This window comes from Streptomyces mayteni (assembly GCF_054783955.1).
Window position 1 is genome coordinate 1 of record NZ_BAAGPR010000030.1, and the last position, 57671, is coordinate 57671.

Consider the following 57671-nt stretch of genomic DNA (forward strand, 5'->3'; position numbering starts at 1 on the left):
GCTGGCGCGCTGGCGCCAGCCGCCGGCGCCAGCGCGCCAGCCGGGGCGCGGAGTCACCGCCGCCGGCCGCGCCGGCCAGCGCGAGCGACACCGTCCGCACGTCCTTCGACAGCACCGCGGCGACCACCCGCCGCGCCGCCCGGGACCTGGCCCGCAGCATCGCCGCCGGCATCCCGGTCACCAGCCACCGCGCCGGCGCCAGCGCGGCCACCACGGTCGCGCCCAGCAGCCAGGCCGCCGCCGGCCAGCCCGGCACGCCGCCCGAGACCGCCGCGAGCGCCGGCTGCCCGGCCCACCCCCACGGGCCCGACCACCGCAGGACGTCCGCGACCCAGGGCGCCGGCGGCTCGCCGGCCACCGCGAGCGCCACGAGCAGCCCGGCGACGCCCAACGCGGGCACCGCGAGCCAGCGCGCCAACCGGGCGGCCGCCGGCAGCCGTTGCACGGCCACCGCCACCCCGCCGGCCAGCAGCGCCACGCCGACCGCCGGCGGGCAGGTGGCCAGGAGCAGCGGCCCGAGGTCGCCGAGCCCGGCCGCCGCGATCGCCAGCGCCAGGCCGAGCCCGGCCACCAGGCCGACCACGCACAGCACCCCGAGCGACAGCAGCAGCCACGGCCGCAGCAGCGGCCAGCGCGGCACCGGCATGGGCAGCAGCCAGTCCGCGTCGTGCCGCGGCAGCACCACGGGGCCGCGCCAGAGCGCGTCCAACGCCGCCAGCGCCAGCGCCGCGAGCGACAGGGCCGGCAGGGCGTACGGCAGCCCGTCCGCGATCCGGCCCGCGTACGCGACGAAGGCGCCGCCGCGCTCGATGGAGAGGCTGTGTTCGATTGAAAGATAGAGCCCGAAGAGGTACGTGCCGCCCCAGGCGCCGAACAGCACGGTCGTGGCGTACACGGTGTAGCCGGCCCGCCTGAGCCGGCCGGCGCCGCGCCTGGCCCGCAGCCACCCAAGCACGCTCCCCGGGGCCGCGGACGCCGGTATCGCGGCCGTCATTCGGCGAGCACCCGCTCCGGCGCGCCCTCGGCCACCACATGGCCGTTGTCGAGCAGCAGCACCCGGTCGGCCACCGCGCGCGCCAACTCCCGGTGGTGGGTGGCGAACAGCAGCGTCACCCCGGCCGACCGCCGGGCGGCGAGCGCACTGGCAAGACGCTCCCTGGCGGCCGGGTCGAGCCGCTGCTCCGGCTCGTCGAGCAGCAGCAGCTCGTGCGGGCGGAGCAGCGCGGCGGCCAGCAGCAGCTCCTGGAGCTGCCCGGAGGACAGCTCGGTGGGCAGCGCCTCGCCCCGCTCGACGAGGCCGTGCGCGGCGAGCGCCGCGTCGACGGCCGCGTCGCCTTCGGGGACGGCGTGCCCGACGGCCACCAGCTCCAGGTGTTGGCGCACCGTCAGATCGGGGTAGCAGGCCAGGGCGTCGCCGACCACGGCGACCCGGGCGCGGACCGCCGGATCGTCCTCGTCCATCGGCGCCCCCTCGAACCGCACCAGGCCAGCGGTGGGCTGGTCCCGGCCGGCCGCCAGCCGCAACAGCGTCGACTTGCCCGAGCCGTTGTGCCCGAGCAGCGCCACGGCCTCGCCGCGCGCCAGCCGAAGATCCACCGGCCAGAGCACCTGGCGCTCACCGTGGTGCCGGCTCACGCCGGACAGTGTGAGCAGCGCGTCCCGCTCGCTGATCGTGTCCACCCCCACCGGTCGTCGTCTGCCGACCACCGTACGTCAGTGCGGGTCAGCGCCTTGACACGGCCGGGCCCGCGTGCGAGCTTCTTGTATCGATACAACACGCGGCTGGTCGCCGGTCACGTGTATCGATACAAGAAGCCGATGCGAACGAATGAGGGGGAGCGGGGCATGGGCGGACGGCGCCCGGCGGGCCGGTCAGCCGCCGGAGGACTCGCGGACCACCAGCCGGTGCGGCCCGGTGAACTCCTCGTACGCCCCCTCGGGCCGCCGGCCGGCGATCCGCTCGGTCAGCATCCGCAGCGCCGCGTCCGCCATCTCCGAGTGCCCGGGGGCGACGCTGGACAGCGAGGGCACCGCGTACGTCGCCTGCTCGATGTCGTCGAAGCCGATGACCCGGACGTCGTCAGGCACCGCGAGGCCGTGGTCGGCAAGCGCCCGCAGCGCGCCGAGCGCCAGGGTGTCGGTCAGGCAGAACAGGCCGTCGAACGCCACCCCGGCCGCCAGCAGCGCGCGCACCCCGGCCGCGCCGCCGCCCATGGTGAACTCCCGCTCCACCACGAGCTCCTCGCGCCAGTCGAGACCGGCCTCGGCCAGCGCGCTCCGGTAGCCGGCGGTGCGCAGCGAGCCGGCGCTCACCCCGGGGTCGAGGGTGCCGCCGAGTACCGCGATCCGGCGGCAGCCGCGCTCCAGCAGGTGGCGGGTGGCGTCCCTGGCGCCCGCCACGTTGGCCATCGCCACATGGTCGAGCGCGCCGGCGCCGCTCAGCCGTTCGCCGAGCGCCACCACCGGGAACTCGGAGATCTCGGAGCGCAGTTGCTCCGCGTCCTCGTTGCCGAGGCCCACGGTGGAGATGATGAGCCCGTCGTACATCCGGAGCCGCGAGTGGGTGAGCGCGCCCAGCTCGCTCTCCCGGGTGGCGCCGGTCTGTTCGACCACGATCTGGTAGCCGAGCCGGGTGGCCCGCTCGATCAGCAGCGCGGCGAGCTGGCCGAAGTACGGGGCGTCGACGCCCGGCACCGCGAGCCCGATGATGCCGGTGCTGCCCGAGCGCAGGTTGCGGGCCGCCACGTTCACCCGGTAGCCGAGCCGGTCGATGGCCTCCAGCACCCGGTCGCGGGTGGTCTCGCTCACGTAGCGGTGCCCGTTGACGACGTTGGAGACGGTCATCACCGAGACGCCGGCGGCCTTCGCCACCTCGCTCATCGTCACCCGCGCCGCCATGCGCCGATTATCCACGGCGGACCGGCCACCCCGAACGACCATCCCGAACGACCACCCCGAACGACCGTTCCGCATGACCGTTCCGTACGACCACGAGAGGTCCCGCATGCCCCAGCGCACCGCCACCGCCGTCATCAACGTCGACATCGAGGGCCCGACCATCAGCCGCCACCTGTACGGCCACTTCGCCGAGCACCTGGGGCACTGCGTCTACGGGGGCTTCTACGTCGGCGAGGACTCCCCGATCCCCAACGAGGGCGGCATCCGGCTCGACGTCGTCGAGGCGCTGCGCGCCCTGGACATCCCCAACCTCCGCTGGCCGGGCGGCTGTTTCGCGGACGAGTACCACTGGAAGGACGGCATCGGCCCCAGGGAGAGCCGCCCGCGGATGGTGAACACCCACTGGGGGAACGTCGAGGAGAACAACCACTTCGGCACGCACGAGTTCCTCGCCCTGTGCGAACTGCTGGGCGCCGAGCCGTACATCAGCGGCAACGTCGGCTCCGGCACGGTGCAGGAGATGAGCGAGTGGGTGGAGTACCTGACGCGGGACGGCGACAGCCCGATGGTGCGGCTGCGGAAGTCCAACGGCCGCGAGGAGCCGTGGCGGGTGCGGTTCTGGGGCCTCGGCAACGAGACGTGGGGCTGCGGCGGCAACATGCGCGCCGAGTACTACGCCGACCTGGCCCGCCAGTACGCGACCTACTGCCGTGACCACGGCGACAACAAGCTGTACCGGATCGCGTCCGGCGCCTCGGACGACGACTACGCCTGGACGGAGACGCTGATGAAGCAGATCAGCTGCTTCGGCTGCGAGGCGACTCCGAAGAACTTCTTCCAGGGCCTGTCGTTCCACTACTACACCCTGGCCGGACCGTGGGACGCCAAGGGCAGCGCCACCGACTTCGACGTCGAGGACTACTACCGCACGATGGTGGCGGCCCGCCGGATCGACCGGCTGATCGCCGGCCACTCGGCGGTGATGGACTGCTACGACCCCCACAAGCAGGTCGGGCTGGTGCTCGACGAGTGGGGCACCTGGTGGGACGTCGAGCCGGGCACCAACCCGGGCTTCCTGTACCAGCAGAACACGCTGCGCGACGCGCTGGTGGCCAGCACCCACTTCGACGTCTTCCACCGGCACGCCGAACGCCTCGTCATGGCCAACATCGCGCAGACCGTCAACGTCCTCCAGGCGATGGTGCTCACCGACGGCGACCAGCTGGTGAAGACCCCCACCTACCACGTCTTCGAGATGAACAAGCGCCACCAGGACGCCGCCTCGCTCGCGGTGCACCTGGTGACCTCCGGCACCGGACGCCCGGTGGCGGACGGGGAGTTGGAGACGGTCTCCGCCTCGGCCAGCGTCCGCGACGGCGAACTCCTGGTCTCCCTCACCAACCTCGACGCCGAGGCCGCCACCGAACTCACGCTGGACCTGCGGGGCGGCACCGTCGACGAACCCACCGCCCGCCTCCTGACCGCCGACCGGCTCCAGGCGCACAACACGGGCGACCACCCCGACGCCGTCACGGTGCGGCCCCTCGACGGCATCACCCGCACCGAGACCGGCGGGCTGCGGCTCACGCTGCCGCCGCACTCCTTCGCCACCGTGGCGGCCAGGCTGCGCTGAAGGGGAGGGGGCGCGCGGCCGGCGCCACCGCCGGCCACGCGCCCTCGGTGAGCTGCCGATCGCCCTGGCCCGGCCGTCTCGCGACCTGCCGGGGCGGACAGACCTGAGGTGAACGGGGGAGTCACGTTCCCGAGAGCTGAGGAGGCAGCCCGAGATGAACCCGATGCTCTGGCCGTCGCTGGTGTTAGCGATCGTCATCTCGGTGGTGATGGTGTGCGTGACGGTCTGGTCCGTCAGCCGCGCCGCCACCCCGCACACCCCCAACCCCGGGGCCCCGAGGGCCCGTTTCCCCCGTCGAGCGACGCCACCCGCCCTCTCCGCCGGGCCGCCGCCCGCCGTGCCGGGCGGCGACCCCACCGCCGAACTCACCCAACGACTCCTCGAACCGCGCCAGTTGCTCGAGGTGCACGCCGCCGAGGCGGCCGACGGCGCCCGCCGGCTGGTCGCCCAGGTGGCCGTGTCCGCCGCCGAGCTCGCCGCGGGATCGCTTCGTGGCGGCCCGAAGGCGGACGAGGTGCGGCGCCTGTTGGGCACCGTCACCGAGCTGTTGCGCCAGACCGAGCGCGGCGACACGCTGAACACGATGGTCGGCTCCGTCTACGGGGATCCGCTGCCCGGCATGTCCGTCGAGACCCTGACCGGCAGCGGCACCCGCTGACCGGGCCGGTCGCGCCGCCGAGCCGGCCCCGCCGGTCAGCCGGCGCCCCCACGGGCCGGGCGCCTGGCGAGCCAGGCGCCCGGCCCGTGGGCCGTCGTGACGTGGCGGGCGCCGACGAAACCGAGGCGGCCGAGCCGCTCCGCGTCCCGCTCCGTGGCCGTGATCGCCAGCACGGCCGCCGCGTCCCGGTCGGCCGCCGCGAACCCGGGGGCCAGCAGGCCCCTGGCCCGCCCCTCGTCCCAGTCGGGACCCAGCACCCCGGCGGTGGTGAGCGTCCAGTGCCGCTCCCCTGGCCGCACGGCCGCCAACGCCGCCCTGGCCCGCTCGCCGGCGGCGATCAGGTCGATCGGGTCCCGCAGCTCCCGGCTCAGCACCCGGTCGAAGCCGGCCCCCGGCGGCCGGACACCGGGCGGCAGCCAGATCGCCGCCGCCGCGACCCTGGTGTCGCCGAGGCCGCCCTCGGCCACCCACAGCTGCCCCTCCTCCAGCAGGTGGTGGGCCAGCAGCAGCCGCAGCGCGCGCCGCGCCTGGTCCCCGTCGTCACCCACGGGACCCGGCACGAGCAGCCGCACCACCGCGGGCACGTCCACCAGCCGGCCGGGCCGCACGCCCGCCGTCATGGCGGTGACCGCCATCGCCATCGACATCGCCGTTCACCCCACTCCGTTCTCCGTCGGACTCGGACTCGGACTCGGACTCGCACCCGGACTCGAACTCAGACCCGGCTCGTCTCCCGGCCCGCCACCTCGGAAGACGCCGAACCCCCCACCACATGGTTGAGTCGTTCGCCCTCGACATCGACGTTCGGAATCACCCGCTCCAGTGGCCTCGGCAGCCACCAGGCGGCCTTCCCGAGCAGCGCGAGCACCGCGGGCACGATCGCCATCCGCACCACGAAGGCGTCGAAGAGCACCGCCACCGCGAGGCCGAAGCCGATCATCCTCACCATCGACTCCGACGAGCTGACGAACCCGGCGAAGACGCTGATCATGATGACCGCGGCCGCCGCCACCACCCGCGCCCCGTGCCGGAAGCCGGTCACCACGGCCTCGGCGGGCGACTCGCCGTGCACGTGCGCCTCCCGCATCCGGGTCACCAGGAACACCTCGTAGTCCATGGCGAGGCCGAACACCACGCCCACCATGAAGATCGGCATCAGGCTCATGATCGGCCCGGTCTCGTCGACGCCGAACAGGCCGCCGAGCCAGCCCCACTGGAACACCGCGACCACGGCGCCGAGCGCGGCGACCACCGAGAGCAGGAAGCCGAGCGCCGCCTTGAGCGGCACGAGCACCGAACGGAACACCGCCATCAGCAGCACCACCGCGAGCCCGACGACCAGCGCCAGATACGGCAGCAGCGCGTCGTTCAGCTTCTGCGAGACGTCGATGGCCATCGCCGTCTGCCCGGTCACCAGCACCTCGTCGCCCGTCTCGGCGCGGATGTCGTTGACCAGCCCCTCCGTCTCGGCGCTGTTCGGCTTGGACTCCGGGATCACCGTGATCATGGCCGTGTCGCCGGCCTCGTTGAACGTCGCCGGGGTCACCATGGCGACGTCGTCGAGCCCGCCCACGGTGGCCGCCACCCGCTCCGCCGCGGCGTCCGGGGCGTCGGCGGCGTCCCGGGTGTCCACGGTCACCATCAGCGGTCCGTTGAAGCCGGGCCCGAAGCCCTCGGACAGCAGGTCGTAGGCGCGGCGCTGGGTGGTGCTCGTGGGCTGCGACCCGTCGTCCGGCAGGCCGAGTTCGAGGCTGGTGGCCGGCAGGGCGATCGCGCCCAGGCCGACGACGCCCGTCAGCAGCACGGCGACCGGCCGGCGCAGCACGAACCTGGCCCAGCGGGTGCCGAGGTTCTCCTTCGCCGCGGCCCGCTCCGCCGCCCCGGCGCCGCGCGCGCCGCGGGGCAGCACCCGCTCGCCTGCGAAGCCGAGCAGCGCTGGGATCAGGGTGAGCGCCACCACCACGGCGAGCGCCACGGCGCCGGCGGCGGCCAGGCCCATGGAGGTCAGGATCGGGATGTTGACGACGGCGAGCCCGGCCAGCGCGATGACCACGGTGAGGCCCGCGAACACCACGGCGGAGCCGGCCGTGCCGACCGCCCGCCCCACGGCCTCCTGGCGCTCCCGGCCCTCGGCCAGTTCGGCGCGGTAGCGGGAGACGATGAAGAGCGCGTAGTCGATGCCGACCGCGAGGCCGATCATCATCGCCAGGATCGGGGTGGTGCTGTTGAGTTCGAGGGGGCCGCTGAGCGCGGTGATGAGGGCGACGCTGATGCCGACGCCGACGATCGCGGTCAGCAGCGGCAGCCCCGCCGCGACCAGCGAGCCGAAGGTGATCACCAGCACCACGGCGGCGACCGCGACGCCGATCACCTCGGTGACGCCGGTGTGCGGTATCTCCATCAGCGCGTCGCCGCCGACCTCGACGGTGAGCCCGGCGTCGCGGCCGGCCTGCGCCGCGTCCTGCAACGCGTCGCGGTCGGCGTCGCCCAGCTCGGTCGACTTCGCGTCGTAGCTGACCTGGGCGTAGGCGACGGAGCGGTCCTCGCTGACCGCCTGGGCCTGGAACGGGTCGACGACGTCGAGCACGTGCTCGGAGCCGGTCGCCAGCTGCCCGACGACCTGCTCGACGGCGGCCCGGTCGGCGGCGTCGGTGATGTCGCCGTCCTGGGCCTGGAAGACGACCCGGGCCGTGGCGCCGTCGGCGCTGGTGCCGGGGAAGCGCTCGTTCAGCAGGTCGAAGGCGCGCTGCGCCTCGGTGCCTGGGATGGTGATCGAGGTGGAGGCGGACGAGGACGCGGTGGCCGCGCCGGCACCGGCGACGGCCAGCAGGGCGACCCAGATCAGGGCGACCAACCGCCGTCGTTGGAAGGAGAACTGGCCGAGTCGGTAGAGGAACGTAGCCATGGGGCGTGACTTCCTGGGTGACGTCCTGGTTGACGTGGATCGGAAAACGGGTGTGAAGTGCCGCCCCGACGGCCTGCCGCTCGCCGTCGGGTCGTGATCTGGCAGGTGTCCGGCTAGGGCGTGAGGCGCAGCGCCGGAAGGATCACCTGGTGCGTGAACCGCACCAGGAAGTCGGTGTCGGGGTCCTTCTCCTCCAGGATCGGGCGCCCGATCACGGCGCCCAGCAGCATGTAGACGACCTCGGTGCTGCCGGCCGAGCCCTCGGGCAGCTCGCCGCGCGCCTCGGCGCGGCGCAGCAGCACCTCGAGACCGGCCCGCTCAGGCAGCACCACCTGGTCGCGGAAGGCCGCCAGCAGGTCGGGGTTCTGGTGCATCGCCTGCCCGAGACCGCGGAGCAGCGGCGCCTCCTCGTTGAGCCGGCTGCCGGCGTCGCGGACCAGCGTCAGCAGGTCGCCGGCCAGCGTGCCGGTGTCGATGTCCCTGGTCAGCATGGGCCGACGCATCCGGATGGCGGTGATCACCAGCTCCGCCTTGGTGTTCCAGCGGCGGTAGAGCGTGGCCTTGCTGGCGTGCGAGGCGGCGGCGATCTGGTCCATGGTCAGGGCCTCGTAGCCGTCCTGGCGCAGCAGCTCCTCCACCACCCCGTAGATCTCCCGCTCCCGGCCCTCGGAGAGCCGGGAACGCCGCGCCGTGGTGGTGGTCTGGGTGGGCATCGTGCTCCTTCGAAACACCGCGTCTCTTCCAACGCCGCGTCTTTGAAACGAAACGGTTCCGTACACATCGTACGACCGGGCTTATCGAAACGGAAACGTACCGATAGTGGCCTGCGTCACGCCGCGCGCCGCGCGGCCTGCCGCATGATGGAGGCATGCCCGAGGGAGACACCGTCTGGCAGGCCGCGCACCGCCTGCACGCCGCGCTCGCCGGGCACGCCCTCGTCCGCTCCGACCTGCGCGTCCCCCGCCTGGCCACCGCCGACCTGACCGGCCGCGCCGTCCTGGACGTCACCCCGCGCGGCAAGCACCTGCTGACCCGCGTCGAGGGCGGGCTGACGCTGCACTCCCACCTCAGGATGGACGGCGCCTGGCACACCTACGGCCCCGGCGAGCGCTGGCGCGGCGGCCCGACCCACCAGATCCGCGCCATCCTCGGCACCGCGTCGGGCACCGCCGTCGGCTACCGACTCCCGGTCCTCGACCTCGTCCGCACCACCGACGAACCCCGCCTGGTCGGCCACCTCGGGCCCGATCTCCTCGGCCCCGACTGGGACCCGGCCGAGGCCCGCCGCCGCCTGCTCGCCGACCCCGGCCGCCCGCTCGGCGCGGCCCTCCTCGACCAGCGCAACCTCGCCGGCATCGGCAACGTGTACATGGCCGAACTCTGCCACCTGGCCCGCGCCACGCCCTGGCTCCCCGTCGGCGAACTCCCCGACCCGGCGGCCCTGTTGATCACCGCCCACCGCCTCCTCACCGCCAACCGCGCCACCCCGCACCGCACGACGACGGCCTCTCGCGGCCGCGGCTCCCGCCTCCACGTCTACGGCCGCGCCGGCCAGCCCTGCCTCACCTGCGGCACCCAGGTCCGCGTCACGTCCGACACCTACGACACCCCGGGCCGCCCCCGCCCCATCTACTGGTGCCCCACCTGCCAGCGCGGTCCGCGGCCCTGACCGTTTCATGTCAGCGCTCGGGGCTTGACGAGGGGCGGGCCGCCGGGCTGGATTGATGGCATGCGCAGATCAACGTTCCTCAGGGGTGCGGCGGGAGCCGCGCTCGGCGGCGGCCTGGCCCTGGGCACCACCGGGACCGCGGCCGCCGCCGTGACGACGCACAAGGTCGCCGACCTGACCGGTCCTGGACTGACCAACAGGTTCCGCATGGAGGCCACCGACCTGGGCATCCCCGCCAGGACCCCGGACGGCCGGACGCTCTTCGTCTTCGGCGACACCTTCGAGGGCGCGGCCGTCGGCGCCGGCTGGTGGCGCTCGCCCGTCGGCCTCTACTCCCGCACCACCGACCTGGCAGCCGGCGTCACCTGGTCGGGCGCGGTCGGCGGCGACGCGGCCCAGCAGTTCTGGTACTACGAGCACGACAACCCGGAGTTCTCCACCGTGCTGCCCTCCGACGTGATCACCGTCGGCGGCACCATGTATCTGCACGTCATGGTCAACAGGGGTCTGGGCAACGTCGTCTGGACCGAGATCTGGCGCTCCGACGACTCGGGCGCCAGCTGGCAGCACACCGGCGCCTTCTTCCCCGGCGACCTGCACGGCGGCATGTTCCAGCTGCTGACCTGGGGTCTTGGCAACGACGGCTACGTGTACGTCTACTCCACCGGCTTCCAGCGCGACAAGCCGATCCTCCTCCACCGCGTCCGCGGCGACCGGCTCACCGACCCGGCGGCCTACGAACCCTGGGGCTGGCGCGACGGTGTCTGGGCCTGGGGCAACCCGCCCACCCCGATCCTGGAGGGCCGGTTCGGCGAGCTGTGCCTGCGCCCGCTCGGCGGCAAGTGGATCCTCACCTGGTTCAACGCGGGCGACTACCGGATCGACGCCATCGTCATGGACACCCCCACATCCAACCTCTACACCGCGCACCGCGCCACGTTGATCTGGGGCGGCGCCTGGGGGCAGGAGGACGACTCCCACGTCGCGCAGCTCTACGGCGGCTACATCATCCCCGGCTCCACCCTCAACGACCTCCACCTGTCGGTGAGTCAGTGGAACACGGCGAACAACTGGCCCTACCGCGTCATGCAGTTCCGCGTCCAGGGACTCTGGCCCTGACGCCACGGCCCAGGCTCTGTCCGGGATTGGTGATTCGGCCAACCGGCGGACAGCTCGCTTGACACAATGGGCCCAATGTCCGACCACGACCACGACCAAGCTTCCGCCGAGGCCGGCGCCGCCACGCCCGGGTACGCGGCCTTCACCCACCTCACGGTGCCGCAGGCCCCGCTGTACCGCGCCGTGATGGGTGTGTTCGTCCGTGCCAAGGCCCAGTTCGCCGTGCATCTGCGCCCCGAGGACGTGCACGGCGCGCTGCCCGCGGCGCTCCGCCCCGCCGACCTCGTGGTGGTGACGCGCGGTCTTGACGCGCTGGTCGACTGGGGCAACCTGCGTGCCGACCCCGACACGGCGCGCGTCACCGCCGTCGAGGACTTCTACCGCCGTCGCTTCATCTACCAGTTGACGCGCACCGGCGAAGCCGCCGAGGCCGCACTGGCCGTCTACGACGAGACCCTGGGGCGGCGCGGCGCGCTCCAGGCGGTGGCGCTCGCCGACATCGTCACCCACCTGCGGGTGCTGCTCGGCCAGGCCGCCGAGAACGATCCTGACCCGGCCGTCACCCACATGGCGCTGCTCGCGCTCACCGACCGGTTCACCGGCCTCGCGGAGAACGCCCGCGCCTTCATGGGCTCGTTGCAGCGCACCATCGACCTGCACGACGCCGAGGTCGAGGCGTTCCTCGCCTACAAGGACCGGCTGATCGACTACCTGGAGCGGTTCATCCAGGACCTGATCACCACCGGCGCCGACATCGCGGGCATCCTCGGCGAGTTGGAGGCGGGGCCCGGCGGCGTCGACCGGCTGCTGCGGATCGCCGCCGAGCGCGAGGCCGCCGACGCGGCCCCCGAGGAGAGCGAGACGGCCACCGGCCAGGCGCACGCCAGGTGGCGCGCCCGCTGGGCGGGGCTCGCCGCGTGGTTCCGCAGCACACCTGGTCGCCCGGCACAGGCCAAACTGCTGCGCGCCCGTGCCCTCGGCGCCATTCCTCAACTCCTCGCCGTCGTCTCCTCGTTGAACGAGCGCCGGGCCGGCCGCTCGGACCGCTCCGCCGACTTCCGCACCCTGGCCAGGTGGTTCGCCGAAGCCCCCGACGACGACGCCCGCCACCGGCTGTGGCGCACCGCCTTCGGCCTCTACCCGGCGCGCCACCTCCCCGTGGACGCCGACACCCTGGCCGAGCGCGATGCCCAGCCGGTGCCGGCCGCCACCCCCTGGTCCGAGGCCCCGCCGCTGCGCATCAGCCCACAGCTGCGCAGATCCGGCTCCTACGAACGACGCGGCCGCGCCCGCCGGGTCGAGGACCGTGGCGAGGCCCGGCGCCACCTGGCCGCCGTGGCGCGCAAGCAGGCCGAGGAGATCACCGCCGCCCGTGCCCACCTCGCCACCCCGGGCCCGGTGCGCCTCTCCGACCTCGGCGAGCTCGACCCCACGGCGTTCGGCCTCTTCCTCCAGCTGCTCGGCGACGCCTTGGCGACCTGGCGACCCGGGTGCCAGTCCACCGTCGCCACCAGCAACGACGGCACGATGGAGATCAGGATGAGCGTGCTGCCCGACGCGGGCACGGCCGAGATCGTGACCCCCGGCGGCACGTTCCGCGGCCCCGACCACCTGGTGGATATCATCGACCTGGTGGGGGAGGGGGCGGGACGTGAGCGGCCGTCTTGACGAGTTCAACGCGGCCCGGCGGGAGGCCGAGCTACGGCAGGCCGCCCGGGCCCTGCTGCGCCGTCCGCTGCTGCGTGCCCACGGGGCGACGGCCGAGGAGTTCCGGCTCGTCCGCCAGCACGAGTCCGAGCTGCGCGCCTGGTTCGACCGGAACGTCGGCTGGCCCCTCCAGGTCGACGCGGAGACCGCCAGGCTGCGCAAGCTGCCGGGAACCACCGCCGACTCCACCCACCCGGCGCACGAGGCGAGCCGGGGCGGGCTGCCCTTCACCCGCCGCCGCTACGTCCTGCTCTGCCTGGCGCTGGCCGCGCTCGAGCGCGGCGAGGCGCAGGTCACCCTCGGCAGGCTCGCGGGGCAGGTGGTGCTGGAGGCGGCCGACCCGGCGCTGGCCGCCGCCGGCGTCGTCTTCACCCTGGAGGAGCGCGCCGAGCGAGCCGACCTGGTGGCCGTGGTGCGGCTGCTGATCGACCTCGGGGTGCTGGCCAGGGTCAGCGGCGACGAGAACGCCTACCTCCAGAAGGCGGGGGACGCCCTCTACGACGTCGAACGCCGGGTGCTGGCAGGCATGTTGGCCACCCGGCGCGGCCCCTCCACCGTCGCCGCCGCCGACTTCGAGAACCGTCTCGCCGAACTGGCCGCCGAGACCGCGCTGGACAGCGACGAGCTGCGCAACCGCCACCTCCGCCACACCCTCACCCGCCGCCTGCTCGACGGCCCCGTGCTGCACTACGACGAGCTCACCGAAGCCGAGGTCGCCTACCTCACCGGCCAACGCGGCGCCATCACCCGCCGCATCGGCGAACTCACCGGCCTGGTCCCCGAGGTGCGGGCCGAGGGCATCGCGATGGTCGACCCCGACGACGAGCTCACCGACGTGCGCATGCCAGAACAGGGCACCCACGGCCACGTCACCCTGCTGCTCGCCGAGCACCTGGCCGCCCGGCACTCCGCCGAACTGCCGGAACTCCACGGCCACATCAGGGCCCTGGCCGCCGAATACGGCGCCTACTGGTCCAAGTCGGCCAAGGAACCAGGGGCCGAGGCCGAGCTCGTCGAGCAGGCCCTGACCAAGCTGCACGCCCTCGGCCTGGTCCGCCGGGCACCCACCACCGTCACCGCCCGCCCCGCCCTGGCCCGCTACGCGGTCGGCGAGACCGTCGTCACGGACCCCACCAGCGGGCGCGAGACCGTCAAGAAGGACAAGAAGGAGAGGAAGTCCCGGGCATGAGCGCCACCGCGCCCTCCCCCACCCGATCCCGCTGGCAGCCGCTGCGCCTCGGGCTGGTCGACCTCTTCTACTACGACACCGAGGAGTTCCACTTCCGTGACGGCCGGCTGCTGCTGCGCGGCAACAACGGCACGGGCAAGTCCAAGGTCCTCGCCCTGACTCTGCCGTTCCTCCTCGACGGCGACCTCAGGGCCCACCGCGTCGAGCCCGACGGCGACCCCAAGAAGCGCATGGAGTGGAACCTGCTGCTGGGCGGCGAGCACCCACACGCCGAGCGCCTCGGCTACGCCTGGATCGAGTTCGGTCGCCGCACCGAGACCGGCGAGCCCGAGTTCCGCACCCTCGGCTGCGGCCTCAAGGCGGTCAAGGGCCGTGGCATCGCCCGGCACTGGTTCTTCGTCACCAGCCAGCGCCTCGGCGACCCCGACGGCGGCCTCTCCCTGGTCGACGCCACCCGCACCGCGCTCTCCCGCGACCGGCTCGCCGACGCCATCGAGGGCCACGGCATGGTGTACGACCAGGCCAGGGCCTATCGGCGGGCCGTCGACGAGGCGCTGTTCGGGCTCGGCGAGCAGCGCTACGCGGCCCTCGTCGACCTGCTGATCCAGCTGCGCCAGCCGCAGCTCTCCAAGCGCCCGAGCGAGACCGCCCTCTCGAAGGCGCTCACCGAGTCCCTGCCGCCCATGGAGGCCGCCCTCGTCGCGGACGTCGCCGAGGCGTTCCGTTCACTCGACGAGGAGAAGGCCAACCTGGCGGCGATGTCCGAGGCCAGGGACGCCGCCACCGCCTTCCTCGGGCACTATCGGCGCTACGCCACCGTCGCCGCGCGCCGCAGGGCCAGGACACCGCGCCTCGCCCACTCCCGCTACGAACACCTCCAGCGCGACCTCCACCAGGCACAGGGCGAGCGGACCCGCGCCACCGAGGCCATCACCGCCGCCGAGGAGGCCATCGCCGTGGCGGAGGAGCGCCACACCCGGCTGCGCGCCGAGGACGCCGCGCTGCGCGCCGGCCCCGAGATGCGCAGCGCGCACGAGCTTGACCGGGCCGCGCGGGAAGCCGACCGCACCACCACCGAAGCCCGCCGCGCCGCCGAGGATCGGGACCGGGCCGCCGAGCGGGCCGGCCGCGCCCAGGCCCGCCTCGCCGACGCCGAGACCCGGCAGCGTGCGGGGAACGACCGCGTCGCCGCCGCGCTCACCCAGGCCGGCGAGGCCGCCAAGGCCGCCGGCATCGGCGAGCCGCACGCCGACCGCGTCGCCGTACCCCTCGCCGCGCCCGACGCCGTGGGTGCCGAGGAGCCGGTCAGCGCCGCCGAGGACCTGACCGACCGCCGCGCCCGGGCCATCGCGCACGCGGAAAGCCTGGCGGCCGGCGCGGAACGCGCCGACGCCGCCCGGCTGGCCGCCGTCGGCCGCGCCGAGGAGGCGGCGGCCGAGCTCAGCGTGTCCGCCGAGCGCCGGGACGCGGCCCAGACCGGCGCGGAGCACGCCGGTCGCGCCCAGGTCACCGCCGTCCGCGACCACCTCGCCGACTGCGTCGAACTGCGCCTCGACGACACCACGGGGCTGCTCGACCAACTCCAGGACTGGAGCGGCCACCTCGAAGGCCCCTATCCCGCGCGCACCGCTGCCGCCGCCACCCACCGCGCCCGCTCCACCGAACTCGCCGAAGCCACTGCCGCGTTGTCCACCCGCGGAACCGCCAGCACCGAGCGCCGCGACACGCTCACCGCCGAGCTGACCGCCCTCGAATCCGGCGGCCAGCGCGGGCCCACACCCCCGCCCACCCGCGCCGCCGACGCCCGCCACGACCGGGCCGGCGCACCCCTGTGGCGCCTGGTCGACTTCCACGACCACGTGGCCGCCGCCGACCGGGCGGGCGTCGAGGCCGCCCTCCAGGCCGCCGGGCTGCTGGACGCCTGGGTGCTCCCCGACGGCACCCCCCTGGCGGCCGGCACCCACGACACCCTGCTCACTCCCGACGCCCCGGCCCCTGGGCCGTCCCTCGCTCAGCTCCTCCGCCCGGCCGTCGACCCCGATGACCCGCGCGCCGCCGCCGTCACACCCGACACCATCACCCGCCTCCTCACCGCCATCGGCTACGGCGAACAGCCCACCCACACCTGGGTCGACGCGCACGGCGCCTTCCGCGTCGGAGCGCTGCGCGGCGCCTGGGCCAAGGACGCCGCCGAGTACCTCGGCGAGGGCGCCCGCGAGGCCGCCCGCCGCGCCCGCATCGCCACCCTTCGCGCCGAACTCGCCGACATCACCGCGGAACTGACGCGCCTCGCGGAGACCACCGCCGCCCTCGCCGACCGCCGCCACACGCTGGACGCCGAGCTCGCCGCCCTCCCCGACGACGCCGGGCTGCGCACCGCGCACGCGCGGGTCGGCGCCGCCGCCGACGCCGTGCACCGCGCCCGCCTCCAGTACGAGGCGCACGCCCGCCGCGCCGCCGACGCCACCCGCGAAGCCGCCGAGACGGCCGAGGTGTTCGTCACCACCGCCCGCGACCTCCAGCTGCCAGCCGAACGCACCGCGCTGCGCGCCGCCACCGAGGCCCTGGCCGCCTACCGCCTCGCCCTGGCCGCCCTCTGGCCCGCCGTCCGCGAGCGCACCGCCGCCGCCCAGGCCGTCACCGTCGAACGAACCGACGCAGACCAGGCCACCGCCCACGCCACCGAACTCGCCGCCCGCGCCGAGACCGCCAACCACGCGGCGCTCGCCGCCCGGCAGCACCACCGGACCCTCGCCGCCACCGTCGGCGCGGCCGTCGCCGAGCTGCAGCGCCGCCTCGCCGAGGTGGCCGCCGCCCTGCGCGCCTGCGACGCCGACCAGAAGCGCGCCCGCCACACCCACACCGAGGCCATCCGCACCCACGGCCAGGCCACCGGCCGGATCCAACAGCTCACCGCCGACGTCGACGCGGCCGTCGACACCCGCACCGAGGCCATCGCCGCCCTCCAACGCTTCGCCGCCACCGGCCTGTTGGCCGTCGCCCTGCCCGATCTCCCCGTCCCGCCAGGCGACGATCCCTGGGCCGCCACCCCCGCCGTCCAACTCGCCCGCGCCATCGAGACCGAACTCGCCGCCACCGACGAGTCCGACGCCGTCTGGGAACGCGTCCAACGCAAGGTCAACGACGAGTTCAAGACCCTGCAGGACGCCCTCTCCCGGCATGGCCACGCGGCCTCCCAGCGCATGCTGGAAGACGGGCTCGTCGTCGACATCCTCTTCCAGGGCAGGGAGCGCGCCGTCCCCGAGCTCGCCACCGCCCTCACCACAGAGGTCGACGAGCTCCAGCGCATGCTGTCGGCCCGCGAGCGCGAGATCCTCGAAACCCACCTCATCACCGAGGTCGCCGGCACCCTCCAGGAACTCATCGGTACCGCGGAACGCCAGGTCCGCCGCATGAACGACGAGCTCGCCGACCGCCCCACCAGCACCGGGATGCTCCTCCGCCTCGTCTGGCGCCCCTCCCGTGCCGCGCCCCCCGGCTTCACCACGGCCCGCGAACGGCTCCGCCAGTCCGCCGACGCCTGGTCGCCCGGCGACCGGGCCGCCATCGGCGACTTCCTCCAGGCCGAGATCGCCCGAGCCCAGGCCGGCGATCCCGCCGGCACCTGGCTCGAACACCTCACCGCCGCCCTCGACTACCGCGCCTGGCACGAGTTCGGCATCGAGCGCCACCAACACGGCCAGTGGCGTTCCGCCACCGGCCCCGCGTCCGGCGGCGAGCGCGTCCTCTCCGTCTCCGTTCCGCTGTTCGCCGCCGCCTCCTCCCACTACGCCACCGCCGGCAACCCCCACGCCCCTCGACTGGTCACCCTGGACGAGGCGTTCGCCGGTGTCGACGACGACTCCCGCGCCAAGTGCCTCGGCCTCCTCAGCGCCTTCGACCTCGACGTCGTCATGACCAGCGAACGCGAATGGGCCTGCTACCCGCAGGTGCCGGGCATCGCCATCGCCCAGCTCTCCCGCGTCGACGAGGTGCCGGCCGTCCTCGTCACCCGCTGGGAATGGGACGGCCACGAGCGCCGCCGCGGCCCGGAACCCAGCCCCGAGCCCCCCGCCCAGGAAGAACTGTGGCTCTCGACCTCCCCCGCCTGACCCGCCTCCTCGGCGCCCCCGAACTGTCCTGGCTGCTCGTCGCCGCCCGCCGTCGGATGGCCAACGACACTCCGCTCTCCGGCACCGTCTCCCTCACCGACCCCACCGAGGCCCAACGCGCCGCCGCCGAACGGCTCCTGGGCCGCGCCCCGCGCAGCGGTAAGACCCTCACCCTCTCCCTCGACGCGGTGGACGCCGTCCTCCGCCGCGCCGAGATCAGCCCCGGCGGCCTCGCCGAGGCCGTGGTGACCCTCACCGGCCCCGTCCCCTCCCACGCCGAGACCGCCCGACGCGAGGCCGACCACTGGCAGGCCGCCTTCGCCCCCCTCACCACCCTCGTCGGGCGGCGGCCCGAACTCTCCAGCTGGCTCGACGGGTTGCACGCCACCGGCCTGGCCCGCCGCCTGGCCACCACCCCCGAGGAAGCCACCCCGCTCCTCGCCACCCTCACCGCCGTCCTCTCCCAACTCCCCACCCCCGCGACGGAACGCGCCACCTTCGCCGCCCGCGTCTGCGGCGCCGCCCACGCCCTGGACGACGGCCGCCCCCTCGCCACCCTCACCTTCGGCGCCATCCAGGCCCTCACCGGCACACCGCCGGGCGACGGCGCCGAATGGCGCCGCCAGGTCTGGGCCTCGGCCGGCCTGCTCCGGGACGAACTCTCCTCCACCGTCCTCACCCTGGGCCTCCCCGGCGACCCCACCACCCCGACCGGCCGTGCCCTGGCCGCCCTCCACGAGGCCGGCCAGCCGGCCGTCCTCACCCTCCGCCAGCTGACCCTCACCCCACCCTCCCCGCTGACCGGCGTGATCCACGTCTGCGAGAACCCCACCGTCCTCTCCGCCGCCGCCGACCGCCTCGGCCCCGCCTGCCCACCCCTGGTCTGCCTCCAGGGCCAACCCGGCACCGCCGCCCTCACCCTGCTGCGCGCCCTCGCCGCCGGCGGCGCCCGGCTCCACTACCACGGCGACTTCGACTGGGGCGGCCTCCGCATCGCCAACATCCTGCTCCGGCACGTCCCCTGGCACCCCTGGCGGTACACCGCCACCGCCTACCGGTCGGCGACGACCACCCCGCACCCCACGCCCCGCCGCCTCACCGGCACCGTGACCACGGCCACCTGGGACCCCGACCTCGCCCCCGCGATGTCGGCGGCCGGGGTGGTCGTCGAAGAGGAACTGGTCCTCGCCGACCTCCTCGCCGACCTGGCCGGCGGCCCGGCCCCTCAGCCCCCGTCGATCCGCTGACGCCGCGCCAGCACGTGCGCCGCCTCCCGCGTCGCCGGATAGAGCTCCCGATAGAGCCGGTACAACTCCCCATACCCCTCGTGCACTTCCGAATCCGGCTCCACCACCTGTTCCACCGGGTTCCACCCCGCGATATCCCGTTCCACGGCCCGCCCGGTGCCGACCGCCGCCAGGAACGCGTCGCCGTACGCCGCGCCGATCGTGTGCCGCGGCACCTGCTGCGGTCGCCCCGTCACGTCCGAGACGATCCGCGTCCACAGCTCCCGCGCCCCGCCGCCCACCGCCACCAGCCGGGCCGGCGCGCCGCCCGCCTCGGCCATCGCCTCCAGGTTGTGCCGCACCCCGAACGCCGTACCCTCCAGCGCCGCCCGGTACAGATGTCCGCGCCCGTGCCGCAGCGTCAACCCCAGCACCAGGCCCCGCGCGTCAGGATCGAACAGCGGCGTCCGCTCGCCCGCGAAGTACGGCAGCATCAACAGACCCTCCGCGCCCGGCGGTACGGCCGCCGCCTCCGCCACCAGCGTCCCGTACTCCGCCCCGGTCAGCTCCCGCAGCCACCCGGTGACCGCGCCCGACGTGGCCATCCCGGCCGCCAGCGAGTACGTGCCGGGGAACGCGCCACGCGTCGACCACAGCCGGGCGTCGGGCGCCGGCTCGCCCACCACGTTCACCAGGAACATCGTCGTCCCGTACATCACCATCACGTCCCCAGGCGCCGTCACCCCGACCGCCGCTGCCTCCGCCCAGGCGTCCACCGTCCCCGCCACCACCGGCGTCCCGGCCGGCAACCCGGTCAGCTCCGCCGCCTCCCCGGTCACCTCACCCACCACCTCGGCCGGCCACACCAGACGCGGCCACTCCACGTCGGGCGCGACCTCGTCGCACCACTCCTCGATCCACCCACCCCGCCGCAGGTCGTACAGCGGCACGCACTGGCTCGCCGAGTGATGGTCGAGCACATAGGCCCCGGTGAGCCGGTGCACCAGGTACGAACTCGCCATGAACCACCGCCGCGTCGCCGCGAACACCGCCGGCTCCTCGGCCCGCAACCACGCCAACTTCGGCCCCACCGCCTGGCTGGTCAACGGCGACCCGCACCGCTCCAACACCACCGCGTCCCCGAACCGCGCCCGCTGCTCCGCGATCTGCGCCCCCGCCCTGGTGTCCACCCCGTACAGGATCGCCGGCCGCAACGGCTCCCCGTCACCCCCGACCGGCAGCACGCAGGGCCCGATCCCGCTGACCCCGACCGCCGCCACCCGCTCCCCGGCCGGCACCCGCGCCAGCAACTCCCGCACCAGCGCGACGAAGTCGCGCCACCACACCCCGACCGCGTCGTGCTCCACCCACCCGGGACGCGGCGTCGCCACCCCGTGCGCACACTCGGCCCGCGCCACCAACCCCCCGTCCGGCCGGACCAGCACCCCCTTGGACCCGGACGTCCCGATGTCGATCCCGAGCAGCAGCGTCATGGCACCGATACCTACCGCTTCGTGACCCGGAACGCGAGTCGGGCGGACGGGACGCATCCGATACATTACCCAGGGTCATGAAATCGGCGCGTGGAGGGGGATGCGATGTCGAGCTGGGACAGGGAATGGGCCATGCTCCAGGCCCAGGCACGCGCGGACATCGCCCGCCAGCGCACCCCGGACGCGGCGCCGGCCGACCCGGACGTGAGCGTCCCCGTCGACCAACTCCTCACGTCCGCCACCGCCTCCGAGAGCCTGCACGACGACCTGCGCCCCGCGCTCGACCGCGCCGTCACCGACCTCACGGCCGCCGCGGAGTCCCTCCGGCAGTGGACGTTCGGGGAACAACTGACCCGGAGCGCGAGCGGCTGGGGAGAGGCCCTGACCGACACGGCCAACCGGCTACCCGAACACGCCACCGGCCTACGCGCCATCACCGCCGCCATGGTCGGCCTCGACCAGCACCTCCGCGCCTCCTTCCGCGGCTGGAGCACCGTCTGATGCCGGCGACGTACCACGAACTGCTGAACCAGGACCTCCAGCCCCTCGGCACCGCGGTCACCAGCTGGCGTCGGCTGGCCGAGGCGTGCGAGGAGGCGCACGACGGCTCGCACGCCCGCGTCTCCCGCCCGCTGATCGACGCGAGGTGGGCCGGCCAGTCGGCCGACACCGGGCTACGCGCCATGGCCATCACCCAGTCGATCCTCACCACCGCGAGCCGAAACGCCCTGCTGCTCGCCGCCGTCCTGGACGAGGCGAGAACCCGGATGCACGCGGCACAACAGCGGCTGTGCACCGCGGTCGCCGAGGCGGAGGACGCCGGCCACCGCGTCGGCGACGACGGCACCGTCATCCCCCGCCCGCCCCACCCCAGCCCCTCCGACCTCGCGGACCAGGACCGGCTGCTGCGCGAATCCATCCAGGTGGTCGGCTACCAGGCCCGCATCGACGAGGCCGTTGAGCAGGCCAGGGACGCCAGCGGCCAGGCGGCCCGCGCGCTGCGCGAACTCGACCCGTTCACCCTCGACAAGGAGTACGGCGCCCAGAGCACCGACGAAGCGGCGGCGCGGCTCTCCGAGGCCCACGGCATCGGCATCTCGTCCGACGCCATCCCCACGGACCGACCCCCGGCCGAGGCGGCCCGCTGGTGGTCCGGCCTGACCGACCTGGAACGCGACATCCTGCTGGCCACCTACCCGACGGAGCTCGGCGCCCTCGACGGCCTCCCCGCCGAGACCCGCGACCACGCCAACCGCACCGCGCTGGACGCCCAGCTCAACGACTTCCGGGCGCGGGAACACGACCTCGGCTACCACGAGCGCTACATCTACGACGGCCTGACCCGCCTCCAGGAGACGCTGGACGCGCGCACGGGCGCGCCTGAGGAGCAACGGCTCTACCTGCTCGGCTTCGGCACCGAGGACGACGGCCGAGCGATCGTTGCCCAAGGCAACCCGGACACGGCCGCGCACACGGCCGTGTTGGTGCCGGGGACGACGACGGATATAGGGAGTATGCAGGGGCAGATCAATCGGATTGGCGTGATGCAGGACGAGGCGTTGAACCAACAACGTGGTGATGTCTCCGTGATTTCCTGGCTCGGCTACGACGCCCCGGAAATTTCGGACAGTGTGATGACTCGGGAACGCGCCAGCGAAGCAGCCCCGGACCTCCGCGACTTTACCGCCGGCCTCAGAGCCGCTCACGACGGGCCAGACAACCATCTCACCGTGGTGGGCCACAGCTATGGCTCCACCACGGTCGGCGCTGCGGACGCCGGAGGTAACGGCCTGGGAGTCGATGACATCATCGTCTTGGGCAGCCCTGGTATGACGGTATCGAACGTCGATGAGCTGCACATTGCTCCGGACAGACTCTGGGTCGGCGCAGCCTCCGATGACCCGGTGGCTCACAACCTTTCCGGCCTCACTCTCGGTCGTTCGCCACAGCATTTCTGGTTTGGCGACGTACAGGAGATGCCCGTCGATACCTCAGGGCACAGCGCCTACTGGACTCCCGACAGCGCTTCGCTGGAGAACATGGGGCGCATCATCACCGGGGAAGCACCCGGGAACGGAGCGGCGGCACAGTGAAGATCTCTCTGCGGAGCCGCAGCGCGAGGTGGTGCACGACAACCCTTGCCGTCGTGTCGATGTTGGTACTGGGAGGATGTATGTCGGCCAGTGGCGCCAGCGATGACGCGATCAACGACCCGCTACCCCGCATGACGCGCGATGAGGCGGATGAATGGACGACGCACTGGGCTGAGTCGATGGCGAGAAGTGCCGGGGCCGAGCTCGCCCTCGAGACAGTCCGTTCCAGCTTCCTGGATTGCGTGGGTCAGAACGACGAGGTAGCGGATGACGGACGATTCACTCACAGCTATTCTGTTCTGGCCAACATCGAGCCGGAGCGAAACGTCGAAGCCATCCGTTCCATCCGGGACGCGTTGGAGAGCAACGGGCTCGAGATTCAGGGGTATCGCTCGGACCCTTCGCTGAATCCCGCCAATCTGGTGGATGCTCGCCACCCAGAGGATCAGCAGTCCGTCACGGCCGAGGACCACGAGGAGGGACAGTTGCTGTTCATCATCCGAACTCCCTGCCTCCTGCCCCCCGGCGTCGAGCAGCAGCAGTTCGGCTGACCACTCGTCGTTGGGCTCAGCTCACACACGGTGGCTCGCCACGGCACTTCCGGCATCAAGCTGTCTCCTCTTCACCGGCGTCTCGCGAGTCACGCGGCACCACAGGTAGGGAAGGCGCGGTGATGGAGAGACCGGAGAAGTCCCGCCCCTGCAACACCGGCCCGTGCACGGTTCCCCCACTGATCTCGTTCCGCACCTCGCCGTCGCCCGTGCGGACCAGCCGCGCCTCTTGCCCCCAACTCGCCAGGTGCCCACGGAAGTCGGCATCAAGCGCGGCACGCACCGCGAGCGCCGTGCTGAGCGTCTGAGCGCGTTCCGGATCGGAGGGAGCCAGTGCCAGTCGCCTGAGTTCCGCTTCTCCGGAACTCACCGAGGGCGGGCCGTCACCATCGTCCACCGCACCTCGCCGGAAGGGACGCCGCACCAGAGCGAGCAATCCCTCCCACGTCTGCCTGCCGGCCTCACCCCCGGCACCTGCTGCCAACGCGGCGAGTAAGGCCGTCGAGATCGGTTCCATCTCCAACTCCCTGATTCCGGCGTCCAAGCGGATGTCTTTCCGAGACCCTTCCCCCTTCGACCCGGCCGCAAGGTTTTCGCAACGCTTGTGTCCCATACCACGGGCAGCCCCCCATCAGCGGCCGATTCGGCGTCGCAGCCGAGGCGTGCGTTCGGCCGCCACGCCCGGGTCACGGTGATCCGGAGATCCCTTGGGGGGAGATCATGACCTACACCATAGGCCCGCCCGGGCCTGCCGGCGTCGACGACGAGCAGTGGCTGACGATTCGTGACTGCAAGCGGGTACTCGTCGTCGCCTCCACGCTCACCTATTGCCAGCGGTTGCTCGACGTCTTCCGCCTCCTGGAGTCGGACTGGCGGATCCAGGTGGTCTTCACCGTCGCTCCGCATCCTTTTGGCGAGGGAGTCCTGCGTTTCCTGCAGAGCATGGGGTGCCCGGTGCTGCCATGGGAGGAGGCCATCAGGTCCGAGTTCGATCTCGCGCTGGCCTCCGGCTGGGAGGACATCGACAAGGTGCCCAAGCCGCTCGTGCTGCTCTCGCACGGTGCGGGGCACATCAAGCTGGCCCGAGTCTGGACGGGTGCGGCAGGGGAGGAGCGGCCGCCCGGCATGTTCAGCCGGGACAACATCACCCACGATGGCAGGGTGGTGCCGTCCGTCATCGGCCTCGCGCATCACAGCGAGCGGGAGACGCTGGCACGCAGTTGCCCCGAGGCGTTGCCCGTGACGACGGTGGTGGGGGATCCGGCCTACGACCGGCTCCTGGCCTCACTGCCGCACCGCGAGGCCTACCGCAACGCCCTCGGGGTGGAGAGCGGGCAACGACTGCTGGTGGTCACCAGCACCTGGGGGCGGGCGGCCTCCTTCGGACGGCTCGACAGCCTGTTGCACCGGATGGTCGGTGAGCTGCCGAGGCCACGCTTCCGGACGGCCGTCCTCTCGCACCCCAACGTCTGGGCCGGCCACGGATGGTGGCAGATCAGGGCGTGGCTCGCCGGACATCGCCGCCGAGGGGTGGCACTCGTGCCGCCGGAGACCGACTGGCGAGCCCTGCTGGCCGCGGCGGACTACATCATCGGGGATCACGGCTCCGTGACCTCCTACGCCACACTCACCTCGGCGCCCATCGTGCTGGCCCGCTATCCCCACAACCGGGTTCACCGGGCGTCGCCGGCCGCCGCGCTCGCCACGGTCGCCCCGGCGCTGACCTCGGGGCTCCCGCTGGAGGACCAACTCCGCTACGCGAAGTCGGAGTATCGCCGTGAGGAGTTCAAGGCCGTCGCCGCCCGGATCACGTCCAAGCCGGGGGAGTTCAACGCGAACATGCGCCGTCTCATGTACCGGCAGCTGGGCATCGGGGAGCCCGCGTTCCGGCCCTTGGACGCCCCGGCGCCACTCCCTCCGTCCCTCGACGACTGGACCGACGACGCGACGGGGATGGGGGTATGAGGTCCCATCCTGACGTGACCCGTCGCGCGTGCGGCGGGGTTCGCGTCATCGTGGACGAGCACATCCGCGCCGAGTTCAACGAACTGACGGCTCCTGCGGCTCTCGAGTGCGCCGACGTGCTGTACATCCCGGGCGCACGATCGGTCGTGGACGCGCTGTCGATGGTGGACCTCGTGCTGAACCGGTATCCGGGCTGCCTCGTCGTGGTGGCCCGCGAGGGCGACGAGGGTTGCGTGGCGGGTATGCGGGACGGTTGCCGGATCAGAATGGTCCGGGCCGGTGATCGCGCGTCGTCCTTCGGAACTCGCGAGTGCGCGGCCGTCGCCTCGCTCCTGCACGGGCACCTCGTGCTCGGAGCACCTTGGCGGACGTTGCGGTCCATCGAACTGCGGGAGGTGAGCCGCCCGCCGCTGCGTCTGTGGGTAGTGACGCTGAACTGAGGAACTCGTGGGCATCGTGGTACCGACGTCAGCACTACGATGCCCACTGCCATCCGGCCAGACGGAAGCGCTATTCGGCCCCGAGCTGCCCCAGGACGTGCTGTAGCCGCCGGTGATCGACGGGGCTGACGACCGAGAAGGTGGCCATCGCCCGGTCGTAGTGCTCGTGTGCCGTCGGCAAGTCGCCCTCCAGATATGCCAGCTCGCCCAGCATCTCCCGTGTCTTGGCGACCCACAGGTGGCTGCTGGCCTCTTCGAACCGGCCCATCGCCTCACGTAGTTCGCGCCGCCCGGCGTCGTGGGCGCCGGCACGCGCCAGAGCCAGCCCGAGCAGGGCCCCGGCCCGTGTCCCGTCATACACGTCCCCCTCCGCGAGGAGTCCGGCGCGCGCGGCTGTGAGCTGCTCGACAGCCCGCTCATGGTGCTCCTGGTCCAGCGCGAGTTGCCCAAGCCGGAGCAGGGTAAGGGCGGCGCCCCGCCGATAGCCGATCTCGTTCCGCAGCGCGAGGGCGCGAAGGAAGCACTCCTCAGCGTCGGCGAGGCGGCCGGCACCGCGGTACGAACTCCCGAGGCCGCTCCAGGCCTGCGCCTCATCCCGGGGATTGGCTTCGTCGCGCGCGAGTTCGAGAGCCTGCTCGAACCAGCCGATGGCCTCCTCGTACCTTCCGGCGCTGCGAAGGCCGATGCCGCCCGAGGTGAGCATGCGCGACTCTGCCGCCCGGCTCCCGGCATGTCGCGCGGCGGTGAGTCCGATGGCGTGGCACGCGATCCAGTCGTCGTAGAGCCTGAGCCGCTGGAACATCGGCCACATGGCGTCCACGAGTTGCCACGTCGTGGCATCCCAACCGGCGTCGGCCGCAGTGCGTACGGCGACCACCAGCGTCTCGCGGTGAGCCGTCAACCAGTCCAACGCACCGCCCTCGTTGCTGAACTGCTCGGGCTCTTCGGGCGGGAACGCATAGCCGCGGTCCAGGTTTCGGTGGCTGGGCGTGAGCAGTTCCTCGGCTGACGTGGCGACGGTCAGGCACCAGTCGACCAACCGCCGCAGAACCTCGGATCGTGCCGCCTGGGGGTCCTCTACGCGGCCGCGCTGCGCCGCGTGTGCGCGCACCAGGTCATGAAAGCGGAACCGGTCCGGACCGATCTCCTCCAGGAGGTTCGCCTCCACCAGGTCACCGAGCAGGCCATCTGCCACCACTCCGTCCGTCGATCCCACGGCGGCGGCGAGCGCGGAGTCGACGACGTCGACCGGCAACGGCCCGAGGCGTCGGTACAGGGCCGCGACCTCGGGGGCGAGCGTGGCGTACGACTCGTCAAGTGCGTTCTGCATCGTCCTCGTGTCCTCCACGCGTAGAGTCTTCAAGGGGTCGAGGCCCTCCTTCAGGGCCGTCACCGTGGCGTTCACGCGCTGCCCGGGGCGCGCGGCGAGGCGTGCCGCAACCAGGCACAGGGCCAGGGGAAGCCCAGCGCACAGCATCACAAGATCGTTCACTGCCGACTGCTCACGGTCCGCTCGTTCCCGGCCGATGCCGCGAGACAGCAGTTCCACCGACGACCGCTGGTCCAGCTGGCCGAGTTGGTGGAACGCCGCGCCGTCGGTCACGAGACCGGTGAGCCTTCGACGACTGGTGACCACCACCAGGGCACCGGGAGCGCTTGGCAGCATCGCCCTCACCTGGGCCGCGGACAGCGCATTGTCGAACATCACGCAGAACCCGAGGTCCCTCGTCAACGAGCGCCACATCGCGGCGCGTTCTGTCAGATCCACCGGAAACTCCCTCAATCCGAAGGACCGTAGAAGAAGCCCGAGCACGTCCCGGACGTCGGGCTTGTCGCGAGGGCCGAATCCTCGTAGATCAACGTAGAGGTGTCCCGCTGGAAACTCCGCCGTTCGGCCCTGTAGCCATCGTGACACCAGTGTGGTCTTGCCGACGCCGGCGAGCCCCGTCACCACGATGAGCTGAGGCACCGAGGCTTCCCGCCCCTCCCGCAGGGCGTCCAGAGCTCGCAAGTCCCTCTCTCGGCCGACGAAATGCGCGGGCACGGGGAGGAGTTGACGGGGAACCGTGTGCTGCGCCTCGGCTTCTGATCGCTGATGGAAGTGAATGCCTCCGGAAATATCGCGAGCCTGCACAATCGGGCCCGTGAGCTGTGGGTTTCCGTCGATGATGTTCCTGTGCGCACGTGGATCCGACTCCATGACACATCCCCCCGACGCGTCTCGTCGATAGTCACGGACCACAAGTCTGATCGATGTTCCTGATTTCGAACAAGACCGCGATCTCGCTCACCCCGAAGTCAGACGGCTCGGGCTAGCCACGTGGCCGACGCTATGCAACCCTCTTTGTTGACAAGAGCACGTTGGGGAGCAATACCGGCCTGGAGGGGGAGCTGGTGGAGTTCCGCATCCTTGGCACCATCGAGTTATGGCACGGCGAGCACTCCCACGTTCTGGGGCCCACGAAGGAGGGTATGGCCCTGGCCTCTCTGGCCCTGGCCGCTGGCCGTCCCGTCCCGGTTGACGTCCTGCTGAACCGACTCTGGGATGATCGCCCACCCGAACGCGCCCTGGAGAATCTGCGCACCTATGTCTCTCGGCTGCGCCGGATCATGGTGGCCGTCGCCAGCGGGCAGGATGGGCCAGAGGTCAAGCGGGCCGGTACGGGTGCCTACGTCCTCCACGCCGACCTGCAGTCCGTCGACCTCCACCGGCATGCCACCCTCGCCGCCCAAGCCCGCTCGCTTGCCGACAGTGGTGAGGACCAACAGGCCCTGCACCTCGCTGAGCTGGCCGATCGCTTGTGGCGCGGCGATCCGCTCAATGGGGTCGTCGGGCAGTGGGCCGAGGACATCCGGTCGGCCTTCGCGCGCCAACGAGTCGCGGTCGCCCTGATTCGGGCGAGTGCCGCCCTACGGCGTGGCCATTTCGCCGACATCGTTGGTGACCTCGAAACGCTCACCGTCCAGCACCCGAGCGATGAGGCCCTTGCCGAGCACCTCATGCTCGCCCTGTACGGGTGCGGGCGGCCCCTTGAGGCCCTGGATGTCTATCGGAGGATCCGAGTGGAGCTCCACGAGTTCGGCTCGGATCCCGGTCCTCGACTGCGCCGTCTCCAGCAGGCCGTCCTGCGGCAGGCCCCCATCGACGGGCTCATACCTGGTGGCGTCACCGCCGGTGGTCGGCAGTTCGCCATGCCGGTCCCCAACAATCTGCCGCGCCGCACTCAACTGGTCGGCCGCGAAGTCCAGATGGAACGCATCAGGTCGGCCGTGGTACAGGCGCAGAGCACGGCGGGCCGTGTGATCGGTCTTGAGGCGATCGACGGAATGGGCGGGGTCGGCAAGACCGTCCTGGCCACGGAGGCCGCCCACGAACTCCGCGACCTCTTCCCCGACGGGCAGTTCGTCGTGGAACTGCGCACTCATTCCGGAGATCAGAAGCCGGTCGGGCCTGCCACGGCGCTCGACATGCTGCTGCGTAGCTTCGGCGTTCCGCCCGAGAAGATCCCCCGGGATCTTGACGAGGCCACGGCTCTGTGGCGCTCGGTTCTCGCTCAACGCCGTGCTCTGGTGATCCTTGATGATGTCGCCGACCCAGCCCAGATTCTTCCTCTGCTGCCCGGCGAATCCTCCTCCCTGGTGATCGCGACGAGCCGCCGCCGGCTGAGCGGCCTCCCGGGGCTGCGCCGAGTGCCGCTCGACGTGCTGACAGAGGAACACGCCGTCACGCTGTTCAGAAGCCGGGTGGATGGCCGCGAGCGGACAGCGGTGAGATCCGACGTGGCCGCTATCGTCCGCATCTGCGGATTCCTTCCCCTCGCGATCGAGATCGTCGCGAGTCGCATGAACTCCCACCCCCTGTGGACCGCCGGCGATCTGGCCCGCCGGCTCTCTGACGGCGGGCGTCTCCTGGAGATCCGCGACGGCTACCACGACATCACCCAGATCTTCGCCTTCTCCTACCGATGGCTGAGCGGACGCCAGCAGGCGGCTTTCCGATGCCTCGGAGCGCATTCGGGGGTGGAACTCGGACCGCACGGCGCCGCCGCCCTCCTGGGCTTGCCACTCAACGAAACCGAGCATCTCATCGAGGATCTCCTCAACCAGAACCTGATCCAGGAGCCCCGGCCCCATCGGTACCGGATGCATGACCTGGTGCGAGACTATGCCCGCAGCCTGGCCACCACCGCAGAACTGGTTGACGAGAACACGCGCGCCGCCGACCGCCTCGTCGACTTCTACCTACACGTGGTGGATCGGGCCGACAGACTTCTCTTTCCGTACCGGCCGCGCACCACGGTCGGCGTCCGTCACCATCCGACCGCACTTCCTTCCTGGCCCGACCACGCCGCCGTGCGTGACTGGTTGGCCGAGGAGCGGTCGGAACTGCTCGCGGCTGCCGATGCCGCCTGGGAACTTGGTCCCCCCGGCCGAGCGGCGCTCCTCACCGAGGCCCTCGGCGGATTCCTCGACTCGCTGCGCCACATAACCACCGCCGAGCGGCTGCACCAACGGGCTGTGTTCCACTGGCGTTCGACTGGCGACCCGGGCATGGAGGCGCGCAGCCTCCTGGATCTCAGCATCGTGCAAACCCGTGCCAGCCGCTATCGGCGGGCCATCACGGCGGCGGAACGAGCGCTCGACCTGGCTCGTCGAGTCGGCGACGGCGAGGTCATCGCCGAGGCGCTGCACCAACTGGCCCTTCCTTACCGGCATCAGGGGCAGCTCAGGAAAGCCCTGGACATGCAGCGGGAAGCGCTTGACATCCGGCTGCGCGACGGCGACATCCTCCAGGGGGCACGTTCCCAGAACAACCTCGGTGTCACGCTGCTACATCTGGGCGAGTACGCCTCCGCTGACGCGTCATTCCAGGGTGCGCTCGCAGGCTTCCAGGAATGTGGCGATATGGGGAATATGGGGCGCACTCGGAACAATCTTGGAGATCTCTATCGCGCCACGGGAGCCCACCGCCGTGCTCGAGAGTCCTATGAGATCGCCTTGGTGCTCGCCACCGACCATGGATCGTTGGCCGACCGCACGACGGTGCAGATGAACGTCGCTGATTCCCTCCGGAAGTTCCGGGAACTGGACCCGGCGCTCGTTCTCTACCGCGAGACGCTCTCCATCTTCCGTCAACTCGGCGAGAAGCGCTGGGAGTCAACGGCCCTGACGGGTATCGGGGCGACGCTTCGGGAAAAGGGGCAGTGTGACGAGGCGCTCGCGCATCACGGCAGGGCGCTCGAAATTGCTCAGGAAATCAAAGCGGCGACGGAAGAGGCCCAAGCCCTGGTCGAGTTGGGGCTCACCGAGCAGCGACTGGGCCGGCATGAGGCGGCTTCGCTCCATGTCGAATCAGCCCTGCTCATCGCCCGGCGGATCGGTGCTGCCGCCGAAGTCGCCGAGGCTGAACGGATACTCGGCGGCCTAGGGTGAAAAGGTTGCTCCGCTGGCAGGTCGTCTACGCGGAGAGACTCCATCCAGGCGGGGCGGGGGAACCCCTGATAGATGTAGACTCCCGATACCTGGTTACCGGGCTCATGTCCTTCTGCCGCACGCCAATTTGATCTTGCGGTCGGGTCCTATTACGATCTTGGAGAACCGTTTCTCCATGTTCTCGATAGGAAACGCACGTGGAAATCGTGGTTGCGGTGCTCATGGCGTTCGGGCCCAGTGATGCCCCCGCCTCCGGCGGCGCGGTCGGCCTGACGGCGACGCAGGCCGCATCAGACTCGTTCCAGTCCCAGTCCCAGTCCGACCGGTTGCGGGATGCGGCCCCTGCGGTGAAGACATCTGTCGCCTACCGGGAGTCGGCCTGTATCGATTCGTGATGCCCTGACCCCTCGAGGTCGCTGCCCCTCGGTCTTGGTGCCGAGGGGCACCCTTGTTCCCGCAGGCAGGCCAGACCAGTCACTCCCTCCCACGAGACGGGGAGGCCGCGGACTTCCATCGTCAAGCGGCTGCCGGCGACCGCCTGACCGGGTGGGGGACGGCGTCATGGCCCACGGACCGCGTCCGCGAGATCGACATCGCCCGCCGCGATCACCTTGCCGAACAGCCACACGAGCCGCACCGCCCGGGCCACGCCCAGCACCATGGCCCCCTCCGCCAGCCAGTGCGCACCCCCCGGATCCCGGTGCGTCGTGTCCAGAATCGTGGCCAGCAGACACAGGCCCGCGACCACAAGGGTCGCGCTGAGGATGCTCACCCAGTTCCGCCGGAACACCGGCCCAAGCTGCGGACTCGTCCGTAGCTGACGCATCCGGCGGCCCGTGGACGCCGCGTACTGGGCGATGGCCGCGGTGATGAAGCCGCCGACGATCGCCGCCACCGTCGCCGTCGTCGTGTAGATCGCGATCCGCTGTTCGCGCGACGGCCACTCCAGCACGTCCCCGCCGCCAAGGAGCGCCACGAGACCCGCATGCCCGCCCGTGACACACACGGCGATCAACCAGTCAGCGGACGGCCGAGCAGCCCATCGGCTGTGCAGCCTCAATAGCCAGTTGTCGTTGTTCACGGCGCCTCCCCACCCAGTCCCAGGACCCACCGCGACTCGCGGTGGGATCCACGCTAGCCGTCGGCACCGACAGCCTCACGCAGTCGCCCGTCGTGGTCTTGGGCGGCCTTGAGCACGGCCTCGACCGCGAACCGCAGATCCACTGAGCGCCCGTCCGTGTAAGCCACGGGCACGTCCACCTGGGCCGTGATCCGCTCCGAGATGAAGTCCAGGGGTTGGGTCACCAGAGTCTGCCGGTAGGGGTCTCGCACCGACACTCGGCCGCTCACGGACCGCACCACGCCCTCCTCGTCCACCCACTCGTCGAGGTCGGGCATGAAACTCAGCACATCTCGGCGTAGCCCGGCCGCGGCCTGGTTCCTGCGCCGCGGATCCAGCTTTTTTGCCCCTCGCTGCGCCACCCGCAGCGTCAGGCTGACCTCGGTACCCGGATGCTGCCGTCCGATTTCCCGCATCATGCGGCCGAAGTCGGACGTCTCACGCAACGCCGTCGCGCTGTCCGGGGCGGCCGGTTCCAGTTCCACGGTGAGCTCAGTCACCGCCTCCATCTGGTCCAGCACCTTTCGAGCGTCGGCGTGGATCACCGGCCGCAGCTCCACCTCCCCACACGGCAGTTGAACCCCGTTGAGCCACTTGGTGATGGCGCTCACCCGAGGTGCCGACAACCCACCACTCAACGTGCCGATCACATTGCCATAGGGCAGAAAGCAGATCGTCGTTACGTGCACGACATCGGTCCCGGTCGCAAGACGCAGCGCCTCGATGGTGCCGCTGCCATGGTTGAACTGGTGTGGCACTTCACCGGTGATCTTGGCGAGCAGCAGATGATCCGCTGAGGTTCCCTCGTCCACCGCCCCGATCAGCCGGTCATCGCCACTGACGATGGTCCGCTCAACGGGCGGCTTCGCCTTCACCTCCGCCAGGAAGGCCGACCAGTCCTGTGGTGTCATCCGTGGATGCTCACCGTGCGACCGCACGATCTCGAAGAAGTACGCCGTCCGCTTCCTGGTCGCGGCCATGCCACCCTCACCCCTTCAACGCCAGCCCGCACCGTCCCCGCCCGCGCGCGATCCGCGGCCCACGATCGTAGCCGTATGCTGTGGCCTCGGTACAACGTCGGCACACCGCCCCCGACCGGGGCAATCCAGGTCCGGACCGCGACGCCGCGATGTCCGACCGGCGCACTAGGCTGCGGGATGGCGCCGCCGAACGTGCTAGGCCACAGAAGCGTGGAGCCGAGGAACGCAACACGAAGGGGGAGGCGCACACCCGTGACGCCCACAGGCAGCTCGTCCTCTCCCCGCCCCAAGCCCGGCCCATCGCAGGTCAAGCGGTGGTACCAGACCCGGCCCTCCCCCTACGCCTGGGAGCAGTCGGCCCTCGACCACATCAGGCGCCGCATGCCGAACTCCGCGCCACACTACGCCTGGGCCACGTTCTCCTTCACCGCCGCCAGCGGTCGGGTCAACGAGTGTGATGTCCTCATAGCAACTCCGCGCGGCCTGTACCTCGTTGAGGTGAAATCCCATCCGGGACAGCTGACCAACTCCGGTGACACCTGGAGCTTCCGCGCCTCCGACGGCCGGGTCCGCACCATCCGCAATCCGCTGCACCTGACCGACATCAAGTCCAAGGACCTCAAGGACCGGCTCCGTTGGGCGGTCAGTGAGATGCGGCTGCCCGTGTCCATCCCCCGCATCGAACCCGTCGTCTTCCTCTCCGACGCACAGCTCAGCAGCGAACTCGACGCCGTGCAGCGCACCCGCGTCTTCGGCCGGGACGGGGCACCCACCGGGCTGCCCGGCATCTGGGACGACTTCCTCGGCCAGCCGCCCGAGCGCGAGAGCCAGCGCGTCACCGAGCAGTTCACCCGGCACCTGCCGCAGCTGATGCAGCGCATCGGGGTCAGCGCCTCCACCAAGCACCTCATCTTCGGCGACGAGTGGAAGCTGTCGCCCCGCCCCCTGGACGCGGGGCCCACCTGGGAGGACCGGCTGGCGGAGCGCCGGACGCCCATCCACGAGGAGGGCCGCGTCCGCCTCTACCTCGTCGAACAGCAGGCCACCGACGAGCAGCGCCGCTCCACCACCCGCGCCGCCCAGCGCGAGTACCAGATGCTCCAGGGCATCGCGCACCCCGGGATCGCCCAGGCCGTCGACTTCCGGCAGCACGACGCGGGCCCGGCCATCCTCTTCCGCCATCGGGCCGCCGACCTGCGTCTCGACAACTATCTCGCCGTCCATGGCCCCCGGCTCTCCGAGACGGCACGCCGCGGCATGGTCCGCCAACTGGCCGACGCCGTGCGCTACGCCCACCGCAGGTCCCTCTACCACCGCGCGCTGGCCTCCCGCTCGGTCTATGTGACCGCCAGGGAGAACGGGGCGGATCCCGTCCTGCGGATCACCGACTGGCAGGCGGCGGCCCGCGACTTCGACACGGCCTCGCTCCGCTCCCTCGGCAACACCATCCTCACCCAGCGGCACCTGGAGGACGGCTCGCTGGCCTACCTGGCCCCCGAGGCCGAGAGCGAGCACCCCGACCCGGTCGTGATGGACATCTTCGGCCTCGGCGCCGTCGCCTACCACGTCCTCACCGGGCTGCCGCCGGCGGACAGCAGGGCGGCGCTCAAGCAGCGCCTCCAGGCCGACGGCGGCCTCCACCTGTACGCCGTCAGCGACTCCCTCGACGCCGACCTGGACGAGCTGATCTACGCGGCCACCCGCACCTCGGCCGACGACCGGTTGCAGTCGGCCGACGCCTTTCTCGACCGCCTGGACGAGGTCGAACGCGAGACCGCCCGCCGGGCACACGCCGTCGAGGCAGACCCGCTCACCGCGACCGCGGGCCAGGCCATCGAGGGCGGCTGGACCATCGAACGGGTCCTCGGCGCCGGCTCCACCGCTCGCGCGCTGTTCGTCAGCCGCGTCACCGAAGACCAGTACGGCGGCGAGCAGCGCCAGGAACGCGTGCTCAAGGTCGCCAGGGACGCGCAGAAGAACGACCGCCTCGAAGCGGAGGCCAAGGCGCTCCAGGAGGTGGGCGGCGACCGCATCGTCAAGCTCCTGGATCCCCCCCACCCCGTCGCAGGCCGCATCGTCATCGCCGTGAGCTTCGCCGGCCACCAGACCCTGGCCCAACGACTGCGCGACAAGGGCCGCCTGGGCTGGCGGGAGCTGTCCACCTTCGGCGAGGACCTGTTCCGCGCGGTCGAGGTGCTGGCCGGCAGCGGGGTACGACACCGCGACCTCAAGCCCGACAACCTGGGCATCATCACCCGCCCCGGCGACGGCCAGGCGCAGCTGATGCTGTTCGACTTCTCGCTCGCCGACGTGCGGGACGGCGACATCAAGGCCGGCACCCGCGGCTACCTCGACCCGTTCCTCGGCCAACCCCGGCGCCCCACCTACGACGACCACGCGGAGTGCTACGCCGCGGCCGTGGTGCTGCACGAGATGGCATCCGGCGAACGCCCGGTCTGGGGCGATGGCGCGACCGACCCGCTGTCGGGCCTCGACGACGAACACCCCCAGCTGAGCAGGGACCTCTTCGAACCCGCCTTGGCGGCCGGCCTGGAGGCGTTCTTCCAGCGCGCCCTGCACCGCGACGCACACCGCCGTCACGAGTCGTGGCGACAGATGCGCGATCACTGGCGGGCCATCTTCAGCGACGCCCAGGGACCCCGACCGGACGACGCCGCCGAGTCGGACAGCGAAGCCCCCAGAGACCAGTGCGCGGAGCGGGCCCAGCTCGACACGCTTCTGGAGGAGGCCGGGCTCACCCCCACCGCGGTGGCCGTCGCCGACGAGTACGGCGCCAGCATCGTCCAGGAGTTCCTCGGCATCCCCCGCCACCGGCTCCGGAACCAGCGCGGCGTCGGCAAGAACGTCCAGCTGGAGCTCAGCAGGCGGCACCGTCAGTGGACCACCGCCCTCCGCACCCGAAAGGCGACGCCCCCCGCCTCGGCGACCGGCGCGCCACCGGCCCCGGAACAGGCCGACGCCCGGCTGAGCATCGAACACCTCGCGGAGCTCCTCAACCCCGTGCCCCCGGGCCGCAGGGACAACAAGCGCCCCCTGGTCATCGCCGCCATGCTCGGCCTGCCCGCCCCCGAGGGGGCACCCGCCGAGGTCAACGATCTCGGACCCTGGCCCACCGGGCGGGAGGTGGCGGCCGCCCTCGGCCTCTCGGTGACCACGGTCTCCGGCCACCTCACCTCCGCCACCAAGGAGTGGGCGGCCATGGAGTGGCTGACCCAGGTGCGCGAGGAAATCGTCGAGATCGTCGGCGCAAGGGGCCGTGTGGCCACCGTCGAGGAGGCGGCCAGGGAGCTGCGCGCCCGACACGGGGCGTCCGAGCCGACGGCCGCCAGGACGTTTGCCCTGGTCCGTGCGGCTCTCGCTGCGGAGACCCACGTCACCAAGGGGAAGGGCACCGACTCCGGCCCCGAGCACGAGCCCCGCTTCGGCGCCCTGCGCCGCCGAGGCCGCGTGCTGATCGCCCTGCACTCCCTGCCAGGCTCCGAAGCCCCAACCGCCGAGGAGTACGCGGCCTACGTCATGGATCTCGGCGAGAAGGCCGACGAACTGGCCGCCGCCGACCCTCTGCTCGACAGCGCCTCGGTGTTCCGTCAGCTCCGCAACGTGGCCGGCCCGCCCGGCATGGAGCCCCTGCCGGACCCGCGCATCCTGACCCTCGCCGCGCTCGCGTCCACCACCGCCGCCGCCTCGCCGAAGCAGGAGCTCTACCCCAAGGCGCTCCCGCTCTCACGAGCACTCCAACTCTCCCAGGCCGCGGCCGGTGTGCGGCGCGACGTCGGCATCAGCCTCGACGGCCTGCTGGCCCGGGTGCGCTCGCGGTTCCCGGAGCTGACCCTCGGCACACCCACCTATGTCGAGGTCGAAGAGGCCCTCAAGGAGGCCGGCTTCCCCTTCGCCTACCAGGCGGACCGCTTCCGCCCCCCAGCCCCGCCCGAGCCTCCCGCCACCAGCCGCTTCCGCACGTCCACCTCGTCCAGCATCGCGGCCGCCGGCACCCTGGCCGCCGCCGCGGCCGCCGGCCGGGACCCCGAGGCCCTGCTGCGCGCCAAGCTCACCTCCGCCCTCGACCGCGGCGGCTTTCTGGCACTCAACGTCCACGTCAGGCGGCTGCCCGGCGCCGCGAAGCTGATCAGCGAGGCCTTCCCCGTCGCCCCGGTCAACCTGAGCCGTCTCTTCCTCACCGAGTTCCGCGCCCTGGCCGCCGCACACCACACCGACTGGTCCCAGGTGCTCGCCGCCGACACCCGCTACTCCCGCACCCAGGAACTCCCCGGCGGCCTCCGCTCCTACGTCTCCCGCGTCTGGCAGCGCGTCGCCGACCGGCTGGACGAGATCGCCGCCCGCGACGCCCGCGCCGTGCTGTTCGTCCACACCGCCGGTCTTCTCGCCCACTACTACCCGGCCGGCGGTCACGACCTGCTGGTCGCCCTCCAACGCGCGGCCCGCCGCCCGGGCGCCACCCCCCACGGGCTGTGGCTCCTGACCCCGACCAGCAGCTCCTACGCCACCCCCGAGATCGACGGCAGGATCGTGGAGATCACCGGCGGCGACGCCGAACGCGCGGTGCTCACCGAGAACTTCCTCACCGAGCTGCGGAACGCGCCCGCCGTCGTCGCGGCGACATAGCGCGAGCGCAGCACTTGGATTGGGGAGGCGCCGTGCCTGTCACGCGCCGGCCTCCGCAGGCGACGAGTGCTCCCCGCGCGGCGTCGGCACGGGAAGCGCGCCCTCCTCGACCAGCGACGAGACCGCCTCGGCGTGCTCTCTGATCAGGTAGTCCATCGCGTGCTCGCTGGACGACTGGTACTCCAACTCCTCCTGGTAGAACCGCAGTCGCTCCGCGCAGTCCTCGATGATCTCGCCCCAGGTACGGACCCAGACCCGCCATGCCCCGTGGTCCACCGCGCAGCCCGGTGTCCGGTTCTTCTGGTGGGCGAGATCCCGCAACATGGTCGTCATGTTGTTGCCGACCAGCCAGAAGTCCCAGGTCACGCGAGTGTCGCGGAAACGGTCGTCGGACATGACGGCCGCCGCGTAGCTGTTCAGCTGCTCGAGCTCCTTGATGCCCAACACGAGACTGGGCCGCTTGAGCTCCACGATCAGGTGGTGCCGCTCGCCCTTCCGTAGTGGCCCTGACCGGGACAGCATGAGATCGACGATGCCGCGCCGCCCGTCCTCGCGCCGCACCTCTGCGCCGCGTGGCTCGGGACGTCCCAGCAGCTCCAGGTGTCGCTCCAACACGTGGGTGAGGCTACGGTCGCTGGCGTACAGGCCGTACTCCTCGCCGAAGATCCAGCACTCGCTCTCCAGGATGCGGTGAAGCTCGCCGCGTTCCTTGACCCGGCCCTTGGCCTCCGGATCGAAGGCCAGGTGTTCCAGGGCTGCGAGGAAGTCCAGCCGCCCGGTGACCTCGGTGGAAGCCTTGACGAGCGAGGAGAGCCGGGTGCGGTCCAGCAGCCTTACCAGGTCGGTCTGTTCCTGCTTGGTGAGGGAGAACACCTCCTCCAGGATGCGCAACGTCGCGGTCGGCTCGTGGGTGAGGGTCGACCGGAGCAGGCCGAGGATGGCCTTCCTGGCCCGCTTGCCGGTGGGCAGGTGCTTGGCGACCGTCGTCGCGACGGTGTCGAACGTCTCCCGCTCGGCACGCTCCCGGCCGTCCGCCGGCTCCCCGGCATAGGGATAGACACCCTCGTCGCGCCATCCGAGGACGACCTCCTGGCGCCGCTCCTCCGCCCGTGATCGGAAGTGCGCCCGCAGTCGATCCCGGGCGGCCGTGATCACCTCTTCGGTTCGCTCGTCCGACACCCAGTCGACGAACGCGGGGTCTGTCCCCTGCTCGTCCTCGAACCCGGACCAGGAGAGATAGGCGGTGAAGTGGAAGCCGGGCGCCTGGATGTCGGGCTTGAGCTGCGCGAGGGACACGCCACGGGCGTCGCACAGGATCAGGGCACGGGTGACCGGCCGGCGCCACTCGATGATTTTGAGGAGCGGCCCGGCTCCGGCTGCGCTGTTGCTGCTGGGCAGTGCGTACTCCGCCACCCGGGCCTGGAGTTCGGCGGGGTCCAGACGTTCACCGTCGAACTCGACGGTGATGTCCGGATACGCCTCAAGGTGCAGCGCGAATGCCGCGGTGAGGGTTGTGAGGGTCGTTCGATCGGTGAGCTTCTGGAGATCGGTTCCGCCGGAAGCCGTGAACACTGTGCCGGTCGGGGCCTGTACCGACTCCGGCTCACTGATGTCGAACTGCTCCATCCCCGCGCGGTCCGACTCGATGACGATGCGGTGCCGGCCATTCGTGCCGTCGGCCACGCTGTCCCAGCGAATCTCGGTGCCGAGTGCGAAGGCGCGAATCCTGCCCTGGCCGTTCTTGCCGTGCAGCATGCGCTTCTTCACCGGGCTGAGGCTGGCGGCCCGCTTCCACGACGTGCCGATCGGCTGGAAGTAGGAGGCGGCCATGTCGGCCGCGATTCCCGTGCCGTCGTCACGGACGACGACCCGGTCCACGCCCCCCAGTTCGTTGGTCTCCAACTCCACCAGGACGCGATCGCACTCGGCGTCCAAGGCGTTCCAGATCAGCTCCTCGACCGCCCCCACCGGGTCGTTCATGCGCGCGAGCTGAGCCACATGCTCACGACCGACTTTGAGGGGCAGCTTGACCACGTCACACGCCTTTCCACGCGCCCGCCAACGGCGGACAGACCGGTTCCCAGACCCGTCTTCTCGGCCCGATCGTATCGATCCGCGTCACCGTTTCTCTCAGGGCCGGCTCGCCCTGTGGTGACGGTGGTACGCGTCAGCCTCCTGATCCGTGCAGGTGGCGGTCGGCGAGGTGCCGGGAGGAACGAGGGGGAGGAAGCGGGCCGGGCGGAGGAGCCAGGCGATGGTGAGGCCCTTACCGGTGACGGTGACCGTCACGGGCTCCCCGCGCGCGAGGTCGTGCACGGCCTTCCACTGGCCGTACTCCAGCCAGGTGTACGCCCGCTCCGCCTCGTCAGGCGGCAGCGCGGACACCACCATCCGCAGCGCGATCCGCACCCAGACCACGGCCTGGGTGGGTGCCCGGAAGGACGCGGAGTGGTGGGAAGTGATCTCCCGCCGCCCCGACGTCGGCGACTGCGGGAAGGTCAGGCACTCGCCCCAATAGCCATGCGTGATCACGGTGTTGCTCCTTGCTGGCCGCCTGGTGGCGGCCGGTGGGACAGCGAGAGTCCGATCTCCCGGGCCGCGTCCGTCAGCAGCGTCATCAACTGGGCGGCGGTCACGGACTCGTACCGCTTCTCACCAGCCGAACCGAAGACGAGGACGAACGAGCCGGCGCCCTGAGCGCGTAACGGAATACGCAGTCCCGGTGTCGTGCCCGGCGCTGCGGTCATGGTGGTGTCCCCCCAGACAGTGCGATTCGCGCTCTCGGACGCGCTGCGGTATCGCCGGAACCCTCAGCCGGAAGAACACCCGTTTCCCGCCACCGGCCACCCGCTCGTATCCGGAGGCGTCGGCGAGATCCTTGACCATGGCGAGCCCACGGCCGTGCTCGTCGTTCTCGCCGGAGTGCTGGGCATGCGGAAGGCCGTGCCCGAAGTCGGTCACGCCCACGGTGAGGTAGCCGTCGGAGACGAGTATGTCGACGACGTACTCCCTGCCGCCCGTGGCGTGTCTCACGGAATTGGTCGCGAGCTCCGAGGTGAGCAGTTCCGCGATGTCGGCGATGTCCTCGCCGAATTCCCAGGCAAGTACCGCGTTGCGTACGGCTTTACGAGCCCGGCTCGGCGAATCCTTACTCGACCAGTAGCGGAATGTCCGCCTGATGCCAACCACACGCGCCTCCTTTCAGAGAGCGGAGTTCGCACACGGGTGCGCCCAACGAACGGGCACACACGTCAAGTTGATGGCTCGCCACCTTGTGTGATGAGTCGTGCACACCGTATGGTGGCCGACATCGAATTGGCAAGCCCGCCATCTGCACGTGTGCAGATGAGCCGTGTTGGTGGTCGACGCCGCTCGGACAGGGCAGACTGAACACAGGAAGCAGGGAGGGAGCATGGCCAGCACGTTCCGCAGCCGAAGGCTCGGCGCTGATCTGCGCGAACTACGCGAGAAGTCGGGGATCGGGGCCGAAGCCGTGGCGGAGGAGATGGGGTTCTCCCGCCCCAAGCTCAGCCGCATCGAGGGCGGCGAGGTCCGCGTCTCGAAGAACGACATCAAGGCGCTGCTGCACCTGTACGGAGTGGACGACAAGGCGCGCCAGGAAGCGTTCTTCCAGGCCGCGCGTGAAGCGCACAAGCACGGCTGGTGGCGGGCCTACCAGGACACGCTGCCGCGCACGTACTCCGAGTACATCTCTCTGGAGGCGGACGCGGTCGAGATCAAGAACTTCGAGCCCATCCTGATTCCTGGCCTGCTCCAGACCGAGGCGTACACCCGGGCAGTGATCCACACCAACCCGGCCGTTCTACCACCCGCCGACATCGACGAGCGGGTGAAGGTGATCCGCGAGCGGCAGGCCGTGCTGGAGCGCAAGTCCCCGGCCCGGCTGTGGGTTGTGATCGGTGAGTCCGCCGTCCGTCAGACGGTCGGCGGCGTCAACGTCATGCGGGAACAGCTCACCCATCTGAGCGGAATGACGGCCTACCAGCACATCGTTATCCAGGTGCTCCCACACACCGCCGGCGCGCATGCTGGGCTCACGGGTGCCTTCGTGGTCTTCGGGCTGCCGCAGGACCCCAGTGTCGTGTGCGTGGAGAACATGACCGGCACGCTCTACATGGACAGCCCCGGCGAACAACGGAGCTATGGCGACGCGTTCGACCATCTGAGAGCGGCGGCGCTGAACCCGGCGGACTCGCTCGCTCTCATCCAGCGAGTGGCAGAGGAAATGCGAGAAGAGTAGGAAAGGGAACGTGATGATATCCCGAGACGGCATCGGGCCGTGGCGCAGGAGCAGCTACAGCGGCGGTAACGGAAACTGCGTCGAGGTTGCCCAGCTCACGCATGACGGCCAAGTCGTGCGGGACTCCAAGAACCCGTCCGGTCCGACACTGAGGTTCGCCGACACCGAGTGGATGGCGTTCATCGCGAGGGCGAGGCGCGGCGAGTTCGACAACTGATCGTCTGGGCTGTGGCCCGCGGGACGCTGATGAGGCGGCTTGCGGGCCACAGCCCTGTGATCTTGCGGTGTGCGGAGAAGTCGTGCGGAGTGGTACATATGTACGTCCGTCGTTGCACAGCCGCATAGGGAGGACCCGCCACTGTGAGCGCGCGCGGAGCGACCAAGGAGGATCTTCTGCTCAAGGACCTGCGCAAGCAGGTCACGGCCCTTGAGGACGACCTCCGGACACGCAGTGAGTCGGTCCCAGCGTACGAGGAGCAGTTGAAGTCCGAGTACGAGCTGGCCCGCGAGGCCGAGCGCATGGCCGCGACGTACGAGTCCTGGCGCGACGAGCGCATCACGCAGATCGCTGCGGCCTGGGTACTGGCCTGTGTTTTCGTCCGCTTCTGCGAGGACAACCGCCTGATCGAGCGCAACTGGCTGGCGGGGGTGACGGACAAGGAGACGGGGCGGGACGGCCTCCGGGACGCGGAGGATCACCACGACGAGTACGTCCAGGCCCACCCCGACAAGAACGACCGCGACTGGCTGCTGGCCTCCTTCGAGCACCTGGCTGGCACGCATCCGGCTGTGGCCGGTCTCTTTGACAGAAACCACAATCCTCTCTGGCAGATGACGCCTTCCTACGAATCGGCCACGGAGCTACTGCGTTTCTGGCGCCGGGTGGGGTCGAATGGAGCGGTCCTTAACAGCTTCTATAGCTCAGATCTGAATACCCGTTTCCTCGGCGATCTTTATCAGGACTTGAGTGAAAATGTGCGTAAGGCGTACGCTCTCCTTCAGACTCCGGTGTTTGTGGAGGAATTCGTTCTTGATCTGACATTTGAGTCGGCTGTCAGAGAATTCGGCATGTCGCCGATTGTGGCTATTCACCAGGCGGACAACACAGTTCGAGAGTTGCATCCTGGATTGCGCGCGATCGACCCGGCCTGCGGGTCCGGTCACTTCCTTTTGGGGTTGTTTGAGCGGTTGCTGCAGAAGTGGCGGGAGATGGACACCGCCCTGGATGACTGGACCTTGATCCGCGAAGCGCTGACTTCAGTTCATGGTTGTGACAAGAATCCTTTCGCGGCGGCGATTGCTCGATTTCGGCTGTTGATTGCGGCACTTAAAGCGGCAGGTGCGCGGCGACTTGATGCGGCCCCAGATTTTCCCATTAATGTCGCAGTCGGAGATGCGCTCTTGCATGGGCGTGGTGCTTCTCAGTGGAGTGAGGATAATCTATTTTCCTCACGAGAGGCATTTTACTTTCGGACTGAGGATGTCAGCGAATACGCGGCGCGCTGTGATCTGTTGACCCGTGACTCTTATCATGTGGTGATCGGTAACCCGCCATACATCACCGTAAGAGACAGGTGTGAGAGTGAAGCTTACCGCAAGGCTTACTTTGCTTGCTCGGGCTCTTATGCATTGTCTGTACCCTTTGCTCAGCGATTCTTTGAGCTTGCCATCCGTGGGTCAGGTGCACGGCGTGGGAGCGCGGGGTTCACGGGGCAGATCACTTCGAATTCTTTTATGAAGCGAGAATTTGGGAAAGTCTTGGTCGAGTCCTTCTTTCAGGGAGGGGCGTATCGGGATTGGCAAACGGGGCTCAGGCGCGACTTTCAGGGTGTCGAATTGACCCATGTCGTTGATACTTCTGGGGCGTATATTCCGGGGCATGGTACTCCGACGGTTATTCTGGTAGGGCGGAATCGTACTGCTTACCAGAGTGACCCCATTCGTGCGGTGCTTGGGATTAAGGGAGAGCCGGAGCGGCCTGCTGATGCGTCGCTGGGGAAGGTGTGGTCGGCGATCGTCAGTCAGGTCAACCAGCCTGGCAGCGAGTCGGAATGGGTGAGTGTGGAGGATGCCCCACGCGGTAGATTTGCTTCCTATCCGTGGTCGCTGGAAGGGGGCGGGGCGGGTGGTTTGCAAAACGCTCTCGAAAGTGGGCGGACCCTTGGTGACAAAGTGGAGGATATTGGGTTCGGTGCCGTCACTCGTGCCGATGATGCCTACTTCTTGGGCGAGGGGGCGTTGCGCCGCGCCGGTGTGCCTGGTGTGTTGACTCGTTTTATGGTTAGTGGAGAGGGCGCCAGAGACTGGCAGGTTGAACAGTCACTGGCTGCTTTGTGGCCGTATGTGCTAGTGGATGCAAACTGTCATACCGTCCGCAGTCCGAAGATCGAGCGGCTTTTGTGGCCAAATCGAGTGATCTTGCGAGAGCGTGTCGCGTACGGAAAGACGCAACTCCAAAGAGGGCTGGAGTGGTTCGAATATTCGATGTTTTTCTGGCGTCGATACGGCGGACTTTCGCTTGCCTTCGCGTGTGTCGCTACCCATAATCACGTGGTCTTGGATAGGGGTGAGAGGCTATTTAATCGTCATGCTCCAATGATCAAACTACCTGGAGCGGCGACTGAAGATGATCACCTGGCGTTGCTGGGTGTACTGAATTCATCAACGGCATGCTTTTGGCTCAAGCAGGTCAGCCAAGGGAAGGGGGGGAGTGGGCTTGGTCGCGGACATCAAGATGAACAGTGGGAAGAGCGATATGAATTTACCGGAACTAAGTTTCAAGATTTCCCTATTCCTGCTAACTTGCCGCTCTCCCTTGGTCGTTCTACTGAGGCCCTATCTCGCGATCTGATCAGATATTCACCATCAAGTGTCTGTGTAGTTGGTGACGTCGTCTCGATCGATTCGCCCCTTCGTGCACGCCTCGATACCGCTCGCGACGCATGGACTAGAACCCGCGAGCAAATGATTGCTCTCCAAGAAGAGTTGGACTGGGAGGTCTACCACGCCTACGGCCTCCTCACCGATGACGAAAGGGTGCGCCTCACCGCGCCCGACCCCACTCCCGAGAACGTCCCTCCCGTCAAGCTCGGGGAGCGTGCCTTCGAAATCGTGATGGCCCGCAAGATGGCCGCCGGCGAGCTGGAAACCACGTGGTTCGAGCGGCACCGTTCAACTCCCATCACCGAGATTCCGTCTCACTGGCCCGCCTGGTACCAGGAGATCGTGCAGGCCCGGATCGACACCATCACCTCCCGCCGCGACATCGCCCTCATCGAGCGCCCGGAGTGCAAGCGCCGTTGGGCAACGGACCCGTGGGAGAAGAAGGAGAAGGCCGCTCTCCGCGCCTGGCTGCTCGACCGTTGCGAGGACAGGGCTCTCTGGTTCCACATCCGGGACCAGGTCGAGCAGCCGCGTCCGCTGACCGTCGGGCAATTGGCTGATGAGCTCAGCAGGCAGGACGACGCCAAGGACATCGCCACCGTCGCGGGGCTGTACGCCGCCCACCTCGGCAAGCCGAACCTCTCCCTGGAACAGGTCCTCCTCGACGTCACCGACGCCGAGCACGTGCCCTACCTCGCCGCCCACCGCTACAAGGACTCCGGCCTTCGTACGCGCGCCCAGTGGGAGGGCGTCTGGGACCTCCAGCGCAAAGAAGACAAGTCCGGTGAGCGCTTGGACATCCCCGTCCCGCCCAAGTACAAGCCCGCCGACTTCGCTAAGACGTCCTACTGGTCGAACCGTGGGAAGCTCGACGTCCCGAAAGAGCGGTTCATCTCCTACCCGGACGCCGGCCCCGACGCCGACCCGACGCCGCTTCTCGGCTGGGCAGGTTGGGATCAGCGGGACCAGGCGCTCGCGCTCCTCACCATCGTGCAGGACCGTACCCGCACCGCCGACTGGCCGACGGAGCGGATCGTGCCTCTCCTCGCGGGGATTCACGAGCTGCTGCCCTGGCTGTGGCAGTGGTTCGCGGAGGTCGACGAGGAGTGGGGCGACGAGTCCGCGGCCGAGGAGATCCAGAGCTTTCTCGATGGCCAACTGGCGGAGCGGGAGCTCACCGTCGACCAGCTCACCTCCTGGCGCCCGGCAAGGAGGACGCGTGGGCGGGCCAAGGTCGGGAGCAAGGCGAGGAAGCCGAGGGAGACAGTGTCTCAGCCACCACTTACTGTAGTGGGCGAAGAAGACGAGTAGATGGCCACCGGGGGGATGGGACCGACGCGATGGGTATGACGGACAGCGACGATCTGTATCTGCGGGATGTACTCGACATGCCGGAGAGCGTGCTCTCCGGCGAGTTCAAGGTGGAGCTGTCCGGGGGGTTCGAGGAGACCGCCCAGCGGATCGACGAGTACGTCGTCACCGAGAATATCGAGCGTGCGCTGCGTCGGGCGCTGAAGATCGTCGAGACGTCCGTCGCGTCGGGCAAGCCCAACGGGGCGTATCTGCACGGCTCGTTCGGCTCCGGTAAGAGCCACTTCATGACCGTGCTGCACGCCATCCTGAACTACGACGAGGCGGCCCGGGCCAAGCAGGATCTCCAGCCGATCATTGCCGACAACAAGGGCTGGATCCAGGAGCGCAAGTTCCTGATGGTGCCCTACCACCTGGTGGGGTCCACCAACCTGGAGTCCGCCATCCTCGGCGGCTACGTTGCCGCCATCCGCCGCATGGACGCAAAAATCCCGGTGCCCCCCGTCTACCGGGCCGACGCGATGCTGGACGACGCCCGCCGGCAGCGGGAGTTCTTCGATGACGACGCGGAGTTCATCCGGTGGCTCGGGAACCCGAACCTGCCGGAGGGGGATGCCAGCACATCCACCCCGGGAGGTGCGGAAGGCGAGGACGGCGACCTGCCGGACCTGGACGCGGCCCCCGGCGTCTGGACGCCGGCCCTGCTGAATGTCGCCTTCTCCGCAGGTCCCGGCGAGACGGAACGTGACTGGCTGGCTTCCGCCCTGCTCTCCGGCCCCTTCTCCTCCTACACCCGTGGCGCGATGGGCGCCAAGGACGCGTTCCTGCCGCTGGAGAACGGGCTGGCCATCATCAGCCAGCACGCCAAGGACCACGGCTTCGACGGCCTGATCCTCTTCCTCGACGAGCTGATCCTCTGGTTGCAGACGCACCTCAAGGAGCGGACCTTCGTCAACGACGAGGTCAACAAGCTGGTCAAGCTCGTCGAGTCCGGCGCGGGCGACCGGGCGCTGCCCATCGTCTCCTTCATCTCCCGGCAGCGGGATCTCGCCCAGCTGATCGGTGAGCACGCCATCGGCGAGGAGGCCAAGAACCTGGAGGACCAGGTCAAGTACCTGGCCGAGCGGATCGACACCATCAGCCTCACCGACCGCAACCTGCCCTCCATCATCAAGAGGCGCGTCTTGGAGCCCAGGGACGAGGTCGGCCGCCGGGCGCTGGAGGCGGCGTTCGCCGTCGTCGAGACCTCCAACCAGGAGACCCGGGACGTCCTGTTGGACGCCAACGGCGCCACGCATGCCGACTGGGACGACTTCAAGGCGCTCTATCCGCTCTCGCCCGCCCTGCTGAACGTGCTCGTCGCGCTCTCCGGCGCTCTCCAGCGCGAGCGCACCGGTCTGCGCCTGATCAAGGAGATGCTCTACCGGCGCCGGGATGACATGAAGGTCGGGCAGCTGATCCCGCTCGGTGATCTGTGGGACGTGCTGGCCGAGGGCATGAGTGAGGCGTTCACCGACCGGCTGCGCCACGAGGCGGACACGGCGATCCGCTTCTACGCGAAGGCACGCGAGGTGTTGCTGGCGAAGCACAAGGGGCAGGCGGACACCGACAAGTTCCGTGCCGACGACCGGTTCATCAAGACGCTGCTGCTGGCGTATCTGGCCCCTGAGGTCCCGGCACTCGAGCGGCTGACCGCCTCCCGGCTGGCCGCTCTCAACCACGGGTCCATCCGGTCCCGCACCGGGCAGACCGACCGGATCGCGAAGGCCAGGATGCAGGAGCTGGTGGCGGAGTTCAGCGGGCCGCTGCGCAGCGAGGGCGAGAGCGACCCGGTGTTCTCGCTCCACCTCTCCGACCTGGACGTGGAGCCGATACTTGACCGGGTCACCGGGCAGGACCAGGCCGGCGTCCGCAAGAACTGGCTCAAGGACTGGCTCTGGAAGCAGCTGGACCTGGAGGACGACGGCCAGTTCGTCAACCGGGGCGAGGTCGTCTGGCACGGTACGCGGCGCACCGTCGAGTTCGTCTTCGCCGACGTCTGTGACCCGTTCGAGCTGCCGGACGGCCACTTCGCCGTGAGCGACCCCGGCGCCGTCCGGATCATCATCGGCTATCCGTTCGCGGACAGCGGTGACCGGCCCACCGCGGCGGAGAACCGGATCTACGCCGCCCAGCGGCAACACAACGGCACAATGCCGACACTGGTGTGGCTGCCCTCGTTCCTCTCCGACCAGCGCAGCAAGCAGTTCAGCCGGCTGCTGAAGATCAACTACCTGCTTGGCCGTGACCGGTTGCGGGAGTACGCCGCGCATCTGGCGTCGGACGACCAGATTCGGCTCCGGCACCAGCTGGAGGCCCAGCGGGAGGTGCTGACCTCCCAGCTGGCGCAGGTGCTGCCACAGGCGTACGGCATCGCGAAGCCCAACGAGTCAGACCTGGGATACACGGTCACCAGCGGGCATGTGCACTCGCTGCTGTCCGGGCACGCCCCGCGCCTCCAGGGCGGTGGGGCCTTCCGGTACAACCTGCTCAAGCTGGCCGACGGCCTGTTGGACACCCTTCACCCCAAGCACCCGAACTTCGACCGTGCCGAGGACCGCAAGCCCGTCACCCCCGCCCAGTTCAAGAAGGTCCACCGGTGGATCACCCGGGCCATGGACGACAGTGGCCGGCGGGTGGTCGTGGACAGCGGGGACCTGGAGCTGGTGCGGCGCGTCGTGCATCCACTGGAGCTCGGCGAGGTGCACGACGGGCCGTTGATCGTCGGGACGGAGTGGCGGCGGGCCATCGACCGACAGGCCGCGCAGCACTCGGACTCCACGGATCGCCTCGACGTCGAGGACGTCCGGCGGTGGATCGCCGACCTGGGCTGGACGGGGCTCGATCGCCTGGTGGGCAACCTGGTCATCGCCACCTACGCCATGCTCGCCGACCGGTCCTGGGTGTTCCGTGGGAAGCCCGAGTCGCCCCCGGAGCTCGACCAGATCGGGCCCGGATGGGAGCTGCGCGCCCAGGAGTTGCCCACCGAGGAGGAGTTCGAGAAGGCCCAGAGCCGTGCCTCGGCGGTCTTCGGCACGACGGTGCCGTCCGCGATGCGGGTCCGCAACGTCCAGGACCTCGCGTCCGGCGTGCTGGCGAAGGCGGCGGAGTGGCGGTCGGCCGTCATAGGCCTGCGCCAGTCGCTGAGCAAGCACCGCATCGCGCTGGGGATCACCGGCGCGGAGCTGACTGCCAGGGAACAGGCCGTGCGGGACGCGACCGACCTGCTGGCCAGGGTGCAGCGCGCCCAGGACATGACGCCGCTCGCCCGGGATCTCGCGGCGGCCACCTACCTCACCAGCGACTTCGTGCTGGGCACCACCATGTCCACCGCCCAGCAGGTGCTGGCCGCGCTGGACGCGCTTGACGAGGCGGACTGGAAGCTCTTCGACGGGGTGCGTCAGTACACCGACCGGGGGGACGGTCTTGCCGACCGGGCGGAGCGCGTGCTGCGGGAGGTCGCCGAGGCGGCGACCGAGCAGGAGAGCGAGAGCGTTCGGCTCGCCTTGGTGCTGAAGCAGGCCAGGAGGCGGGCGCTTGAGGTCATCGCCGACGGCGCACGGCTCACCGCCGTCGCCCCGGCGGCGCCCCAGCCGCCCACCGTGCCGCACCCGACACGTCCCGAGAGCCGTGACCCGGGCGGCGTCAGCCTGACGGCGGGGCAGCCGCCGGTGGACGCCCAGGCAGCGCCCCCCGCTCCCATCGTGCCCGCGCCCACGGGCGAGGGCGCCGCCGGTGAGCCGGCCGCCGCGCCGCCGCGCGTCACGACTCGTTCGCACCGGGTGGTGTCAGGCCCGAGTGGCGTCCTGGAAACCGAGCTCAGCACGGCTCTGGCGAACGTGCGGACCGAACTCCAGGAGATCCAGGAGTACGTCGCCGCCCATCCGGAAGCGGCGATCGAGGTCACCTGGCGGCTCGTGCCCGCCAGCGAACAGGCCGGTGCCAAAGACAGGGGGAACGAGAGCTGATGGCCGCGTCCTCGTCCGTGGCCGTGCCCGAGGTGAGTCAGCGGGTCGTCGCCGGTCTGCTCACCGCCATCGGCGGGGCCGCCGCTCAGATCGACCACCGGCTGGTGCTGGTGCACGGCCGTTACGCCGCGACCGAGCCGCCCACGTTCACCGTGCGGGTCGAGGGATCGCAACCGGAGTCCCCGGACAAGGGGCGCCGTGGGGTGCGGGTCGCGCACGCCACGTCCGTGCTCGGCATCACCGACGCCTGGCAGGAGCACCAGGAGAGCGCGCCGGCCGACCTGTTGGTCGTCACCACCAACGTCGAGGGCGACCGGCTCGGCCTCGACCTGCTGAGCGAGATGCTCCGAACCCGCGTCATCTCCGTCGACCGGGCCGAGATCGTCAAGCAGAAGTTCGGCGCCGCCGATCTCGACCCGCGCCTGCGGAGCGAGGACTGGGCCTGGCTGCTCGACACCCTGATCGCGGCCGAGCCGGAGGAGCGGGACGGCGGCTGGCCCGGCCGGGGCAGCGTCCTCACGCTGGACGCGGCGATGCGTGCCCTGACCGGGGTGCGACTCGGCCTCGATGGCGCGGCGGACGGCGCGGCCGCCGTGGACGTGGACGCGCTGCTGGCCTGGTCGTGCACCGACGACGGGCCCGAGCGCTTCGCCGCGCTGCCCGAGGTCGAGCGGCAGGGCATCGCGCGCTGGCTCGAGCGACGCGCGGGGGAGGCGGCGCCGCTGCTCCTCCGTCTGATCGCCTCAGGCCAGGCGGCGGACGCGATGCCCATCGGGGTGCTGGGGGCCGTGCTGTCCACCGGGGCAGTGCCGCAGGGAGCGTTGCTGTCGTTTGGTGCCCTGTTGGGCCGTGTGGAGTTCACCCTCGCCGAGTTGCACGCCTATGCGCGGGCCGTGGAGGGCACGCTCATCCGCTGGATCGGCGAGGCCGCCGGGGGCGGCCCGGGTCGGGAGGCGGCCCGGCGTCGCGTGCTGGAGATCGTGACGCGCGCCGACGAGCTGGCACGCACGGCGCGGCTGACGGACGTGCTCGCCGCCAACCCCTTCCTGCCTTCCGGATTCCTGGCCCGCTTGGGCGCGCTGGCCGACGCCTTGGCCGAGGGGCCCTCGGCGGCCCAGACGGCCCTCGACCGATTGCGGGAACACCAGCTGGCCGAGGCTTTCCACGCACACCAGCTGCGCTCAGCCGAGATGGCCGTGCGGCTCACCCGCTGGCTGGCCACGCCACCACCAGAGGTGCCGTCCGTGGCGGACGCGCTGCGGGCCCACACCGCTGAGTGGGGGTGGGTGGACCACGCGCTGACCCTGGTGAACGAGCCGATGTACGCCGGCCTTCGGCGGGAGGTGCGACGTCGTCGCGACGCGCTGGATGGTGTGTTCGCGGGCCGCCTTGGCGCGTGGGTCGCCGCACCCGGCACGACGGCGGAACGGCCGGTCGGCCCCGACGGCGTGTTGGCCGTGGAGGACGTGCTGGAGGGGATCGCGGCACCGCTGGTCTCGCAGGCCAACACGAGGTCCGCCGACCGTGACGTGCGGCCTCCGCTGATCATCGTGGTGAGCGGGATGAGCGGCGCGGTCGCGGCCCGTCTTGGCGAGTCGCTGATGGCCGCGGGGCCGTGGATCGAGCTGACGGCCAGCGTCGGACGCCGGGTCACCGCCCTCGCAGCCATCCCGTCGGTGACGGCCGTCAGTCGGGCCGCGCTGCTGTGCGGCCGGCTGGTGCCGGGCGTGCAGGACGATCCGCGGGGTGTCGTGGGTGTCGAGAGCGCCGAGAAGGACGGCTTCGCCGCCTTCTGGGCCACCCGCCGGCACACCGCGACGCTCTTCCACCCGACGGACGTGCCGGGCCCTCCGGGCCAGCCACTCGACGCGCGCCTCGTCGAGGCCATCGCCGCGGATCGCGAGATCGTCGGAGTGGTGCTCGACGGCGTCGAACGGCACCTGGACCACGGCCAGCCGGGCTCCGTCGCGGACTGGACGGCGGACAGCGTGCCCTGCCTTCCCGAGCTGCTGAACGCGGCCCGGGCCCAGGGCCGTCCGGTGGTGTTGGTGTCCGGCTCCGGGCATGTCCTGGATCGAACAGGCGACGACGAGACCGGGCAGGTTGAGGCTGAGGGGGTGGAGTCGGCGCGCTGGCGCACCGGCGGCGCCGGCCCGGGGGAGGTGGCACTCGCGGGGTCCCGGGTGCTGGAGAACGGCGGCCGTGTCACGGCCGCCTGGGATGCCTCGCTGCGCTACACCCCGCGCAAGGCCGGTTACCAGGGTGGAGCCGCGCTCGCAGAGATGGCCGTGCCGGTGCTGGTGCTTGCCCAGTCGGCGGACGGCCTCCCGGCCGGCTGGTCGGTGCTGCCGCGCGAGGCGGTGGAGCCCGGCTGGTGGCGACCGGGCGGGGCCGCCGACGTCGCTGTGGCAGCGAGGGTTCACTCGCCGGAGAAGCGTGAGCGGCCGAAGGCGGCGTCCAAGCGGCGTCAACCGGTGGGTGGCGAGACGCTGTTCGGGTCCGACGCCATCGAGCAGGCGACGGCCGTCGAGCCTGTCGTGCCGGCCGCCGAGTCAAGCCTGGGGTGGCTGGTGGTGGACAGCCCGCTCTACGAACGCCAGGGCAGGTTCGTCCGCAGGACTCCCGAGCGCAAGGCGGTGGCGGCCGTCATCGACGCGCTCGCCGAAGCCGGCGGCAAGCTGTCGATCGGCGCGGTCGTCGCGGCCGTCACGGCCTCGGGCGGCCGGGCGCCCCGACAGCCGGAAGGACTGATCACGGTCCTGTCCCGGCTGCTGAACATCGAGGGCTACGACGTGATCGGCCTGGTCGACTCCCGCAGCCGCGTCAGCCTCAACGTCGAGCAGCTGCGTGAGCAGTTCGGGATCCCGGAGCGCGTGGAGGGAGACGCATGACCCCGGTCACCGAGGTCAGCCCGGTCCGGCGGCGCGAGGTCCTGGAGGCGCTGCGGCGCGGCACGGTGCCCCAGGCGGGGCTCGACCTGTTCGCCGTGGGCCTCGACCGGTTCGCGCCCACGCTCGACGAGCGGGTCGCCACGGTGGCGTCTGGCGGGGCGGCCTTCCACGCCATCCGTGGCGAGTACGGCTCCGGCAAGACGTTCTTCGCCCGCTGGTTGGCCGAGCGCGCCAAGCGGGCCGGCCTCGCGACCGCTGAGATCCAGATCTCCGAGACCGAGACCCCCCTGCATCGGCTCGAGACCGTCTACCGGCGCCTCACACGACAGTTGACCACCGCCACCGAGCCCGCCAGCGCCCTGCGGCCCGTCGTCGACGCCTGGTTCTACACCCTGGAGGAGGACGTCGAGGAAGCTCATCCAGAGCTCGCCGCCGATTCCCAGGCGCTTGAGGCGGCGGTGAACGAGCTGATGGAGGAGCGGCTGCGTGCTGTCGCCCGGACCATGCCTGCCTTCTCGGCCGCCCTGCGCGGCTACCGGAAGGCGACGCTGGCCGGTGACAACGCCACGGCCGAGGCACTGATCGCCTACCTCGGCGGCGAGAAGTCGGTCGCGGCGTCCGCACGCCGGGCGGCCGGCGTGCGGGGAGACCTGGACCACTTCACTGCCCTCGGCTTCCTCCAGGGCCTGCTGACCGTGCTGCGCGACTGTGGTCACCGCGGGCTCCTCGTCGTCATGGACGAGATCGAGACGCTGCAACGGGTCCGCGGCGACGTGCGGGAGAAGGGGCTGAACGCGCTGCGGCAGCTTCTCGACGAGATCGACGCCGGCCGGTTCCCCGGCCTCTTCCTCGTCATCACCGGCACCCCCGCCTTCTACGACGGGCAGCAGGGCGTCCAACGCCTGCCACCGCTGGCCCAGCGACTGGCCACCGATTTCTCCACCGACCCCCGCTTCGACTCCCCGCGCGCCGTGCAGCTGCGGCTGACCGGCTTCGACCTCCCCAAGCTCAACGAACTCGGACGATCCGTACGCGAGTTGTATGTCTCCCGAGCCGGCGCGGCCGAGCGCGTCAGCGAGCGGGCCGACGACGCCTACGTCGCCGAACTGGCAACCGCGATGACCGGACAGCTCGGCGGACGCGTAGGCATCGCCCCCCGCCTCTTCCTCAAGCGGCTGGTGGACGTGCTCGACCGGATCGACGAGCACCCGGAGTTCGACCCGCGCCGCGACTACCCGCTGACGGTGCGCCGGGACGAGCTCAACGACGTCGAGCGCAACGCGGCGCGGGACGCCGACGAGATTCCGTTGGACCTGCCGTGACGGGCGCCCCCGAGCCGCTTGACCTGCTGCACCCGGGCCTCGTCCACCACATCGTCAACACCCTGGGCTGGCCGGGGCTCCGCCCACTCCAGGAAGAGGCGATCCTCCCGCTGCTCGACGGCGCCGACGCCCTGCTCCTCGCCCCCACCGCCGGTGGGAAGACGGAGGCCGCCACCTTCCCACTGCTGTCCCGCATGGCGCGCGGAAACTGGAGCGGCACCTCGGTGTTGTACGTCTGCCCGCTGAAGGCCCTGCTCAACAACCTGCTGCCGCGTCTTGAGTCCTACACCGGATGGCTCGGCCGGACGGCGGCGCTCTGGCACGGTGACGTCACCCAGCCGCGCCGCAAGGCGATCCTGCGGGCGCGCCCCGACGTGCTGCTGACCACGCCGGAATCGCTGGAATCCATGCTGGTCAGCACCAACGTGGATCACCGGGCCTTCTTCTCCGGGCTGCGGACGATCGTGGTCGACGAGGTGCACGCCTTCGCCGGTGACGACCGAGGCTGGCATCTGCTGTCGGTGCTTGAGCGTCTTGAGCGAGTGGTCGGCCAGCCGGTACAGCGCGTCGGCCTTTCGGCGACGGTCGGCAACCCCGAGGAACTGCTGGCGTGGCTCCAGGGATCAGGAGCCGGCGTGCGCACGGCCCAGGTCGTGGCCCCCCACCTGCGCCAAGCCGCCGCACCAAGCGCCCAGCCGCCCGGCGACATCCAACTCGACTACGTCGGTTCGCTCTCCAACGCGGCCACCGTGATCGCCGCGCTGCACCGGGGCGAGAAACGCCTGGTGTTCTGCGAGTCCCGGCAGGCCGTCGAGGAGTTGGGCGCCAGCCTGCGCGCCAAGGGGGTGACGACGTTCCTCTCCCACGCCTCGCTTTCCATCGACGAGCGACGGCGGGCCGAGGAGGCGTTCGCCGAGGCCCGCGACTGTGTGATCGTCTCCACCAGCACGCTGGAACTCGGCATCGACGTGGGCGATCTGGACCGCGTCATCCAGATCGAGGCACCGGCCACCGTGGCTTCGTTCCTGCAACGCCTCGGCCGCACCGGGCGGCGGTCAGGCTCGGACCGCAACTGCCTGTTCCTCACCGTCAGCGAGGACGGGCTGCTCGCCGCCGCCGCGCTGCTGCTGCTGTGGTCCTGCGGCTGGGTCGAGCCGGTCGTCGCCCCGCCAGAACCCCGACACATCGTTGCCCAACAGGTGCTCGCGCTCTGCCTCCAGGAGCACTCCGTCGGCGACCGGCTCTGGCAGGACTGGTGGGGCGGCCTCGGCCCCTTCGGCCCCTCGGCCGAGCCGATCGTCCGCCACCTCGTCGACGAGGGCTATCTCGACCGTGACGGCGGCATGCTCTTCATCGGCCCGGAGGCGGAACGCCGTTTCGGCTACCGGCATTTCATGGACCTGACCGCCGTGTTCACGGCCGCCCCCGAGTTCACGGTGCTCGCCGGCCGCAGCGAGATCGGCACCGCCGACCCCACCCTCCTCACGGAGGAGGTGGCAGGCCCTCGGCGGCTGCTCCTCGCCGGCCGCAGCTGGCAGGTCACCTACATCGACTGGTCCCGCCGGCGCTGCTTCGTCGAGCCGGTGGACGGAGGTGGGAAGGCGCGCTGGAGCGGCGGGCTCTCCAGCCACCGGACACTGTCCTACCAACTGACCAGAGCGGCCAGGGACGTGCTGCTTGGCGCCGACCCGCCGGTGGCCCTGACGAGGCGAGCACAGGCGACGTTGGCCCAGGTCCGCGATGACAACGCCGAGCTGGTGCATCCGGGTGGCACCGTGGTGACGCGGGGCGGGCACGACACCAACGTGCGCTGGTGGACCTGGGCCGGACACCGGGCCAACGCCACCCTCGCGGCCAGCCTGTCGCCCATCGCCGATCCCCTGCAACGCCCCACCGAGACCCACATCCGGCTCCGCGAGGACCTGACCACCCAGGACTGGAAACAGGCCATCGGCCAGGCCGCGGAGCGCCTCAGCCTCCCCGAGGTGGACCCCAGGGCGATCAGGGGCCTGAAGTTCAGCGTCGCCCTTCCCGAGCGCCTCGCCGTCGCCACCCTGGCGGCCCGCCTGGCCGACCTCGACGCCGCCGGGCGCGTCCTCGCGGAACCGGCACGATTCCTGACCTCGCTGCCTGCCACCTGACGGGATTCCCGTTCCCACGGCCCATCTGGTCGGCGGGCGGTTCGGCTGCGGAGCCGGCTCGGGCAGGGTGGCATGGGCACGGTGTGGCGGGCGTACGACGAGCTGATGGACTGGTAGGTCGCGGTCAAGGAGCCGCGCATACCGGAGACCGTTCCGGAGGAGGAACGACCGCCCGCGCCACGGGCGAGACCGTCGCCGGCAGGCCGCTCCTGCCGCACGAGGCCGCGCGGCGGCCGCGGCCCGCCGGCCGGGGCGGCGGGCGCCCCAAAAGCAGACAGCGCTTTCGCGACCCTTGACCCGGAATGGGTGCCGGCATTGACTGATCGCGGTCATGTGTCGGTCGTCAGGGAGAGCCGCATGAGGAAGCGCGTACGGTACGGGAGAACGAGACGGCGCGGCGGGGTCTTGGCCGCCGGTGGCCTGGCCGTGGCCCTCCTCCTCACCACCCCGGCACCCGCCACCGCCGCCGGCGTTGGCGCGGCGCAGCAGGACCGGGGCGTGGCCGCCACCGTGGCGGAGGACCTGACCTGGGAGGCCGTCACCTTCGGGCAGTCCACCGACCTCAACTTCGCGTCCAACGTGCTGCCGGAGAAGGTCGGCACCAACTACGCGCGCCCCGAGGTTCCCGGCACCATCGAGGGCAGCGTCGTCGTGGAGAGCCGTGGCGGCAAGATCGCGCCAGGACATGACGGTCTCACCTTCTACCAGACCGCGCTCGACCCGAACACCGACAACTTCGTGCTCACCGTCGACATGACCGTCGAGCAGTTCGGCCCGGAGACCGGCACCGCGCCCAGCACCCAGGACAGTGCCGGGATCATGGTCCGCGACGTCAACGGACCGCCCCGCCGCGACCCCATGGAGCTCGGCTTCGAGGAACTGCCGGCCGCCTCCAACATGTTCGGCGCCGGCCTGATGCGCCAGGGCGTCGTCTCGCTCGCCCGCACCGGAGTCACCGAACCCTGGGGCACCGTGGGCAGCGAGCTCGACACCACCGCCTTCACCACCGACCCCGCCTAC

At 70.9% G+C, this 57671-nt stretch carries 37 protein-coding genes and 1 pseudogene (1 of these 38 running past the window's edge); 24 read left to right on the forward strand and 14 right to left on the reverse strand.

The genetic code is table 11. The features are described 5' to 3' along the window. The 3 genes and pseudogenes from ACYVPE_RS16025 to ACYVPE_RS16035 form a co-directional block, all read right to left on the reverse strand. Positions 1–994 (reverse strand): annotated as a pseudogene (locus ACYVPE_RS16025) (DUF6297 family protein); the annotation flags it as partial. Continuing rightward, positions 991–1686 carry an ATP-binding cassette domain-containing protein gene (locus ACYVPE_RS16030; protein WP_461034261.1) on the reverse strand — a complete coding sequence of 232 codons (696 nt, stop codon included), beginning with the start codon at positions 1684–1686 and terminating at the stop codon, positions 991–993. The gene ACYVPE_RS16030 and the pseudogene ACYVPE_RS16025, both read right to left, overlap by 4 nt. Before the next feature lie 186 nt (positions 1687–1872). Continuing rightward, entirely contained in the window at positions 1873–2898 is a 1026-nt protein-coding gene (locus tag ACYVPE_RS16035; RefSeq protein WP_461034262.1) for a LacI family DNA-binding transcriptional regulator, read from the reverse strand. Positions 2899–3004: 106 nt separating this feature from the next. Between ACYVPE_RS16035 and ACYVPE_RS16040 the strand changes: the two genes are divergently transcribed. Both ACYVPE_RS16040 and ACYVPE_RS16045 read left to right on the forward strand, forming a co-directional pair. Next, positions 3005–4531, forward strand: a complete 1527-nt coding sequence (locus ACYVPE_RS16040) for an alpha-N-arabinofuranosidase (RefSeq protein WP_461034263.1) — start codon at positions 3005–3007, stop codon at positions 4529–4531. A gap of 154 nt (positions 4532–4685) precedes the next feature. After that, the gene (locus ACYVPE_RS16045) at positions 4686–5189 is read left to right on the forward strand and encodes a hypothetical protein (protein WP_461034264.1); all 504 of its coding nucleotides are present in this window, start codon (positions 4686–4688) and stop codon (positions 5187–5189) included. A gap of 35 nt (positions 5190–5224) precedes the next feature. Here ACYVPE_RS16045 and ACYVPE_RS16050 read toward each other — a convergent pair whose 3' ends face one another. The 3 genes from ACYVPE_RS16050 to ACYVPE_RS16060 form a co-directional block, all read right to left on the reverse strand. Beyond that, positions 5225–5836 (reverse strand): hypothetical protein, encoded by a 612-nt coding sequence (locus ACYVPE_RS16050; RefSeq protein WP_461034265.1) that lies wholly within the window; start codon positions 5834–5836, stop codon positions 5225–5227. Positions 5837–5904: 68 nt separating this feature from the next. Continuing rightward, positions 5905–8094 carry an MMPL family transporter gene (locus tag ACYVPE_RS16055; RefSeq protein WP_461034266.1) on the reverse strand — a complete coding sequence of 730 codons (2190 nt, stop codon included), beginning with the start codon at positions 8092–8094 and terminating at the stop codon, positions 5905–5907. 113 nt (positions 8095–8207) lie between these two features. Next, positions 8208–8807, reverse strand: coding sequence for a TetR/AcrR family transcriptional regulator (locus tag ACYVPE_RS16060; RefSeq protein WP_461034267.1), 600 nt, complete (start codon positions 8805–8807; stop codon positions 8208–8210). A gap of 155 nt (positions 8808–8962) precedes the next feature. On the opposite strand from ACYVPE_RS16060, the gene ACYVPE_RS16065 reads away from it, so the two are divergent. The 6 genes from ACYVPE_RS16065 (at position 8963) to ACYVPE_RS16090 (ending at position 19137) form a co-directional block, all read left to right on the forward strand. Continuing rightward, positions 8963–9763 carry a DNA-formamidopyrimidine glycosylase family protein gene (locus ACYVPE_RS16065; RefSeq protein ID WP_461034268.1) on the forward strand — a complete coding sequence of 267 codons (801 nt, stop codon included), beginning with the start codon at positions 8963–8965 and terminating at the stop codon, positions 9761–9763. A 60-nt stretch (positions 9764–9823) separates the two neighbouring features. Continuing rightward, the gene (locus tag ACYVPE_RS16070; RefSeq protein WP_461034269.1) at positions 9824–10882 is read left to right on the forward strand and encodes a DUF4185 domain-containing protein; all 1059 of its coding nucleotides are present in this window, start codon (positions 9824–9826) and stop codon (positions 10880–10882) included. Between the two features lie 75 nt (positions 10883–10957). Next, positions 10958–12550 carry a TIGR02677 family protein gene (locus ACYVPE_RS16075; RefSeq protein WP_461034270.1) on the forward strand — a complete coding sequence of 531 codons (1593 nt, stop codon included), beginning with the start codon at positions 10958–10960 and terminating at the stop codon, positions 12548–12550. Further along, positions 12534–13778, forward strand: a complete 1245-nt coding sequence (locus ACYVPE_RS16080) for a TIGR02678 family protein (RefSeq protein WP_461034271.1) — start codon at positions 12534–12536, stop codon at positions 13776–13778. Before ACYVPE_RS16075 ends, ACYVPE_RS16080 begins: the two co-directional genes overlap by 17 nt. Next, the gene (locus tag ACYVPE_RS16085; protein WP_461034272.1) at positions 13775–17890 is read left to right on the forward strand and encodes a TIGR02680 family protein; all 4116 of its coding nucleotides are present in this window, start codon (positions 13775–13777) and stop codon (positions 17888–17890) included. The genes ACYVPE_RS16080 and ACYVPE_RS16085 overlap by 4 nt, the downstream gene beginning before the upstream one ends. After that, positions 17866–19137, forward strand: coding sequence for a TIGR02679 family protein (locus ACYVPE_RS16090; RefSeq protein ID WP_461034273.1), 1272 nt, complete (start codon positions 17866–17868; stop codon positions 19135–19137). The genes ACYVPE_RS16085 and ACYVPE_RS16090 overlap by 25 nt, the downstream gene beginning before the upstream one ends. On the opposite strand, the gene ACYVPE_RS16095 is transcribed toward ACYVPE_RS16090, so the two are convergent. After that, positions 19116–20609, reverse strand: coding sequence for an FGGY-family carbohydrate kinase (locus ACYVPE_RS16095; RefSeq protein WP_461034274.1), 1494 nt, complete (start codon positions 20607–20609; stop codon positions 19116–19118). The two genes, ACYVPE_RS16090 and ACYVPE_RS16095, sit on opposite strands and share 22 nt — an antisense overlap. A gap of 105 nt (positions 20610–20714) precedes the next feature. Between ACYVPE_RS16095 and ACYVPE_RS16100 the strand changes: the two genes are divergently transcribed. The 3 genes from ACYVPE_RS16100 (at position 20715) to ACYVPE_RS16110 (ending at position 23253) form a co-directional block, all read left to right on the forward strand. Continuing rightward, entirely contained in the window at positions 20715–21110 is a 396-nt protein-coding gene (locus ACYVPE_RS16100; protein WP_461034275.1) for a hypothetical protein, read from the forward strand. Between the two features lie 182 nt (positions 21111–21292). Continuing rightward, entirely contained in the window at positions 21293–22702 is a 1410-nt protein-coding gene (locus ACYVPE_RS16105; RefSeq protein WP_461034276.1) for an alpha/beta hydrolase, read from the forward strand. Positions 22703–22755: 53 nt separating this feature from the next. Continuing rightward, positions 22756–23253 (forward strand): hypothetical protein, encoded by a 498-nt coding sequence (locus ACYVPE_RS16110; RefSeq protein ID WP_461034277.1) that lies wholly within the window; start codon positions 22756–22758, stop codon positions 23251–23253. Positions 23254–23308: 55 nt separating this feature from the next. Here the strand turns inward: ACYVPE_RS16110 and ACYVPE_RS16115 are convergent, their stop codons facing one another. Beyond that, entirely contained in the window at positions 23309–23770 is a 462-nt protein-coding gene (locus ACYVPE_RS16115) for a hypothetical protein (protein ID WP_461034278.1), read from the reverse strand. 203 nt (positions 23771–23973) lie between these two features. Between ACYVPE_RS16115 and ACYVPE_RS16120 the strand changes: the two genes are divergently transcribed. Further along, positions 23974–25218 (forward strand): hypothetical protein, encoded by a 1245-nt coding sequence (locus ACYVPE_RS16120; RefSeq protein ID WP_461034279.1) that lies wholly within the window; start codon positions 23974–23976, stop codon positions 25216–25218. A 50-nt stretch (positions 25219–25268) separates the two neighbouring features. Further along, positions 25269–25658 (forward strand): hypothetical protein, encoded by a 390-nt coding sequence (locus ACYVPE_RS16125; RefSeq protein ID WP_461034280.1) that lies wholly within the window; start codon positions 25269–25271, stop codon positions 25656–25658. Between the two features lie 70 nt (positions 25659–25728). Here ACYVPE_RS16125 and ACYVPE_RS16130 read toward each other — a convergent pair whose 3' ends face one another. Further along, a complete protein-coding gene (locus ACYVPE_RS16130) occupies positions 25729–27858 on the reverse strand; it encodes a tetratricopeptide repeat protein (RefSeq protein ID WP_461034281.1) in 2130 nt (709 codons plus the stop codon). 194 nt (positions 27859–28052) lie between these two features. Between ACYVPE_RS16130 and ACYVPE_RS16135 the strand changes: the two genes are divergently transcribed. Both ACYVPE_RS16135 and ACYVPE_RS16140 read left to right on the forward strand, forming a co-directional pair. Continuing rightward, positions 28053–31091, forward strand: a complete 3039-nt coding sequence (locus ACYVPE_RS16135; protein ID WP_461034282.1) for an AfsR/SARP family transcriptional regulator — start codon at positions 28053–28055, stop codon at positions 31089–31091. A gap of 197 nt (positions 31092–31288) precedes the next feature. Beyond that, positions 31289–31486, forward strand: coding sequence for a hypothetical protein (locus ACYVPE_RS16140; protein ID WP_461034283.1), 198 nt, complete (start codon positions 31289–31291; stop codon positions 31484–31486). A gap of 164 nt (positions 31487–31650) precedes the next feature. Here ACYVPE_RS16140 and ACYVPE_RS16145 read toward each other — a convergent pair whose 3' ends face one another. Together ACYVPE_RS16145 and ACYVPE_RS16150 are read right to left on the reverse strand one after the other, a co-directional pair. Next, positions 31651–32172 carry a hypothetical protein gene (locus tag ACYVPE_RS16145; protein ID WP_461034284.1) on the reverse strand — a complete coding sequence of 174 codons (522 nt, stop codon included), beginning with the start codon at positions 32170–32172 and terminating at the stop codon, positions 31651–31653. Positions 32173–32225: 53 nt separating this feature from the next. Then, positions 32226–33191 (reverse strand): hypothetical protein, encoded by a 966-nt coding sequence (locus ACYVPE_RS16150; RefSeq protein ID WP_461034285.1) that lies wholly within the window; start codon positions 33189–33191, stop codon positions 32226–32228. Between the two features lie 252 nt (positions 33192–33443). Here ACYVPE_RS16150 and pglW point away from each other — a divergent pair, with 252 nt between their 5' ends. Next, positions 33444–37835, forward strand: coding sequence for a BREX system serine/threonine kinase PglW (gene pglW, locus ACYVPE_RS16155; protein ID WP_461034286.1), 4392 nt, complete (start codon positions 33444–33446; stop codon positions 37833–37835). A gap of 39 nt (positions 37836–37874) precedes the next feature. Here pglW and ACYVPE_RS16160 read toward each other — a convergent pair whose 3' ends face one another. The 3 genes from ACYVPE_RS16160 to ACYVPE_RS16170 form a co-directional block, all read right to left on the reverse strand. Next, positions 37875–39815 carry an ATP-binding protein gene (locus ACYVPE_RS16160; RefSeq protein WP_461034287.1) on the reverse strand — a complete coding sequence of 647 codons (1941 nt, stop codon included), beginning with the start codon at positions 39813–39815 and terminating at the stop codon, positions 37875–37877. A gap of 150 nt (positions 39816–39965) precedes the next feature. Next, positions 39966–40367 carry a hypothetical protein gene (locus ACYVPE_RS16165; protein ID WP_461034288.1) on the reverse strand — a complete coding sequence of 134 codons (402 nt, stop codon included), beginning with the start codon at positions 40365–40367 and terminating at the stop codon, positions 39966–39968. Between the two features lie 120 nt (positions 40368–40487). Next, positions 40488–41024: an ATP-binding protein gene (locus ACYVPE_RS16170; RefSeq protein WP_461034289.1), complete on the reverse strand. Its 537-nt coding sequence runs from the start codon at positions 41022–41024 to the stop codon at positions 40488–40490. 223 nt (positions 41025–41247) lie between these two features. Here ACYVPE_RS16170 and ACYVPE_RS16175 point away from each other — a divergent pair, with 223 nt between their 5' ends. From ACYVPE_RS16175 to ACYVPE_RS16210, 8 genes are all read left to right on the forward strand, one after another. Beyond that, entirely contained in the window at positions 41248–42096 is an 849-nt protein-coding gene (locus ACYVPE_RS16175) for a helix-turn-helix domain-containing protein (RefSeq protein ID WP_461034290.1), read from the forward strand. A 13-nt stretch (positions 42097–42109) separates the two neighbouring features. Beyond that, on the forward strand, positions 42110–42313 hold the full coding sequence (locus tag ACYVPE_RS16180) for a DUF397 domain-containing protein (RefSeq protein WP_461034303.1): 204 nt from the start codon (positions 42110–42112) through the stop codon (positions 42311–42313). 143 nt (positions 42314–42456) lie between these two features. Beyond that, positions 42457–46290, forward strand: a complete 3834-nt coding sequence (gene pglX / locus ACYVPE_RS16185) for a BREX-2 system adenine-specific DNA-methyltransferase PglX (RefSeq protein ID WP_461034291.1) — start codon at positions 42457–42459, stop codon at positions 46288–46290. Between the two features lie 35 nt (positions 46291–46325). Further along, positions 46326–50297 (forward strand): PglY protein, encoded by a 3972-nt coding sequence (locus tag ACYVPE_RS16190; RefSeq protein WP_461034292.1) that lies wholly within the window; start codon positions 46326–46328, stop codon positions 50295–50297. Next, positions 50297–53188 (forward strand): BREX-2 system phosphatase PglZ, encoded by a 2892-nt coding sequence (gene pglZ / locus ACYVPE_RS16195; protein ID WP_461034293.1) that lies wholly within the window; start codon positions 50297–50299, stop codon positions 53186–53188. The genes ACYVPE_RS16190 and pglZ overlap by 1 nt, the downstream gene beginning before the upstream one ends. Continuing rightward, on the forward strand, positions 53185–54510 hold the full coding sequence (gene brxD, locus ACYVPE_RS16200) for a BREX system ATP-binding protein BrxD (RefSeq protein WP_461034294.1): 1326 nt from the start codon (positions 53185–53187) through the stop codon (positions 54508–54510). The genes pglZ and brxD overlap by 4 nt, the downstream gene beginning before the upstream one ends. Then, complete coding sequence (locus ACYVPE_RS16205; protein WP_461034295.1) at positions 54507–56651, forward strand: DEAD/DEAH box helicase; 2145 nt, start codon at positions 54507–54509, stop codon at positions 56649–56651. The genes brxD and ACYVPE_RS16205 overlap by 4 nt, the downstream gene beginning before the upstream one ends. Before the next feature lie 357 nt (positions 56652–57008). Continuing rightward, a protein-coding gene (locus ACYVPE_RS16210) for a right-handed parallel beta-helix repeat-containing protein (protein ID WP_461034296.1) crosses the window boundary here: on the forward strand, positions 57009–57671 show its 5' end (the start). The gene runs 1755 nt beyond the window's last position; only the first 663 of its 2418 coding nucleotides appear in the window; its start codon is at positions 57009–57011; the stop codon falls past the right edge of the window.

Coding starts and splice junctions, on each gene's coding strand:
- ACYVPE_RS16035 (WP_461034262.1), bottom strand. CDS start 2,898: ATGGCGGCGCGGGTGACGATGAGCGAGGTGGCGAAGGCCGCCGGCGTC.
- ACYVPE_RS16040 (WP_461034263.1), top strand. CDS start 3,005: ATGCCCCAGCGCACCGCCACCGCCGTCATCAACGTCGACATCGAGGGC.
- ACYVPE_RS16045 (WP_461034264.1), top strand. CDS start 4,686: ATGAACCCGATGCTCTGGCCGTCGCTGGTGTTAGCGATCGTCATCTCG.
- ACYVPE_RS16050 (WP_461034265.1), bottom strand. CDS start 5,836: ATGTCGATGGCGATGGCGGTCACCGCCATGACGGCGGGCGTGCGGCCC.
- ACYVPE_RS16055 (WP_461034266.1), bottom strand. CDS start 8,094: ATGGCTACGTTCCTCTACCGACTCGGCCAGTTCTCCTTCCAACGACGG.
- ACYVPE_RS16060 (WP_461034267.1), bottom strand. CDS start 8,807: ATGCCCACCCAGACCACCACCACGGCGCGGCGTTCCCGGCTCTCCGAG.
- ACYVPE_RS16065 (WP_461034268.1), top strand. CDS start 8,963: ATGCCCGAGGGAGACACCGTCTGGCAGGCCGCGCACCGCCTGCACGCC.
- ACYVPE_RS16070 (WP_461034269.1), top strand. CDS start 9,824: ATGCGCAGATCAACGTTCCTCAGGGGTGCGGCGGGAGCCGCGCTCGGC.
- ACYVPE_RS16075 (WP_461034270.1), top strand. CDS start 10,958: ATGTCCGACCACGACCACGACCAAGCTTCCGCCGAGGCCGGCGCCGCC.
- ACYVPE_RS16085 (WP_461034272.1), top strand. CDS start 13,775: ATGAGCGCCACCGCGCCCTCCCCCACCCGATCCCGCTGGCAGCCGCTG.
- ACYVPE_RS16095 (WP_461034274.1), bottom strand. CDS start 20,609: ATGACGCTGCTGCTCGGGATCGACATCGGGACGTCCGGGTCCAAGGGG.
- ACYVPE_RS16100 (WP_461034275.1), top strand. CDS start 20,715: ATGTCGAGCTGGGACAGGGAATGGGCCATGCTCCAGGCCCAGGCACGC.
- ACYVPE_RS16105 (WP_461034276.1), top strand. CDS start 21,293: ATGGCCATCACCCAGTCGATCCTCACCACCGCGAGCCGAAACGCCCTG.
- ACYVPE_RS16115 (WP_461034278.1), bottom strand. CDS start 23,770: ATGGAACCGATCTCGACGGCCTTACTCGCCGCGTTGGCAGCAGGTGCC.
- ACYVPE_RS16120 (WP_461034279.1), top strand. CDS start 23,974: ATGACCTACACCATAGGCCCGCCCGGGCCTGCCGGCGTCGACGACGAG.
- ACYVPE_RS16130 (WP_461034281.1), bottom strand. CDS start 27,858: ATGGAGTCGGATCCACGTGCGCACAGGAACATCATCGACGGAAACCCA.
- ACYVPE_RS16150 (WP_461034285.1), bottom strand. CDS start 33,191: ATGGCCGCGACCAGGAAGCGGACGGCGTACTTCTTCGAGATCGTGCGG.
- ACYVPE_RS16160 (WP_461034287.1), bottom strand. CDS start 39,815: ATGAACGACCCGGTGGGGGCGGTCGAGGAGCTGATCTGGAACGCCTTG.
- ACYVPE_RS16175 (WP_461034290.1), top strand. CDS start 41,248: ATGGCCAGCACGTTCCGCAGCCGAAGGCTCGGCGCTGATCTGCGCGAA.
- ACYVPE_RS16180 (WP_461034303.1), top strand. CDS start 42,110: ATGATATCCCGAGACGGCATCGGGCCGTGGCGCAGGAGCAGCTACAGC.
- ACYVPE_RS16190 (WP_461034292.1), top strand. CDS start 46,326: ATGACGGACAGCGACGATCTGTATCTGCGGGATGTACTCGACATGCCG.
- pglZ (WP_461034293.1), top strand. CDS start 50,297: ATGGCCGCGTCCTCGTCCGTGGCCGTGCCCGAGGTGAGTCAGCGGGTC.
- brxD (WP_461034294.1), top strand. CDS start 53,185: ATGACCCCGGTCACCGAGGTCAGCCCGGTCCGGCGGCGCGAGGTCCTG.